The following is a 40,974-nucleotide window of genomic DNA, read 5'->3' on the forward strand; positions in this document are numbered from 1 at the left end:
TGGCAGACCTGCACCAGCCTGCACGTTTTATGCACTTTTACAGTGGTGCTGCACCCGGTTCCATCATGTGGTGGGGCAGCTGGTTCCTACCGTTGTTTATCGCCTCTACGCTTTTGCTGGCGTTCATGACAGGCCGTCGCGGCAACGCGCCCATGTGCGGCGGCGAACGCATGCTGACCATGATTGTCGGCGCTCTGGCCCTTTGTATTTTAGGGTACACCGCTGGTGAAATGAGCGTGGTTGCAGCACGCCCGGTTTGGAACACACTCGGCTTCCCCATTGTGCTCATTCTGACCGCCCTTATGAGCGGTGCCGGTGCCACCATGACCATTGATAGCCTCAATGGTGAGAAGGGGGAAGGCCGCTACATGCTGGTGGTGACAGGTGCTGCCACTCTGGTCGCGTTTGGCCTCTGGATGCTGACTGACACCAACCTCTCAACACTCGCGGCAGACTATGCCCCTGTTGGCTTGTTCGGTGCGTTCATCATCGCAGGTGTCGTGGTTCCAGTGGTTCTGGCTGTGAGTGCAAAGGCCTCTTTGTTGCTGCGCGGTGTAAGCGGGGCGCTGGCCGTGTTTGGGGCATTGGCTTTCCGCTGGTCCACATTCAACGGGGCGCAGCTCATGTCTAAAACCGAGACTGCATTTTATGGCCATGAAGCCGCTTTGTCTCAGGACGCTCTGCGCACATTGGCCGGGTCTGCGGGCCTGCTGATCCTCAGTCTGATCTTCGTGACGCTTCTCATCAATCTGCTGGCCGTGCGTGCCAGCAAGCAAACTCAAGCCTAAGGAGAGCCAGTTATGACTATTTCTCGCCGTGGTGTTCTTCAAGGCGCAACCGCTCTTGGCGCAGCTGGCGCTGCCTTCTGGGGCTTTGCTGAAACGGGCAAAAACTTCTATCAAGGCGTGCTGGGGGATGCGAAAGCCAAAGGCATTTCCGGAGGGGCTCTGCCACCGGAATATAAGGTTGATCCAACAACCGGAGAGGTGATCCTCAACCCCGATCAACGGGTCGGCTACACAATGTGCATGGGCTGCACCAGCGTTTGCGGCATTCGTGTGCGGGTGGACAAAGCCTCTGGCGATATTCTGCGTGCCACCGGAAACCCGTACAGCCCACTCTCCACCAATCCGCACATTCCATACGACACGCCAATTAAAGAGGCGATCACCGGCTTGTCTGCCTATGATGAGCAAGGCCTTGCCGGACGCTCCACCGCTTGCGGGCGCGGCAATGCTGCCATCGCCAAACAAAACAGCAAGGAGCGTATTCTCAAGCCAATGAAACGCGTTGGCGAACGCGGCAGCGGCCAGTGGAAGGAAATTTCCTGGGACCAGTTGATTGAGGAAACCGTTGAAGGGGGAGACCTGTTTGGGGAAGGCCAGGTGGAAGGCCTGCGCGCGATCCGCGATCTGAAGACACCGCTTGATCCGGAAAATCCGGAGTACGGTCCCAAAGCCAACCAGCTGGTGGTGATCCCGGTGTTTAAAAACGGTCGTTTGATGATGGCTGCCCGCTTTGCCAAAATGGCTTACGGCACCCGCAACTTCGTAGGGCACCGCTCCTATTGCGGCCTTTCCATGCGGGCTGGTTATGCGGCCATGCTGGATAACTTGAAGAAGCAGCCACACCTGAAGCCGGACTATCGTCACGCCAAATACATGCTGTTCATCGGCACGGCCCCGGGCAATGCAGGCAACCCCTACAAGCTGCAGGGCACGCTGATGGGCGCTGCCCGTGGCCGCGATGGGGTCAAGTATGCGGTGGTGGACCCTGTTCTCACCAACTCTCAAAACCATGCGTTTGGCAAAGACAACACATGGGTTCCTATCAGGCCGGGCACGGATGGGGCGCTGGTGATGGGCATGATCCGCTGGATCATGGAAAACGAACGATATGACGCCAAGTTTCTGGCTCAACCGTCCGGCGCAGCAGCTCAGACGGCAGGGGAGGCCAGTTGGTCCAATGCAACGCATCTGGTCATTGATGATCCTGAGCATCCAAAAGGCGGCTCATTCCTGCGGCAAGGAATGGTAACAGCTGACCTGGAAGAAGATGCTCAAAAAACACCAATGTGCCTTGATGCGCAAACGGGAGAGCTTTCTCCTGCAAAGGGCCGCCCTGCCACACTGTTCCACCAGGGAACCGTGAGACTTCTGGATGGTTCTACTGTGCCCGTAGCCACCAGCCTGAGCTTGCTGCGCCGGGAGGCACTGCGCAAAACGCTTGCTGAATACTCCACCGACTGCGGTGTACCAGAAGAACGCATCATCTCTCTGGCACGCGATTTCACCAGCGTTGGCAAACAGGCAGCTGCGGACTGTCATGGCGGTACCATGCATGCAGCAGGCTTTTACACCGCCTACGCGATCGTCATGCTCAACGCACTGGTCGGCAACCTCAACGCCAAAGGGGGCACCACAGCAGGTGGTGGTCGCTTCAAGGATGTGCAGAAAGGCCCACGCTATAACCTGCTTGCCTTCCCCGGCAAGGTGAAGGTGAAAGGAGTGGATGCAGGCCGCGGTGGCTTCGCCTATGAGAAAACCAGCGAGTTCAAGCGGCTGGTTGCGGATGGCAAGAACCCGTATCCGGCACAGGCGCCTTGGCATTCTTTCACCCAGCCCATGGGTGCGCAATGGCTCACTTCCGTGCTGGAAGGCTATCCTTATAAAGCCAAAGCCGTGATCACATGGTCCTCCAACCCGGTCTACGGTGTTGCAGGCATGGAGAACGACGTCAAAGAGAAGATCAAAGACACCAAACGCTTGCCGCTGTTCATCGCTATTGATCCATTTATCAACGAGACCTCTCGTTTCGCCGATTACATCGTGCCGGACCGTGTGTTCTACGAAGCATGGGGCTGGGCGTCTGCATGGGGCGGTGTGCCCACCAAGGTCTCCACGGCCCGCTGGCCGGTGGTGGATTGCCAGACCGGCAAAACACTGGATGGACGCCACATGGACATGGACAACTTCTTCATCGATGTAGCCAAACGCATGGACCTGCCGGGCTTTGGTGACAAAGCCATCCCGGATGCAGACGGCAACCTGCACCCGCTGCACCGCTCTGAGGATTTCTGGATGCGTGCCGGTGCCAACGTGGCGTTTGACGGAGGAGCTGTTCCGGAAAGTGATGACGCCGACATGACGATCACCGGTGTGGATCGTATCCGCGCGGACTTGGAAAGCACGTTAAAGCCAGATGAATGGCGCCGTGTTGCGTATGTTTACAACAGAGGTGGCCGCTATGAGGATGCGGCGAAAACCTACAAGGGAGAGACCTTCGCACGTTCCTACAAAAAAGGTACTCAGGTCTGGAACGAGACTGTTGGCACCGCGCGCAACTCCATGACGGGTGAGAAATTTGTTGGCTGCCCAACATGGCAGGCCCCAAGCTTTGCCGACGGAACTCAAGTGGACAAAGCCTTCCCGCCGGATCTGTGGCCGTTCCGCGTTGTCAGCACCAAATCCCAGCTGCGCTCTTCCAGCACCGGAGGCAATCCGTATCTGGATGATCTCAAACTCTCCAACGCCATCGCTATAAACACGGTGGATGCGGACCTGCTTTCCATCAAAACCGGAGACTGGATCACCGTCATCTCCCCAAGCAACCGCATCAGCGGGCAAGCTTTGGTTCGCCAAGGCATTGCACGGGGCGCCATCGGTATTGAGCACGGCTACGGTCACCACGAGCTGGGCGCGCGCACCCATAAGATCGGAAAAGTCATTTTGGAAGGCCATTCTGAGCGGGGCCTCGGCACCAACAGCAATGATCTGGGCTACACCGACCCAACCAGCAAACGCCCGGCCCTGCTCGCCGACCCCGTCGTCGGCAGCATCGCCCGCCAGGCTCTCCCCGCGCGTATAGAAAAAGTGAGCTAACCAAACACCGGATAACACCTCCGATTTTCGGAAAAAGAATACGCCAACAAAAACATCAGGCACTGCCCCCCAGCGGTGCCTGACCACAACAAACTGCCAAAACCAAACACCCCACCAACCCGGCATGAGGCACATCTCGGGCAGAAAAACTCCCACGACCCTCGCTTGATTTGGCGGGGGGCTTTTTTGTGAGGGAAGGGGCCACTCAATTCAGCTTTTTTAATAAATATTCGCTCGATAGAGGGGGATTGGCGAAACATTATCTCATGGCGTAAGTGATATCCCGCATTAAGGTATTTTAGTGCGCCAAGAGGTCCGTTATGGCTGGTTCCGATATCCCTTCCGGTTCAAATGAAACTGCTGGTACTCAAAAACAGTCCAGTCAGGTTGATGCATGGGCAAATGCCATGCTCAAGGTCTGCAGTATTGATCCTTCTGAGGCCGATATTGACTCTTCCTATGGAGATGAAGTGCCAGAGGCACTTGAGGTATCGCTTGATACAGCAGAAGGCGTTCAGGTTGCGGTGGCACAGGCTTATGTTGAGTTCGGAAGTCTTACGGCAAAGGCCCATCTGATCATTGACAAGGAACAGCTCAAGATATTCGAGAATTTTGAGCAGAAAACCGATGATTACCTGAATGAAGCAGAACTTGCGGCTGTTGGTGAAGACATTGATGCTGCAAATGATTGCCTCGATAATGCAAAGCTTAGCTTGAAGGGCATGAGTGACGCTCTTGACCGTGGTGTTTCAACTGCGCTCAAGCTGGATAATTATGTTCATCAAGTCTCTGATCTGCTCAAAGAAGCTGGCACCTATTACAAACAGCGTAATAAGATCCCCTATGAAGAACAGCTTTCTGATCTTTTAAGCTACCAGACCATGGTGGAGACACTGGGGCAGGAAGCCAAGTTGCTGCTCTCTGAAAACCGTGTTGCAGACGCCAAAACAGCCATCGATCAGATGAAGACTGCTATCGGCAACATGCCCAAGTGTTTCGAAGCGCCGAAGAATGCCAAGACTGCGAAGAAAGCCACTGCTGATGAGGTGGAGTTCGGTCTGGTTTCAAAAGGGGCGCATGCCTTTGAAGATGTCGAAGCTCTTGGTGATGTCTTTGCAGAAGAGGTGGCGCTCAACGAACGCGGTGATGCAATTTTCAACATACATCAGAAAATTCAGGAAGATCATAAACAAGACCAGACTGGTTGGTCCAAGAAACATTCGACCGAGTTTGAGGAGGCTTTTGAGCTTTCGAAATCTGCCCTTGATGGAGCTCAGGATATTTATCAGGGTCTTTGGCTTGATTCAGACGTTAAAAAAGCGCTGCCAAAGCTTGATAGCCTGATCGAAACAGGGCGAACCATGCATATGCGCATGAAGAAAGTTGCTCTGACCGCTCAAGGACATAACGACGCTGAAACAGCGGAAATCATTTCGGCTGAGAAGGAAAGCGCCGGCGATGTTCTGGAGCAGCGTCTGGCCCGTTTGAGGGAAGATCTGAATAGCCTGAAAACAGCCATCAATACAAGTAATGCCAATTGGCGTCCGATATGTCAGGACGTCAATGGAGCGGAGTTTGAGACCGTCTATCAGGGTGCTCTGTCATACCAAGAAGATGGAATGGCTTGTTCTCAGGAGAATAGAGAGGATAAAGAAGCGCATTGCGAGCAACTTCAGCAATATGTTTCCTCTGCCAAGTTTGCATTGGTGCAGATGCAGCAGCTATTTGCTAAAGCTCAGGAAATTCGAAATAATGATATTTCTGGCATTAACATCAAAGCGAAGGAAGCTACTGCGAAACTGCAGGACTTGGTGAAGCGCCGGCCAGAGATTGTGGCTTGGAGCGTTGAGCTGGGAACCTTCGATAAGGTCCGCGCGAGCGCTTCAAAAGCACTTGAAGCGCTCAATGTGGCTATGGCTGACAATAGCATGGCCGTGAGTGTGGGTGCGTTGAACGCTTTCAATAGCCAAATTGCTGATATGCAGGAAGCGTTTGCTGCTGCAGCAGCTGAAATACAGAGTATTGGGGCGGACGTAAAATTCCGCATAAAGAACGTAAAGAGCGCGTTTGCCACGCTCGCGGCCCGAAAAAGTGAGTTGAAGAAAAAGCCAAATGAGTTTGCAGAATTCTACAAGGCAAACAACGAAGCCTTTACGCTGCTCACACAGGATCAGGTTGTTCTGTCCAACTGCGATAAAAAGGCTGCTGACGATATGCTGGCAGGCGTTGAAGTTGCGCTTGGTAAAATGCGGACATTACTTGGCATGCCGGATGCTGGTGAGGGCGGTGCGCAAACGGATGCCTCAGGCCGCAGACACGAGTTATTGCAGGTTGTGCGCCGTAAATTTAGCCAATTGAAACAGCTTGATAAGTGGGCCCGAGAGAATCTTGAGGTCGAAGGCCACTATGCGGATTTCGCTGATACCTATGCGGATGCTCAAGAACAGTGTAACACCTTCAAGGTGGGCCTCATCGCGCTTGCCAATATGGACAAGAAGGTCGTCGAAGTCGCCTTGCGCGCCATTGATCAGGATCTGGATGTTATGGACAACCTTTTCCAGGCAGCCAGAGAGCAGATGGAGCAGCTGAAAGGCGCTGACGCAATTGAGGGTGAACTTAACCCGAAGTCAGACCTTCTGGAACGCATCAAAGCCTATAATCCTCGCATAACCAAATATGAAGACAATACAGGTTTATTCCAGGATCTGGGTGAAAAGGATTTCTATAAAGGCACCATCGCTAATCTGAGAGAGTGCTTGTTGACTGCCTCTGGTTTCTATTATGAGGATGATGATCCCAAGGGCGAAGCTGAACTGGAAAAGATTGAGGTTTACTTCGACAGCCTTGATGAGTGTCTCAAGCAAGCCGCAGTGACTCGGAAAGAAATTGAAGGGTTTGAGCATATTGTCGATATGGCGAGCCAGTCACTTGCTGATTTGAATGCCAAAGATGAAAACCTTAAAACCCCGCCTCAACGGAATGCCTTTGTTTCGAATAGCGCTGAAGTGAAAAAGCTTATGGCACTGGTCAACAAACATATCGGTCGTCAGGATATCAAGCCAATCCGCGATATCATTCCAGAGCTGCAGGCAGCCGTTCAGAAGATGGAAGATGAGTTCCCGAAATCCAGAAGCGAGAAAGTGAAAGCTGCTCTTGGGAAGAAGAAGAAGGGCACATTCGAAGACGAACTGGCGGTCATGCAACGACGGCAAGCTGCTGCTGAGGCAGAAAGAGCGGCTGAAGAAGAGCACCGCGCAAACTCTGACGAACATCTAAGCGCAGAAGAAAAACAAGCCAAGGCCAATAAGAAAGAAATCTGGGAAATGGAAACAGTCGTTTTCAACGCCTGTGAAATCATGGTTGGTTTGGATAAAAAATTCGAGCCTGCGGAAAAGGAGCTGAGCCAAAAAGGAAAAGCGGCTCGCAGTTCAAGAGAGAAGCAGACGCTGGCGAAAGAAAGAGCGCCGCTGACGCAGTATTATAACAATAGAGAAGCCTTTAAGGCCCTGATCGTAGACATCGGAGCGCTGCACCGAGAGTTGAAAATTGACGAAGCTTGGAAGCTCATTCCTAAGATCAAGGCCGCCGCCTTAAAGATGGAAGATGAGTACCCAAAAACACGGTCTGAAAAAGCAAAAGCCGCTCTCAGCAAAAAGAAGAAGAAAGACTTCTTCGGTGATGATGTGGAACCTAAGAGCGGCAAGAAAAAGAAATAGTCAGAGGAGAGCAAAAGAGCGGCGTAGCGAGACTATGCCTCCTCCTCCAGTCGCTTTCGCAGGGCGTATTTGACGAGTTTGTTGGGTTTAGAGAGCAGGGACTTGAGGTGCCTGCTCTTTGAGATTCCGCGCTGGAGTTTGTAAAGAACCTCTGCGCTTTCAGTGTCTTCAATCCGCATGGCCTGATCAAACAGAAGCCCAAAGGCCTGGCCCAGGGCTTTTTTGTTGAACTTTTCCTTATTGTTGAGCAGGAAGGCTTTGACCTGATCGATATCCATTGAGTTCAATGACTTGCGATCCACAAAGGCTTTTTTGTTGCAGTAATAGTCCTGCCGTGCGGAGATGAGGCGCTCGCGCACAAGCCGCTCATCAATGGCTTCCAGATCGAACTCATCTGCCATCTGGTCCACCGGATCGCGGTGCCCGGCGCGGCGCTGCTGTACGCTGATTTCTGCAAGGCGGGTGATGTAAAAATGCTTCCAGAACCTGTTGGTCAGATCACGTTTATCCGGGAACCCGCGATAGGCAACAAGTCGCTCTGGCAGGTTGGCGAAGGAGTACCTGTCCTGCGCCCGTAACCAGAGGTCATAATCCTGACAGATCGTGAAGATCTCACGGTAACCTCCAAGGTCCACAAGTGCGCGACGTCGCATCATCATGGACGGGTGAACGAAGGTGTTCTGGCCGCGATCCAATTGCGCTTTAATCTCGAAATCGTCCTCTGGAAAGTCAAAGGAGCCCATGACCCTGTCATGATCGTTGATATGATCAGCGAAGGTACCGAGAAACGAAATGTCCGGGTTTTCTTTAAGGAATTCAATCTGCTTGGCAAACCGCTCCGGTCTGCACAGATCGTCGCCATCCATACGGGCGATATAAACTCCACTGGCCTGTGTGATGCCAAAATTCAGGGCGCCAGCCATTCCGAAATGAGGGGAATGTAGCAGCTTGAACCGGTCATCGACAGTGGCAATGTCTGCACACACGTCCTCTGATCCGTCAGAGGAGTGATCATTGATCATCAGCACCTCAAAGTGAGGGAAGCTCTGGTACTTTAGGCTCTGCAATGCGGGCAGCAGATATTTGCCGCAATTGTGAACCGGAAGAACGACACTGATCTCCACAATACCAACCTCATAGCGTGCTCGGGAATCTGCGAAAGGGCATGCGGGCCAAACCTAACAGCTTCCGAGCCCGGTTTATTCTGGCAGATCTGCTTGGTTATAGAGCGAGGTATGATTTGTTCTGAGGCGACTAAGTATCCGCCTCTCAGGTTGCCCAACTGTGGCTTTTTGCTAAAGAGAGAAGACAGGCTTTGCCAATCTCATGCGCTCTCTTTAAGAGAAGAGGGACGATTCCCAGCTGGTTGACCTGAGGCGATTTGAAATGCGCACCCTGAAAGAGATGTTTCTTGATCCTATCCTGAGCATAAAGGATGCGCTGGAGAACCTCTCCCCCGCCAAACAGATCACGCCTGAGATGATTTCCTTGCGCAACACGTCTGACATGGATCTCCTCTTTCAGCTCTGGAATGGCAATGGGGAAGACCTGTCCATGTTCACGGCTGGCTTCCTTTCGCTGGTGGGAGAGCAGGGGCTGAAGCGGTCTTTGGAGGATGCGCTCGCCGCTTACGGAGCAGCGCAAGAAATCAGCAAAGAAACGCAAAAAAACGCATTTCTCGTCAAAACAACGCACTTTAAGATCGTCGTGTTGTTGGATCGGGAAAGATCTCGCAAAATCAAAGGCTTATTCGTAAGACCTGCGCTATATCAGGTTGAAAATCTTGATGAGTGCTTGTCTTTGATGCAAGAGATTGCCGGAACCTCCAGCCTCCTCATTCGCAAAGATGGCGTAGAAATTTTCAGCAAAAATGCAGATCAGCCACTGGCGATTGGTCCGGCTTATAAGCTGTTTGTAATGCAGGAACTGGTGCGCCGCGTAAAGAGCGGCGAACTGAAGTGGAACCAGAAGGTTCGGCTCGAGAAAGATCTGGAATCTCATCCAGTTAGCAACCTTTACGCCAAAATGAGTGGAGGGCTGGTGACCCTGCAGGTGCTCGCGCAGCACACGATGGCAGCTTCTGATAACTCAGCTGCGGATGTTGTTCTTAACCTCATTGGCACTAAGGCACTGGAAACACGCGAAGAACGGACGCCGTTTCTGACATCTCGCCAGTTCTATCAACTCAAGGCGGATCGTGCTCTTGCTGATAAATACGGCCAGGCGGATGTTGCTAAGCGGCGGAAAATTCTGGAGAAAATCGAGGAACGTCCGCTACCGGCGATTGAAGATGTAGCAGACCCATACCTCACCGGAGTGGAATGGTATGCAAGCGCAGAAGAACTTTGTGATGTGATTGGCGAAATTGCTGATGACAAAGCCATGCAGTTCAACCCTGGCCTTGCGGAAAAGACGGATTGGCAACGCATTGCATTCAAGGCTGGCAGCGAGATCGGTGTTCTGAATTTTACTTATGATCTCAAAGGTTTGAATGGAACACACTGGCAAGTCGCGCTGACGTGGAACCACGATGATATTCTGCCGGAGGGGAAGCTGCTTGGCCTTACCAACGCACTGCTTCAGGAGCTGAAAAAGCTATAGCTTGTGCTGCACCATGTCTTCGGGCTGCATCAGTTCAACGCGGTTGCCGAAGGGGTCATGGGTGGTTCTTCTCAGGAAGCCAATGAAGGTCGGGTCCTCTGAAACCTCATAACCCGCATCCCGCAGGTGCTGTGTGAGTTTGATGATATCATCCACCACGAAGGCCGGATGCCCCACCTTGTTGGCGACGAACGGGTCTTGCACGGTCAGGTGCAAATTGACAGAACCCACGGAAAACCAACCACCTGAACGGTGCCGTATGCTCTCAGGTCGCTCAATCTCTTCAAAGCCCAGCAAGTCTACATAAAACTCACGCGCGAGCTTATCCCCGTCAGGGGCGATTGGAAGGTTGAAGTGCTGCAAACTGAGAATGGTCATCTGCGGGGACTCCTGTGCCGAGGTGAGCTTGCTTGAGTAACTCACCCTCTAACATACACAGGATATCGTGAGGTTTTCGAAAACTCGAAGATTTTCTGTTTATTTATCAATGTCTAAAGCAGAAATTTGAATTCTATTCTGGCGTGCAGCGCCAGCAGTTAGCCCGTCTTCTGCATCAGCTCTATGCGATTACCAAACGGGTCTTCAGTGAACTTTCTGATGTAGCCCGGCAATGGCTTGTCATCTTTCAATACAGCACCTGCAGCGGCGAGGCGATCGACAGTTTCCTGAAGATTATCAAACAGAAAGGCAGGATGGGCTTTTTTGCTTGGAGTGAATGGCTCTTCCACGCCAACATGCAGGTTAACGCTGCCAGCGGTGAACCAGGCTCCGCCACGGACTTGTAAAGACGCAGGTTTTTCGACTTCAACGAAACCTAACAGCCCGATGAAGAAGGCACGCGCTGCTGGCTCTTCACCTTTTGGCATGGTCATCTGAACATGATCCACTGCGATAATGCCCATAGATTTCTCCGCAATTATGGTTTTGGGACACGCTGCAACCACCCAAGAGGGACGCAGGCGCTATTTGAAAATAGGTGAGCGTTTTTCAAGAAACGCGTTCAGGCCTTCGGCATGGTTCTCCGAATTTCCAGCCCTTCGCTGCATCTCCGCTTCCCGCACAAGCTGGTCTTCCAACGTGCTATCAGCCGATGCATGAATGAGGTGTTTGGTCATGGCATAAGCCGATGTTGGGCCTTTTGCAAGTTTAGTTGCAATATCTAGTACCTCGCCCTGAAGTAGGTCATCTTCAATGGCTTCCCAGATCAGGCCCCAATCCGCTGCGCGGTCTGCTGTCAGCGGCATGCCTGTCAGCATCAGCCCTTTAGCCCGCACCTCGCCCACCATCCGCGGCAAGTGGAAGGACGCACCAGCTCCGGGTACAAGGCCTAACTTGCTGAAAGCGTGGATGAATTTTGCGCTCTTAGCTGCAAAAACCATGTCGCAGGCAAAGGCGAGACCTGCGCCAGCACCTGTGGCAACACCGTTCACAGCACACAAAACTGGCTTTTCCATCTGGCGGATCGCGTGAATAATCGGGCTGTAATGCTGGGTTAGAACATCACCCAGATCAGGCTTCTCTCCAGTGCTGTCGGGCAGAATGTCATTGAGGTCCTGTCCGGTACAAAAGGCGCGGCCTGAGCCTGTGAGGATAACCGTGCGCACTTCAGGGTTGGTGCGGGCTACATTCAGCGCGGTCAGCAGGTCCTGCCGCATCTCTGGTGAGAGAGCATTGAGTTTGTCTGGGCGGTTGAGCGTTATTCTCAAAACACCACCAAGCTGTTCTTTTAAAAGGGTATCTTGCGCCATACTCTCTCGTCCCATGCAATCAGTCACTAAAATCTGCGGGGATACTAACGAATTGCTCAGCCTACGCCCATAAGCCATTTGGTCTTACCGACGGGCTTTTGCGCTCTCGACGATGTGTTGGATAAAAGCACGCGTGCGTTTCGGTCTGTGCTTTCTTGCAGGGGTCACAATGTAAAGCGGTACCTGAGGGATCTGCAGAGTGGTTTTTAAGAGACGCAAACGGCCTTGCCCTACCTCTTGCTCACAAAGTGAGATCGGCAGCACAGCAACGCAATCCGTTGATAATGCAAGTTGTTTGGTCAAACGGAAGTTGGTGGTCTCTATCATATGAGTGGAGGTTGTACCCACCGAGAACTCAGCTAGAAAGCCTCCCGGGTCTTGGAGAGCAAAGGAGGCAATGTTGTCCTCTGTGATGAGCTCCTGCGGTTTGCGAGAGAATAGTCCAACAGGGTCATAAGTGTAGCGCTGCGCGATCAGGGTTTCGTCTCCCGGATGCCGCGCGCGGATGGCAAGATCGAAGTGATTTGCCACGAGATCCACCGGATTGTCGCTCATATCAACGTAAAACGAGACCTTGGGATGCAGCTTGCCAAAGCTGCTCAGCAGCGCTTCTAGAGCTTGTCGCGTTTAATCGGTCATGTATCCAGCTGTTTTGAAGAAGTTGTTGCACTCTTGCTTTGTGAAGAGGTCGCAGACTTGGCCTGCGGCCTGCCACAGTGCTTGATAACTTCTTGCTGCGGCCTTGCGGATCAAGGCCTTGAGTTTGGAAAATGCCATCTCGATGGGATTGAGATCCGGACTGTAAGGTGGGAGGAATAAAAACCATGTACCGCGCTCTCGCAAACATTGCTCTGCCCTGAGGCTTTTGTGACTGGACAGGTTGTCAAGAATGATGACGTCGCCAGCCTTCACGGTGGGCGCAAGCTGCGTTTCGATATATTGCTCAAAGATTTGCCGGTTCATGGGACCGTTGATCACCCATGGAGCGTCCAGCCGGTCATGACGCAAGCCAGCAATAAAAGTCTGGGTATTCCAGTGGCCAAACGGCACATCCCCATAAAGCCGCTCTCCCTTTGGAGCCCATCCAGTTTGCTTGACCATGTTTGTTTTGAGTGCGGTCTCATCGATAAAGATAAGTCTTTCCATAGTCTTGCGCATCACTGGTTGGCGGTAGTTGATCCAGATATGACGGTCAACCTCCACATCTAAGCGGCTCTGCTCGGTTGCTACAAGCGTCTTTTTTTATGAGATAAACCAAGGCGGTGCAGCAGTCGGCCCACCGAAGAGCGGTGAACTTTGAGGCCATGCTGAGCGCTCAGCTCCCGCGCTAATTCATCAAGCGTGAGATCACTTTTTTCCTGCAGACGCAGCCGAATCCACTCATGCAGCTTGCTCAGCTTACCATGACCGGGATTGCCTTGCCGTTTGGCCTGCAAGCTACCGCTCTCCCGCTTCAACCTGACCATATCATTGACGAACTTAATCGAAACCTGAAACTGTAAGGCTGAGGCCCGATGGGTGTTGCCCGCCTCAACAAACGCAACAACCCGTTCACGTAATTCTATCGGATATGGCTTGCCCATGTGCCCTCCAAAAACAAGGATGGCAACATTGAATCACAAAAAGTTAAAATGAGAAACCTGAATCAGATCTGGCGCAGCACGCTCTAACGTTTCTGCCGGATAATCTGTTGGGACGGAAAGGCGAATGTTTCCAGAGAGTTCATCTTTCTCTAGCAGGTCACTTTCAGCTTGTAGAAGCGCCTCCAAGGCTGGCTCGCACTGCTGCAAAAAACCGCTCGCCCTCCAGCGTCAAAGAAACCCGCCGTGTGGTGCGGTGAAGCAATTGCACGCCGAGCCGCTCCTCCAACGCTTGCACGCGAGCTGTGACCGTTGAACGGGGAATACTCAGGTGCTCTGCGGCCTTAGTGAAGGAGTTCAGGCGGGCGACGTCAACGAAGGTTTGCAACTGGATAATGTTCGTCATTATGCAACTATATCGTTTAATGATGACAGTATTATCTGAATACTCCAGCCGCTCAGAGTTTGCTAGCCCTATGCTCCATATAGAGATAGGTGACAAGATGAACAGACGGAAATTTCTTGGTTTAAGCGGAACAACAGCACTGGTTTCTGCCGTTGGTTTGCCTGTACTAGCGCATGCCAAAGTGAACGGTTCGCCAGAGGAAACACTGCAGATACAGTGGCTTGGCGGCGCCACAATGCTCATCAGCTTTGATGGAGTACGTTCCTCACGGATCCTGCCTTTGGCGTTGGGAAGCAGGCGATTGTGAGGCCGAACCCGAATGAGATGTTTGACCTTGTAAAGGGACCCAATATCAAACCGCAGCCAAGATTTGGGGCTTTACCTGCGTTTGATCTTAGAGCGATAACTGCAACACTGATCAGTCATTCCCATCCAGACCATTTTGATGCAGCAGCAGAGGCGAAAATCGCTTCTGACATGGCGATGATCACGACAGAGCATGACAAACAAACGCTTGTAAAGAAAGGCTTTTCCAATATCATCGCTCTGCCATGGGGCGAGCAAATGGTGTTTCCGACTAAGTCTGGTCAGATCACCATCACGGCAGTTCCCGCCGAGCATTCTGAGAATGCGGAGATCCTGAAGATCCTCGGACCGGGCAATGGGTACTTCTTTGAGTTTGTGGCGGTGATTATTGCAGGACCATGTACTGGACTGGCGATACCTTCCCGGTGAATGATGTGATGGCCAAAGTCCAAGCCCTTGGTGCCATTGATGTTCTTGTGCCGCATGTTGGCGGGGTGGGTGTGACGGGCGCTCTTGGGAAGATCAGCATGGATGCCGCGGATGTGGTGGACATGGTGGATCGCCTGAAGCCGAAACGCGTCCTGCCCATTCATCACTCCACGTTTGGGCTGTTCCTTGAACCGATCTGGAAACTGGTGCAGGCGATGGAGAGGCATGAAGCAGGTCTTGATGTCGTCGCAGAAGGCAGCACGGTTCAATACCAATAGATGAAGATGTATGTGCGATGACTATTATGAGTCATCGCACATACTATCTAATAAATGGGCAATCAGAAGAATAAATAGATTAGCCCCATAGATTTCACTCAGTGAAACTGAAATGTATTCATATATGAATAAATGAGAATCTCTTGTTTACCTTGGTTCTGTTGCATAGGATCACCCGGATAATATTATTATTTGGAAGGGTAAATGAATATTATTAAATCAATTGCGAGTATTGGCTCGGTTGTCAGCGTGTCTTTGCTGGCCTTAACTCAACCCGCATTTTCCGGCGAAGTGATGGACCGCGTCATGGAGAGTAAGGTGATCCGTGTCGCGACCAACTCGGGGTATCCGCCAGCTTCGTTCCTGAACGCTGATGGTGTGTTTGAAGGCTATGATATTGATGTTTCAAAGGAAGTTGCCAAACGCATGGGCGCAAAGGCAGAGTTCTTGAACCCGGCTTGGGAGGCCATTACATCCGGCAAGTGGGGCGGACGCTGGGAGATGTCCATCGGCTCCATGACACCAACACCCGTTCGCGCGAAAGTACTCGATTTTCCAGCGGTTTACTATTACACGCCTGCCGCTTTTTACGTGCACAAGGATGCGTCTTATGAAACAGTTTCGGAGCTAAACGGCAAGCGCATTGGCGCCAGCACAGGGTCCACCTTTGAGTATTATCTTCAGCACGAGTTGAAGTTGGACCCGGCTTACTCGCCTGCCTTTGAGTTTGCGGTGACACCGGGTGAAGTCCGCACCTATGAGGCTGATAGCAACGTACTGGATGATCTGCGTCTGGGAGATGGCAAGCGCCTAGATGCTGGCATCACTTCGGTCCCAACCATTCTGGAAGCGATCAAGGCGAACTATCCGATCCGTATTCTGGGAGAGGCGGTGTTCTTTGAGCCTCTGGCGGTTGTGACGTCTCGTGATGATCCTGATTTTTCCAAAAAGGTTGGCGAAATCATTGAGGAAATGCGGGCTGACGGTACGTTGGTTGAGCTTTCCCAAAAGTGGTTCGGGGCCGACCTTGTAACCACGACGCACTAGTGCGGTTGGTCCTATGACACTGCTTGTGAACCTGTTTAGCCATGCGCCCTCCCGGCGTCTGGTTTTCTTCGCGGTACTGGCGGCGTTGCTCATGGCGTTTGATCTGAGCAGCGTTGGGCAATACCTGACGACCCTTCTGAACCTTGATGTGGCCCCTGATACCGCTTCCGTGCTGGCCGCATTTGCGATTTCTGCCGTGATCACAGCAGACTTAGTGTTCGTCTCCAAACTGCCGATGAAGGTGCAAGTGCCGATCTATTGGGCGCAGCTTCTGGCGCTGTTTCTGGGGTTCTTTTATTCGTTTGACCTGTCGTTTCCGTTCATTATCGAACGGTTGCCGATCCTGCTTTACAAGGGGCTGTTCTACACGCTCTTTGTCTCGTTTGCGTCCATCATTTGCGCCAGCTTGCTGGCATTTGTTGGCGCACTTGCCCGTCTGTCCAACTCAGGTCCAGCCTATGCGGCTTCAACGTTCTACGTCTCGTTTTTTCGCGGTACGCCGTTGTTGTTGCAGGTTTATCTGATTTATCTGGGCTTGCCGCAACTTGGAATCACGCTGGATGCAATCCCATCAGGTATTCTGGCTTTGTCGCTCAGTTACGGCGCCTATATGACGGAGATTTTCCGAGGGGGCATACAGGCGGTTCCACGGCAACAGTCAGAAGCCGCCGCCGCTCTGGGCTTGCAGCCCTGGCAAGTTATGTGGAAGGTGGTTTTGCCTCAGGCAATCCGCATCATCATTCCGCCAACGGGCAACAACTTCATCTCTATGCTCAAGGACAGCTCGCTTGTGTCTGCCATGGGCATCATGGAGCTCATGTATCTGGCACGGACGCTTGGGCGCTCCGAGTTCAAACACTTTGAGATGTTGATCAGTGCCGCGCTTATCTACTGGGCGGTGAGTTTCGTCTTTGAGATGATACAGGCACAGCTGGAGAAGCGGTATTCCGCGCCGCAGAAGGTTGGGTAAGCAAAAGGAAAGAGGGCCACTCAGGCCTTCTTTCTGTCGCGAAGCAAGTCATGATACTTGAGAGCGCAGTAATAGCCGATGGTGAAGAAGATGCTCATGGCAAGGACTTGTAGATAGAACCGGTCAAACGTGTTCCGGTGCAGTATCAGGTTGAGTGCATGGCCTACGTAAACGCCAAACATCATCATGGAAATTGCGAAGACGTGTATGAAGGTTTTTGCGCTTTTGGAAGCCGGATGCCCTTTGCAGTGATCCGCGAAAAAGCAGGTTACAATACAAGCGCCCACCATGATGAGAGTCATCCAGTTTAGATAAACAGCAGCCAGTGTCAGGCTGTTCATCTGTTGCATTGCCAGGTTCTGATCAATGGACAGGTCGATCTGGTGGCCCAAAATCATACCGAACCCGCCATAAACAAACCCGCTCCAGAAATACGTGAAGAGGTAGCTGGGCATACCTGCGTTTTGCAGGCTGACCATGCCTGCAAAGAATATGGCGAGAATGAAAGCAACTTCAAATACATGAAGGGTATCTGGCCGTGTGATCATTGCCACCACAACCAGCTGAAGCACGAGCATCACTCCATAACCAAATGGGTTGGTAAGTAGAAAATGGCTCAGAGAAAAGCTGCGCATTCGTTTTGGCTTCCGCTCGTTGTTAGGGCTGATGCCGTGTACCTCAGTCATGTGAACCTGATGTTGTCTCGGGCTGTTATTGGTTGTTGTTCCAGTCGTCTTTTTCTTTCAGGTCTCTGACGACTTTCACGTGCTGCATCATGCCGCCATCCTCATGGTAGAGCAGGTGGCAGTGCAAAGGATACTTGCCGACGAAGTCTTTGAACCGCATGCGGAATTTTACATGCCCGTGAGGTGGGACCTGAACGGTGTCTGCCCAGAACGGGAGCTCCAGCGTGTAATCCAGAGGGTCTTCGCCCTGAATTTCAAAGACATACATGGGGTTTACGTGGATATGGATGGGATGCGGAAACTCGCTTTCATTCTCAAGAGTCCACTCTTCCGCCGCGTCCAGTTGAACCCAGTGATTGACCACCTCACAACCGCCAAACTGGCCGTGGTCGATGGTGACGTTCACCCCTCGGTAGTATTTCTCAGGATTATCCAGCGTATTCGCCTGAAAGGTCAGTGTGCGTTTGTTCGTCACTTCTTCTGGGCCAATTGGCTCCAGCAGGCCACCGTGCAGGCTTTCCGGGAAGGGAGGTGGCGTGGTGCGCTCAGCTGTTTCGCTCGGCATGTAGATCGCTGCGGCGACTTCTTCTCCACGCTCGACTTCAATGGCAAAGAGTGGCGGGTTGTTGTGGTACTTGTAATGCGGAATGAACTGATATTCGACCGAGTCATTTTGCACGTAATAGAATGCGCCTGGAGTGGCCGCCTCGCTGATTTTCAGCAGGACAGATGCGCGGTTTGCCGGGGCAAGGCTGATGCCCCCCTGTCTGCGATAGTTGTCAGTGGGGTTGCCGTCATACCCGTAGATGAATATCTGCCCGAAGAATGGGCACTCGAAGTTGATCGAAGAGCGTGTGGTTGCGTTCAACAGGCGCAGATTGATCAGCTCTCCCGGTTTTACCTTGATGATCGGGCAGTACTGGCTGTTGACGGTGATGTTGTATTCACTGTTGGGGAACTTGGCGACCTGCTTCTGGTCTTCCACCTTGCCCTCAGCGTTGACGGCAATGTTCTGGAACACCATGCAGTATTCCTTCACACCCATCTCCTTGAGCTGATCATCAAACGCGCCGCGCACGATAATCATACCAGCCATACCGCTGCCAACCTGCAAGGCCACGGACCCGTGTTTGTGCGGGTGGTACCAGTAGACCCCCGGAGGATGGTCCGCCGGAATGTCGTATTCGTAGTCATACCCTTCGCCGGGGCGAATGGTCATGCAGACGTTGTCTCCGGGCGACTCCGGCGTCACATGCAAGCCGTGTGTATGGATGTTGTAGTTGTTGAAGCCGTAAGGGAAGTTGATGTCATCCGGCTCGACTTGGTCCTGCTCCGGCAACTTGTTGTGTGTGTGGATCTGTAGCTTTGAACCCGGCCTGATCTCAATGGTTGGGCCAGTCAGAGTGTTTCCTGCCTCTTTGGTGAGATCGCTGGTGAAGACCCGGGTGTAAGTTGGAACGTTGTGCGGCTTTTCAAAGCTGAAAACATTGTTGGTGTCGTATTCAACATCCAGAGTGACTTCCAGATGCTTTTTTTCAGGATCCATTACGTAAGCGGGCGGGTTTTTGATAGGGCTCAGGAAGGAAAAGGGCTTCGCCTCACTCATGTAGCGGTTCCTCACGTCGGCAGCACTCAAGTGCTTGTTGGCTTTGATTTCAACCTACTGAGGATGGGGGAGTGGTGGAAACGTTGCTTGGCAACGGGGTTAAGGTTCCGTTAGGTAAAAAGGTTGGTTCCAATCTGACTTTACGTTTATTCCCTAAACGCGCACTCCGTGCAGCTCTGGGTGGGTGCCAACTTGCCGTTGTCAGGAAGTAAATACCTGAAACGGAATCTCTTTCTCCTTTTTAGAACGATTATTTTTTGTGGGAAGTCTACGTATTTTTTGCCTGCGCGTGACCTATGTCAATTTAGCTGGGATATCACCACATGCAGTTGCATTCCTGTGAAATTTCTACACACATCAACCCATTGAAATATATGCGAATAATAGCCTTTCATGAGGCGCTCACAATAACTTGACGATGGTCAATGTAAGAAGCTCGAGGGCAAGCTTACATAACGATGCCGGGTAAGGTTCGTTTCTATTGGAGTTTATGGTGTCGTTTAAATCAATTCTCCGTTTTTTGGCCAGTATCGCGCAGAAATGCGCAGTCAGCGCCGTGGCTGTAAGCGCTCGTAAGAAGCCAGCAGCATTTGATGACAACACTCTCAATTATGAAAGTGCCATCAAAGACGAACCCCTGATTGCTCCTTGGGGCAAGTTCTATGTCTCTAACACCTTAAAAGACATCGGTTCGGCAACACTCCAGATCACCAGAGGGGCGCGGATTGTCCCTCTATTTTCGCCAGTTTCGATTTGAGGAATGAGTTATGAGAGGCATTGGTAAGGTCAGTCTGATTGGCGCAGGACCGGGTGATCCGGATCTCCTGACAGTGAAAGCTCTGAAGCGCATTCAGGACGCTGAAGTCGTTGTTTACGATCGTCTGGTCTCTCAGGAAATTATGGATCTGGTTCCGCCTAAGACAGCTCTTTATCCTGTCGGGAAGAAGCCGAAGAGCCATCCTATTCCTCAGGAAGAAATCAACCAGTTACTCGTTGATCTCGCCAAAGAAGGTAAGCGTGTTGTGCGCCTTAAAGGTGGGGATCCGTTTATTTTTGGCCGCGGCAGTGAAGAAGCTGCTGAATTGGTCATTGCCGGCGTCGACTATGAAGTCGTGCCAGGCATCACAGCTGCGCAAGGCTGTGCCTCAAGCCTAAACCTGCCACTCACGCATCGCGGCCTTGCAACGGGGCTAAGATACGTAACCGGGCATTGCCAGAAAGATGTACCCCTCGATCTGGATTGGGCCAGCCTTGCGGACCCTAACACCACCCTCGTGATCTACATGGGCCTTGCTGCCATCGCCGAGATTTCTACCAAGCTTGTTGAGCACGGCATGCCTGCAGACATGCCTGCTGTTGCGATCTCGAAGGGCACCACATCAGAAGAGCAGAAAGTGTTCGGCACACTCACCACAATCGGTGAGCAGGCTAAGGCAGCTAAACTACCAGCGCCGACACTGTTCATGATTGGTGATGTTGTGGGTCTAAAAGACTCTCTGGAGCTGCCGTCCTTCTCCGGCAGTGAGGCAAAATGGGGCGATAGACCTCATCTGGAGGTTATCAATGGCTAAGACAGAGCGGAGTGTGCAAAACCCGCTGCGTTCTTTTCTGAAGGCTGGGGTGCTGGCGCTTCCGTTGCTGACTGGAGCGCCCCTTGGGGCTCTTGCCGATGAAGAGGCCCTCAAGATCATTGATCGCGAAAAGCTGACAGACTTCGTGCAGCAGGACTGTGGGTCCTGCCACGGTCTGACACTTGAGGGCGGTCTTGGAGGGCCAATCCTTCCAGAAAATCTGGAACATATGGACTCTGATGTCATTCAGGAAGTGATCCTTGGCGGATTGCCGGGAACGGCAATGCCACCATGGCGCGGCTTCCTCACCGAAACTGAAGCGGCCTTCATTGCGGAAGGTCTTAAAACAGGAGCATTCAAGTGAAGACGTTTTTTGCTGCCGCAGCCTTAGGTGCGGGTCTTTTATTTGCTTCTGCAGCCAGTTCTGAAGACCTGCGCGCCACGGGCGATCTGGGTCTGATTATCGAACGAGCCACAGGAACAGCCCTGATTGTCGAAAGCACAGACCGTACTGTGCTGGCTCAGGTAGAGAGTTTGGGCAACCTCTCACACGCCTCCGTCGTTTACTCGCGAGATGAGCGCTACGCCTATGTGTTTGGCCGCGATGGTGGCTTGTCCAAAGTGGATATGCTCACTGGCAAGCTTGTTGGCCGCGTCATGCAGGCTGGCAACTCCATCGGTGGTGCTATCTCTGATGATGGCAAGCTGATCGCAGTCGCCAACTACAAACCGGGCGGCGTGAATGTATTTGATGCGGAAACTCTGGAGCTGGTCTCCGAAGTGCCTGCGATCTATGACGAAGTGGGCAATCAGTCGAAGACCATTGGACTCGTAGATCTGCCCGGTCGTCGCTTTGCCTTTTCCCTTTGGGATGGTGAGCAAACATGGATTTTGGACTATTCCAAGAGCCTGAAGCCTGAGATTACCAAACTCGAAGACATTGGTGTCTTCCCATACGACGCGCTGGTCACGGGCGATGGCCGCCACTACATCGTTGGTTTGTTTGGTGAAGACGGCCTCGCTCATGTGGACCTTTGGAAAGAGCCGCTGACGGTTGAGCGCATTATGGATGGTTACGGCAAGGGGGAAGAACCTCTTCCGGTCTACAAGATGCCGCATCTGGAAGGTTGGGCGAAAGCTAATGGCATGTACGCACTGCCAGCAATTGGTCGCCACGAAGTTCTGTTCATGGATGAGCGTGATTTCACTGAAGTTGATCGTGTGAAAGTGCATGGCCAGCCGGTGTTTGCCATGGCGCGTCCTGATGGTCGTCAGATCTGGGTGAACTTTGCGCCTCCACACAACGACACCATTCAGGTGATCGACATTCTGGAACGCAAGATCATCAAAACGATGAAACCGGGACCGGGCGTGCTGCATATGGAGTTCACTCCACGCGGCAACGAAGTCTGGATGTCCGTTCGTGACAAGAATGAAATTCATGTCTACGACACAACGGATTTCTCCCTGAAAGAAGTTCTGCCAGCGGAAAAACCAAGCGGCATCTTCTTTACTTCACGTGCACACCAGCTGGGGCTTTAGCCCCCGGCTTTCCCAGGGCGGCGCTGGCCGCCCGAGCGATTGGGGAGTTTGCGATATGAGCGCACAGCTGAGTGATATTGATCTCGTATTGGTGGACAAGTGGCAGCATAATTTCCCGCTTGTTCCTAAGCCATTCAATCTCATAGCCCGGGAAACCGGGGTGGACGCTTTAGACGCGATCAGCAGTTACGAACGGCTGGTCGCAAACGGCGTTATTTCGCGCATTGGCGCGGTACTGGCTCCAAATACAGTGAGCGCAAGTTGTCTGGCTGCCGTGTCTGCACCTCCACACTTTGTGGAAACGGCAGCGCAGCTCATCAACGATGAGCCGGGGGTCAATCATAACTACCTGCGTGAGAATGATCTCAATATCTGGTTCGTGGTTGTTGAACGGGATCGGGTGACGTTAGAGGCCACGCTCGCCCGTATTGAGCAGAACACCAATCTGGTAGTTCATGCTTTTCGGATGGAAAAGGCTTTCCATTTAGATCTGGGGTTTTCTTTGACAGAGCAGCGGCTGGAAAAGAAGACCCCCGTGCTTCCTCCTGTAGACATGTCAGTGCTGGAACCGGGTGATATCGACCTGCTGGAAAAGCTGTCTGATGGCATTCCGCTCTCGGACCGCCCGTTCCTGCGCATTGCGCTGAAGCTGGGTCGCTCGGAAACCTCCGTGCTTGAAAGGCTGAAGGTGTTACAGGATGCTGGCATCATTCGCCGGTTCGGTGTGGTCGTGCGGCATCGGTCCATCGGTTACAAGGCGAATGCGATGACGGTCTGGAATGTTCGTGATGAGCATATTGATGACGTTGGTGCCACATTCTCTGCTGACCCGATGGTGAGCCTTTGCTACCAGCGCAACAGAGAGATGCCGCTTTGGCCATACAACTTGTACACCATGACCCATGCGAACAGTCGTGAAGAGGCGCTGGAGGTCATCAACCGGCTCTCTACCATGGCTACGCAGCATGTGATGAGCAGCGATGTGCTGTTCTCCACCAAGTGCTTCAAGCAACGTGGTGCCCGCCTGTCTCGCAGTGTTGGAGTAAGTGCATGAGCACAGATATTGCCCACCTCAATGAACCTGCCAAGGTGCATCTGGATGGTCTGGACCGCAAGCTGATCAACCGCTTGCAAGATGGTCTACCGGTTGTCTCCAAGCCGTATGCAGCGGTTGCAGAGGAACTGGGCATTGCGGAAGACTTGCTGCTTGAACGCCTGAAATGGCTGCTTAAGACGCGTATACTCACTCGTTTCGGGCCTATGTTCGACATCGCTCAAATGGGCGGGGCGTTCTGCCTGTGTGCCATGGCCGTGCCGGAAGAGCGCTATGACGAGGTGACTGAACAGGTGAACTCGTTGGAGGAGGTGGCACACAACTATGCGCGTGATCACGAGTTGAACATGTGGTTCGTGCTTGCCACGGAAACCCCTGAAGAAATTAAGAGTTGCGGGAAACGCATTGAAGAGCTGACTGGGATTCCGGTTCGGCTGTTCCCGAAAGAACGCGAGTTTTTCATTGAGTTTAAGGTTCCAGTATGAGCACGCATAATATCGACGAATTCTCCGAATTTGACCGTGCTTTGGTGGCTGCGCTGCAAGAAGGCTTGCCGCTTGTCTCCGAGCCCTACGCGCAGATCGCCAATCAGCTTGGCGTGAGCGAAGAACTGGTGCTGGAGCGAGTCGCTTCCATGAAAGAAAACGGTGCAATTCGTCGTATTGCGGCTGTGCCAAATCATCGCGCCCTTGGCATGCGTGCCAACGGCATGTCCGTCTGGAATATCGTTGATGAGGACGTTGAGCGCATTGGACAAATGATGGGTTCTCTGGACTTTGTGTCCCACTGCTATCAACGCCCAAGATGGCTACCTACATGGCCGTATAATGTCTTTGCCATGGTGCATGGAAAGACTCGCGAAGAGTGTCTGACTTTAGTCAAGGAAATAGAGGCGCTCATAGGGACATCATGCAATGGAAATGATGTCCTGTTTTCGACAAAAACCCTGAAAAAAACAGGACTTAGACTTCGTCGCAGAGGGGAGAGCCCGCGTGTTTCGTCTGACCCATTATCTCAAAGCTCTAGCGGATCCGTATCCACTTCCACCAGCGCGTAAACCTGCTGGTCCGGTTGTTATCTGGAACTTGATCCGCCGTTGTAATTTGAAGTGCAAGCACTGTTATACAACCTCAGGCGATGTAGATTTTCCCGGCGAGCTTTCAACCAAGCAGGCCTATGAGGTTATTGATGACCTGAAGGGCTTCCGCGTCCCGGTTATCATCTTCTCTGGTGGTGAGCCGCTGATGCGTCCGGATATGCTGGAGCTGTCGGCCCATGCCAAACAGCTTGGCTTCTATACCGCCCTGTCCACCAACGGCACGCTTATCGACAAAGATATGGCGCGTAAGATTGGTGAGATCGGTTACGACTATGTTGGCATCTCACTGGATGGCATCGGCAAGGTGCATGATGACTTCCGCGGCATGGATGGTGCGTTTGACCTGTCCTTGCAAGCAGTGCGTTACCTGCGCGAGGAAAACGTGAAAGTTGGCCTGCGCTTTACACTGACAGAAGAAAATGCCGATACGCTGGATGACTATCTGGACCTGTGCGCCCGCGAGAAAGTAGACAAGATCTACCTGTCTCACCTTGTCTACGCAGGACGCGGCAACAAAAACCGTGGTGAAGATGCGCACCTGAACGTGACCCGCAAAGCCATGACCCGCCTGATTGAAAAGGCGTGGGAAGATGTGCTGGCTGGCAAGTCCAACGAATACGTGACCGGCAACAACGATGCGGATGGCATCTACCTGTTGCAGTGGGTGCGTGAGAACATGCCGGAGAAAGCTGGTTATCTGGAAGATATGTTGGAGCGCTGGGGTGGCAATGCCTCTGGTGTGAACATCGGCAACATCGATAACACCGGTAAAGTGCATCCGGACAGCTTCTGGTGGCACTACACGATCGGCAACGTAAAAGAGCGCAAGTTCTCCGAGATTTGGCAGGATGTATCCGATCCGGTCATGGCTGGTTTGAAGCAGACCCCGCGCCAGATCAAAGGTCGCTGCGGATCTTGCCAATACTTCAACATCTGTAACGGCAACACGCGCGTGCGCGCGCTGCAGCTGACGGGTGACCCTTGGGCGGAAGATCCATCCTGTTACCTGACGGATGAAGAGATCGGCCTTGGCGATGCAAACCACCAGCGCGTTGAAACAACACCATTCCGGGGAGCTCGTCATGAAGCCAAACACGTTTATGCCTAAACTCGCCGGAGTTTTGCTGGCAACCTGCATGTTGGCAGGCGCTGCGGAAGCACGCGGTAAAAAGCTTGAACTCTATCCGGTCTCTGATGCCACAAAGGGCACCTATCAGGAGCTTTGTGCGGAGTGTCATGGTGGCGACCGCTTAGGCGGCATCGGCCCTGCGCTCATTCCGGAAAGTCTGAAGCGTCTGCGCGTAAGTGCTGCGACATCGACCATCAAGGATGGTCGTGTCCACACCCAGATGCCAGCTTTTGGGGATCAGCTCAACGATCAGCAGGTTGCTGATCTGGTGAACCTGGTAAAAACCCCATTGGGCGCGATGCCGGTTTGGGGTGAGAAGGAAATCAACGCGACCCGCGTGTTCAACGAGGATTACAAGCCCGTTGAAAAGCCGGTTTATGAATCCGATCCGCTGAACCTGTTTGTGGTCGTGGAGACTGGGGATCACTACGCCACCGTCATGGATGGCGATACGTTTGAACCGCTCACCCGCTTCAAAACCCAGTTTGCACTGCATGGCGGCCCTAAGTTTACACCGGACGGACACTACGTGTTTTTCATGTCCCGTGATGGCTGGATCACCAAATACGACATGTGGGCGCTGAAAGTGGTTGGCGAAGTGCGCGGCGGCATCAATGCCCGCAACATCGCGCTTTCCCGTGATGGCAAGCACATTGCACTGGCAAACTACCTGCCACATTCTCTGGTGATGTTGTCTGCTGAGGACCTCACCGTTGAGAAGATCTTTGATGCAGAGTCTTTGGGCGGCGAAACCACACGTGTTTCTGCAGTTTATCAGGCACCAGAACGTGACAGCTTTGTTGTCGCCATGAAAGATGTGCCTGAAGTCTGGGAAGTGGCAACCAATCCAAAGGCAGAGCCTGAGTTTGATGCCTATGTCGATGCCGAGAACTACGGCAAGGATGGTGCGAAACCAACATCTGAAGGTTTGTTCGCCCTGCGCCGTATTCAGGTTGATGCACCGATGGACGATTTCTTCTTCGACCAGTCCTACAAACACCTGATGGGATCGTCTCGTGACGGGAAGAGCGGTGTTGTGGTGGATATGGATGAAGGCGCGACCATTGCCAAAATCGATCTACCCGGCTTCCCGCATCTAGGCTCCGGCATCAGCTGGGAGTGGCAGGGGAAACCAGTGATGGTGACGCCGCATCTGAGCGAGAGCAAGATTTCTGTGATCGACATGTCCAACTGGTCCGTATTGAAGACACTTGATACGGCGGGTCCGGGCTTCTTCATGCGATCTCACGAAAACTCCAAGTACGCTTGGGCGGACGTGTTCTTTGGTCCAAACAAGGACCAGATGTACGTGATCGATAAAGAAACGCTTGAGATCGTAAAGACGCTGAAACCGCTCCCGGGTAAAACCGCTGCTCATATCGAGTTTGACCGTGATGGTAGCCACGCCATTCTCTCTATCTGGGAAAATGACGGCATGATCATCATTTACGATGCGAAAACGCTTGAAGAAGTGAAGCGTATTCCAATGAGTAAGCCATCTGGAAAGTACAATGTCTGGAACAAGATCACCTTCTCCGCTGGTACAAGCCACTAGCGACCTGGCACTTGTTCTTGCTGCTCATGGAGATTTGGGCGGCAAGGGCGCCGACAATACACCAGGCCACGCTCGCCTGAAAAATGCTCTGGCGCCCTTACTGCCCGAACTGGATGTGGTGAGTGGGGTGATGAAAGGAACCCCGCCACTACAGGAAGTAGTCGAAAGCCTCCCGCACGAGCGCGTGCTTGTGCTTCCTCTCCTCTTAAGTAACGGCTACTTCTGCAAAACAGTCCTGCCTCGCCGATTGGGGCTGGACTCAAACCTGCAACAACAGAAAGAAGGTGCATGGCAAAGTCTGAACCGAGACGGGCAGTATATCAAGCTGTTACCCCCGCTTGGTGTATTGCCCTTCCTACATGATATGGTTTCACAGAGTATTCAAAGTACTCTGGCACCAAACAGCAAAAGCACGTTGTTAAAGCCGGAACTCGACCGGGAAGTGCTAATTGTTGCTCATGGCTCGACTGTAGGGCCGGAATCACGGCTTTGCGCGCTTCAACTCAAAGAGCGTCTGGAAAGTCGTTACGGTTACAAGCAACTTCGCGTGGCATTCCTCTCCGAGGAACCTTTCGTCGAAAAGGCTGTCCTGACACTTTCCGAAGATGCAATCGTAGTTCCGCTGTTTGCCAGTGGAGGCTTACACGGCCAGGACGATATCTCCAAAATTATGAAAAGCGCTCCTGCGGGATGTAAACTTGCTCCGGTAATTGGCTGCGAACATGCTCTTGCGCAGCACTTGGTCAGCTATCTGCATGCGGACAAGCAGATTCCGGAGACAAAACAGGCCCTTGCTGCGTACCCCGGGAAGAAGCCATCGAAAGATGGAGAGGAATACGCGCAGAGATCCATGTAGGGTTTCAAAATTTATAAGTATTCTTTAACCGTGGCTTGAATGCATAACCACTGTGCGTTCCTGCTCTACCAATGTGTTTAGAACCTGAACGTTGGAAATGATCGCCCGGTTTTGCTTGACCTCGACGCCATAGCTTTTCAGCTTCTGGAATGCGCGAGACAGGCTTTCCGGTTTCATGCCCAAGCGACCAGCAATGAGCGCTTTATCGTAAGGCAGCACCAATGTGCAGGAACCAGCTGGTTCTGTGCTGAGGTTCAACAGGAATTCAGCAACACGCTGCGCGCCCGTATGGGTCTTCAGTCCTTCAATCTGCAACACGAGTTGATGCAGGTGCATGGACAACGACGACATCATTGCCAGCGCGATGTTCGGATCTGCTGCAATTGAGTTGGCTAGGTGGGCCACTGGAATGCAGAGCACCACACTATCCGTAACCGCTTCACCAGAGGCTGGATAGTTTGAGTTTGTAAAGGCAGCACCTTCAGCGAAGGTTTGCCCACGGGTGAAAACCCCTACAACGGCTTCATCACCGCTGCTTGTCGCGCGAAAAACTTTGACCCATCCTTCCAGCACGATAAAGAACGCGTCTGCCTTATCATCCTGAAAAAAAATCATCTCACCGCGCGAGACAGATTTTTTGGTGGCACCCCGAAGCAGCTGTTCTCTTGCCTCGGTACTCAACCGTTTAAGCAAGGGAATTTCAGCGAGCTTCTCCACTTCACTGCTAACTATTGTAGTAGACATTTTTACAGACCTCTCCCACGATCAACCCAATCGTACTGTTGCGTAGATGAAGGACGTTGATCTAACGCAAGTGTTTTTGCGCAATTGGCACCTTGCAGTTGTCCTTTTGAAAGCAAAAAGGACCTAACGAAAATCAAGGAAGTAGAGAACTCAGAGGATTAGGGTCCACTATAGGGAAGGTTTTCACTCAGTTCACTGAGCGAATAAACTTGCCTTTTTGGCTCAATAATATGTTAAAAACTGTCCTTTGGAATGTTTTTTACCCGTTTTTGACGGTGAAACGAGCCTGTTCGGTGGCGAAGAAGCGTCCAGAATGGGCAACGGGCAACGGTTGCGTCTTCACCATCAAGTCCCGAAGCCGGCTAATATTTTCCGGAAATCATGAGATGGTAAGACGCAGATATTTGTAGCTTTAGCAGCACGTCGAACTTGGAAATCTGAGTTGCCTTGACATTGAGCACCTGAGGTTTAGGTTGCTTATTCCTAATGTGTTTCAGAGGAGATTTGATGTCCCGGATCTGAGGGTTCAAACGAAGAACCCCTATGCATGCTTCAAACTTTAATACCGCGCCATTTGCACGGCTCGTTTCGCATGCCTTCATTTTCCGAACATCAAGCGCCGATTAACGGCACTCTTCAGGACATAGAAATGATCCGCAAATTTGAAACTCGCGATACCGAGTCCATTGTTGACGTCTGGCTTGAGGCCAGCAAACTCGCTCACCCTTTTCTGAGCGACGGCTTTTTAGCTCATGAAACCGACAACATCCGAAACATGTATCTGCCTAATGCAGAGACATGGGTTGCTGAAATGAACGGCGTTGTCGTCGGGTTTATTTCATTACTTGGCAATGAAGTGGGCGGACTGTTTGTGCATCCAGACTTTCACGGGCGCAAGCTCGGGAAGGCTTTGATGGACAAGGCGACATCGCTTCATGACAGTGTTGAACTGGAAGTCTTCAAGCACAATCCAATCGGGCGTGGCTTTTATGCGCGCTACGGATTTGAAGAGATGCATGAGGACTTCAACGAGGATACGCAGCAGTTGGTCATCCGGCTGAAGTATTCTGCGTGAACTGACACAAAGATGAAGGAGAGGGCGCTTAGCGCTCTCTCCGGTTCTCAGAGAATTTTTGGAAGATGACACCCATCACCATGGCCATACCGACATGTCCGATGAATGAGGACTGCGTATAAGCGCCAAAATCCATCATGAAGCTTCTGCCGATGAAGGGCGCGAGCATGCCCTGTGCGATGTACCAGAGCAGCACACCAGCAACCACGCCAGAAATCCAAAACCGAAGTCTGGTCACTTGATGTACTGCAAGCACAGCAAGCGGAAAGACAATTGCGCCAACGGAAAAGTGGATCAGGAAGGCGAGGCCGTATGGAATGGAGAGCCCGAATAACTTGTTCGCGAGAGCTGTAACGAGATACGCAGGTTCCAGAACAGGCCCAAACAGAAGCGGTGAGACAAACCAGGCATAAGCCTCAAAGGCGGTTTCGCCAATGACACCAGCCAGCAGCAGTGTGGGCAATACGGTTACGAACGAGGAGGCAGGAGGAACAGAAGTATCCAGGGCCATTGGGAGATCCTTAAGAAGCTCGATGGGGAAACGCACAGATCGAGATATGTGCAGTGAGCACTTCTTTAGGTGTGAGTTTGGCAAGGGGAATACAAGACAGCTCCGTTCCCAGTTTAATCACATTACGTTCACCTGATTGAGAGCCATTGGGCCGGAAACTAATGCCTGGGTCTTCCCCGCTCGTTGTGCTCGCTTCATGCATCAATGCAAGTTTCTCAGGAAAAAACTCAGTTTTCAGGAGGTTCCAAACAAAATGCACAATGATCTGGACGCCACGTCATTGTTCGGGGGGGTCTTGGAGATGTATATAATTGCTATAAGGTTTTAGTAAAAGCACGTATAAATTGAGTTGATTTTACGAGGACATATTTTGAGTGAGGTGGATCTCATTGACGGAGCGCCAAGAGCGGAGATTTCTCAGCCTATTCCTCAGGCTGTGTTTTCCGTTGATGGCGTTGCGCCAGATGAGCGCTTCTCTCTCTGGAAGGAAAGTATCTCCTTCATGTTTCAGGTGGAAGCAGATCATGCCGTCAGGTCTGATGAATTCACTGCAGAAGTAGATGCGCATATGTTCGGGCAAATTATTCTGGCCCGGACAAAAAGCAGAAAGCAGTTTTGGGAAAGGAGTGAGCTGACTATCGCAAAAGATGGGATGGACCACTTCATGATCCAGCTGTTTGAAACGGGAGACATGATTTTCGAGCATGACGGTGCACAACATTCTGTTGCACAGGATGGCCTCATCATTTTTGATTTAGCCAGGACGTCAAAATCCTGGACCAATACATTTTCAAACCTATCCCTGATTATTCCCAGGGAGTTGCTCGAACCTAAGCTGGTTTATCCAGATGGGCAGCATATGCGGAGATTGCCTGCCGCGCAGCCCATGGTTCAGCTTCTTTATAGTCATATTAAGACGTTGAAAGAGTTGTCGGGTCAACTGAGCTTGTCACAAGCTGCAGATATTAACCCGGCAACGATTTCACTCGTTACAGCTTGCCTGAACAGCACATCTGAAGGTGTGGCTCTGGACGAAGCAAACAGCCATGCCGCACAGATTATGCTGGCAAAACGAACAATCAGCGAGCACCTGTCGAACCCGGATCTGTCACCAGAAACTGTGGCCATAAAAGCAGGTATCTCACGTTCAAAGCTATATGAGATGTTCCGCAATTACGGCGGTGTGAAAAGTTTCATTCTGGAGCAACGTCTCAAGGGCGCAATGATGGCACTCATCAGCAACAGCAATGCCCACCGCTCCAACTCGGAAATCGCGTTTTCCTTCGGTTTTACCTACGAGAGCACCTTCAGCCGTGCTTTCAAAAAACGCTTCTCCATGACCCCATCCGAAGCCCGAAACTCCGCCGGCATCGCCTGGACCAGGGCCATGAGCACCCCAAATGTAGACCGCCGCTACGAAGACTGGGTGAAGTATTTGTGAGAGGTAACCGGCGACGGGTTGTCTCCGCCGCCTCGGCTTACTCTTATGCGACGGCGACGTCTTGTGGGCGGACGAACCAGCGGAGATCTTCCACTTTTTGCGGCTGAATGACGTTGTAGCGTTCTTCGGTGCAGTGGTTGCGTAGGAGCTCTGCTTCAGCTGCTTTCATGGTCTCTGCCAGAGACGGGCGATCTGATTTTACTGTGGCTTCTGGCAGCGCGTTGAAATCGAGTGTTTCGAGCGAGGCGGCCAGTTCTGTTTTGTGGTTTTGGTAGCGCCAGACAGCACCGTTTTGGTCGAAGCGGTAAAATGGCAACAGCTTCCAGCCGTGCTCTGCGACCAACTCAATGGCGCGGACCAGATACTCGAAGGTTTCTTCATCAATGAAGTAGTTGAAGTTGAGGCGGATCCAGCCCGGGCGCAGGATCATGTGACCTTCCACCAGCTGCTCTTCCAGTGCCTTGCTGTAGTGCATGTCCATGCCAAGCAATGCGTGGCCGTATGGGCCGGCGCAGGAGCAGCCACCACGGGCCTGAATGCCGAACAGATCGTTGAGCAGCGCAACAACAAAGCTGTAATGCAGGTCTTTGCCTTTATGAGTGATCTTCAGCGAAGTGATAGACAGACGCGGCGCTTCGGAGTTGCCAAGGATCTCGATGTTCTCGCATTTTGACCAGCGGGCTACGGCTCGGGAGACAAAGCTCTCTTCCCGGCGTTCAATCTCATCAGTACCGACGGCTTGCTGAAGCTTGAACACCAGCCCTGCTCGCACGGATTCAATGATGGCTGGTGTGCCGCCTTCTTCGCGGCGCTCTGCGTTTGCCACGTAGCGGTGATCTTCTGGCGTTACATACAAGACGGTGCCGCCACCCGGCATCGCTGGCACACGGTTTTGAAGAATGGCATTGTTGACGATCAGAACGCCCGGTGTGCCCGGTCCGCCGACAAATTTGTGTGGTGACAGGAAGATGGCGTCTTTGGTGCTGTCACCTTGCTCATCCTGAGCACCAGCCATATCAATGCCCACATATGGAGCCGCCGCGGCGTAGTCCCAAAAGGAGAGTGCGCCGTGTTTGTGAAGCAGGCGGGCGACGGTGTCGACGTCGGTTTTGACGCCGGTGACATTTGAGGCCGCCGAGAAGCTGCCAATCTTGAGGGGACGATCTGCGTATTTGATCAGCTGTTTCTCAAGATCATCCAGACAAACCTGTCCACCTTCGCAAAGGGGAATGGAAACCACGTCTGCAATGCTCTCGCGCCATGGCAGTTCGTTGGAATGATGCTCATAAGGGCCGATGAAAACGACGGGGCGTTCTTTCTCAGGGATCTGCTGCTCAAACTTGTAGCGTGCGCTCAGGTCTGCAGGTAGTTTCAGGTTGAGAATATCGATCAGTTTATGGATCGCGGAGGTTGCACCAGAACCGCAAAAGATCACGGAATGATCATCGTTTGCGTTAACTGATGAACGGATCTGCTGACGGGCCTGCTCGCGCAGTGCAGTGGTTTGAGCGCCAGTGTAGGAGGTCTCTGTATGGGTGTTGGCATAGTAAGGCAGAACGTGATCGCGGATGTAATCCTCAATCATGCTCAGCGAACGGCCTGAGGCTGTGTAATCCGCATAAACCAATGGCTTACGACCAAATGCCGTGGCAATGGCTGCGTCCTCACCGATCACTGATTTTCTGATTTTATCGATCAAATTACACATGCTTGCCCCGTCCCTTTATTCCGTCTCTTCAGATTCTTGTTATGGCGAACACACTCTAAGTTCGCTTAGTTTGCTGAAAAGATTCAATATAAGAAACTACATACTACAAAGAGAAGTCAAGTTAGAAAATGATACTCTAAATGAGATAAAATATAGAATTGGTATGATTTTGCTCAAGCAGGTGCTTGCCCCTCGCCATGAACCCGCAAAAATCGTGATTTTGATAATTAAATTTTAATTGTATCTATGGATTCGCAGTGCGTCTTTGTGAAATATGAGTCGCGCAGGAGCCAAACTGTGTTTAAAAGCATCCCGAGTTATGCACAGCACTGGGTAACTTCCTGTCGCCTTGACATTGATATGCAACGCGAAGTTGAAAAAAATTTCACAAAAGAAAATATTATTCGAAATAATATGCGAAAAGTGAAAAATTGATCAATACGTCCTTTACGTCACCCTCTACATCGAGAAAACTGTCGATGCATGCTGCAGAAAATCTTTCGGGCATCTAGCAAAAAATAATCGTTCGTCTTGGCTCCCGGCTCAAAACTGGGAGGGGAGTGACGGACTCGGATAAGATGAACTGTAACGGGGTTGATACATGTTCAATTTCTTTCCTCGATTTAACTTCTACTCGATCAGCGTAAACTTTGGCACGTGGTGGGATGACGTCATCACGGGTACCGACGGTATTGATTGGGTCTGGGGTTTCAACGGTAACGATACCATTTCCACATATGCTGGAAATGACTGGATCCGGGCAGGTAAGGGCAATGACCTTATCTTTGCTGGCGAAGGCAACGATCGCATCAGCGCAGCTGGTGGTGACGATGTCATCCATGGTGGTGCAGGCAATGACAGCATCAATGGTGGTCGTGGTTTCGATACAGCCGTTTATGAAGGCTCAATCGATGACTATTCATTCCAACAGCGTGGTGGCTGGTGGAATCCAAAGACCAAAGTCATCGCAAATGACGGCTCTGAAAAAGACACCTTGATGAATGTCGAGGCAGTTCACTTCGCAGCTGATGACTACACTTACTATTTGGATGGTCGCAACAACGAGATCCGCGCTGGTGAAGATGCTGTTGCATCCGGCGATGAAGGTCTTGTGATTGAGGCTGCCACTCTGCTGGAAAACGACAAGGATTATGACGGCGATACGCTGACAATCACTGAAGTTTCCGCAAGCAGTGCTTCCGGCGCAACCGTCTCTCTCGAGAACGGTCAGGTCTCCTACAACCCAGGCAGTGTGTTTGACAGCCTGGGTGAAGGCGAGACTGCAGAAGATACCTTTACTTACACAGTCACCGACGGCAATGGCAGCACCAAAGACGTCACCGTTACTGTTACTGTGACTGGTTCCAATCAGGCTCCGGTTCTGTCTGTCGCTTCTGACGTTTCTGTTGCAGAAAACACCACTGAGGTGGCAACTGCATCTGCAACAGACGTAGACAACACAGATCTGTCCTATTCCGTTTCTGGTACTGATGCAGAGCTGTTTGAAATCGACGCTGAAACCGGTCAGCTGAGCTTCAAGACAGCACCTGATTTTGAAGCACCAGCAGATGCTGATGGCGACAACGTTTATCAGGTTGAAGTCACTGTCACCGACGCTGACGGCGGTTCTGACACTCAAAGTGTTTCCGTCACTGTTGAAGACGAAAACGAAGTTGTGCGTGACGTAATCGCGTTCGACATGGTCGACTCTCAAAATCAGGGCCTGGTGAGTTTCACCAACACTGCGCCTGATTTCTCCAGCGTTGCTGATGGCTTTGGCAAGTTCACTGCAGACAGCGCGCCGTTCTCACTGGTCGATTCCACCAATGGCGGCTTTGAGAATGACGTTCTGGGTATCATCGATGAAGCCACCAACTCTGGTGAATTCTTCGGCGTAACCGACAGCATCAACAATGACAATGATGGCGAACTGACAGCGTCCTGGACCTTCGACATTGCAGGCTACAAAGATCTGGGTCTTTCCCTTGATCTTGGTGCAATGGGTGACTTTGAAGGCACAGACACCTTTGTGATCCGCTACTCCATTGATGGTGGCGAAGAGCAGGTTCTGTACTCCTTCACCTCTGACAATGACGGTGCACAGACCTACACCCTTGCCAGCGGCAAGACTGTTGATTTGGATGATCCGCTCACTGATGCAGATGCAGGCATTGTGCTGACCAACCAGCTGCAGACCCTCGTGTCTGATCTGGAAGGCACTGGCTCTGAGCTGACCATCAGCGTTGAAGGCAAGTCAGACGGAAGTTCTGAAGCGTTTGCGTTGCAGAACCTGAAGATCCTGGGCAACCCGACTGTTGTGCGCGAAACCTTCGCGTTTGACATGGTGGACTCACAGAATGATCGTCTGATCGAGTACACCAGCACTGCACCAGACTTCACCAGTCCTGCAGACGGCTTTGGCAAGTACACCGCTGCAGATGCGCCGTTCTCGCTGGTCGATTCCACCAATGGCAGCTTCGAAAATGATGCAGTCGGCGTTATCGATGAAGTCTCCAACACTGGTGAGTTCTTCGGCCTGACCGATACCGTCAACGACGATAATCCTAATGGTGACCCGCTGGTCGCGACCTGGCGCTTCGACATCTCAGATTACAGCAATATCAGCCTGTCTCTGGATGCTGGTGCTATGGGTGACTTCGAGTCTGATGACACCATTTCCATCCGCTATTCCATTGATGGTGGCGAAGAGCAAACTTTGTTCGCCTTCACCTCTGACAATGACGGCGCTCAGTCTTACACTCTTGCCAGCGGTAAGGTTGTTGATCTGAACGATCCAATGGTTGAAATCAACTCTGGCCTTATTCTTACCAACCAGTTGCAAACACTTGTTGCTGATCTGGAAGGTTCGGGTTCTGAGCTAACCATCATCGTTGAAGGCTCTGCAAACGGCAGCAATGAAGCATTCGTTCTGCAAAACCTGCAGCTGGAAGGCGACACCACAGGCGGTGGCGGTACGTCCACAACCTACGCTATCGCAGCAGAGGCTGACTCCAAAGCTGAAGGCGACAGCGGCGTAACCTCCTTCGAGTTCACAGTGACCCGTGATGGTGATCTGTCTGAGGCTGGCACTGTTGACTTTGCTGTTGGCGGCGACGTTGATGCAGCTGACTTCGGTGGCACTCTGCCATCTGGCAGCATCGAGTTTGCAGCTGGCGAAACCACCAAGACCATCACAGTCAACATCACTGGCGATGAAACAACCGAGCTGAGCGAAGCCCTGTCTGTGACCTTGAGCAACCCAACGGGTGGCAAGATCACAACCAAGACAGCAACCAGCACTGTTGTGAACGACGATACCGCGCCTACACTCATCTCCACCATTCAGGGTGACGGTGCAGAATCCGGCATGGTTGGCGAGTTCGTTTACGTCAGCGCGCTTGTAACAAGTGTGACCAGCAGTGGTTTCTACCTGCAGGAAGAAACAACTGACAGTGACGGCAAATCCGCAACCTCAGAAGGTATCTTCGTTTACACCGGCGCAGCTCCAACCGTTGCAGTTGGTGATGAAGTGTCCTTCGGTGGTACTGTTGCAGAGTTTGGTGGCCAGACACAGCTGACAAACATTGGGGATCTGAGCATCCTGTCTTCCGGCAATGATCTGCCAGAATACATGCAGGTACTTCTGTCTCCAACAAGCCAGCAGAACCTGGAAGCTCTGGAAGGCATGCGCGTCAGCGTTGGCTCCGGAACAGACGATGCTCTGACAGTCATCGAAAACTTCAATTTCGACCGCTACGGTCAGATTACAGTTTCCGCTGGCGCCCAGTATCAGGCAACCCATCTGTACGATCCTCAGGATGAGCTTGACCAGATCATCGAACATCAGGAAATGAACCAGAACAACCGCATCCTCATCGATGATGGTTCTTCTGAGCAGAACCCTGACGAGTTCACCTACGTGCCAGTTACCGAAGAAAACGGCGACAATGGCAATGGGTATCTGGACAGTGGTGATGACTTCTCTGAAGGGGCAACTCTGCGTCTTGGCACAGAGATCGATGCGCCGATCGAAGGCATTCTCACCGAAGGCTTTGATGGTCATACTCTGATCGTTGACGGCCAGATTTCCATCGATGAAAGCACCAACTCCGGTGCCCGTCCTGACCAGCCTGCTGATGTGGGTGGTGATCTGAAAGTGTCCAGCTTCAACGTGCTGAACTACTTCACCAGTCTTGGTCAGCGCGGTGCGAGCTCCGAGGCAGATCTTGCGCGTCAGACCGACAAGATCGTCAAGGCAATGCTTGATATCGATGCGGATGTCTTTGGTCTTCAGGAACTGGAGAACAACGGCTTTGATGATGCCTCTGCAATCAGCGCTCTTGTTGATGCACTGAATGCGGAACTGACCGCTCAGGGCCGGACTGATGAGCTTTACACCTTCGTGAACCCGACTGACGGGGCTCCGATCGGGTCTGATGCCATCACCACCGGTATGATCTACCGTCCAGGCAAGCTGACTGTCATCGAGACAGAAACCTACACCTATCAGGAAACAAGTGCGGATGCGACATACGCGATTGCGGATCGTCTGCAGGACTTTGCTGATCGTTCATATGTAGGTGACTTCCAGCGTAACCGCCCAACCGTTGCAACCACTTTTGAGGATGCAAACGGCGAGCGCTTTACCCTCGCGGTCAACCACTACAAGTCCAAGGGTCCAAGCGGCCTGAGCGATCTGGTGGAAGACATTCAGGGTAAACTGGATGCAGGTACCATTCCGGCAGCTGATGTTGACCAGGTACAGGCAGATCTGGATGCCTTGATCGCTGATCCAAACTACGATCAGGGCGATGGGCAGGCCTTCTGGGCTCAGGCACGTGAAGATGCAGCAAAAGAGCTGCATGAGTGGCTGAGAACGGAATATGCAGGTGCAGGTCTTGATCCGGACATCCTCGTGATCGGTGACTTGAACACCTACGGCAAAGGCGACTCCGTACAGGAACTGGTAGAGGGCGGCGACATGACCGATCTTCTGTCTCAGTACCTGGGCGATGAAGCGTACAGCTTCGTGTTTGATGGTCAGCGCGGTTCTCTGGACCACGCTCTGGCATCCGACAGCCTTGCTGATCAGGTGACCGGCCTTGCTGAGTGGCACATCAATGCTGATGAGCCAGACCTGCTCAGCTACAACAGCCGCTTCACCGATGCTGGTTTCTACACTGACGACCAGTACGGCGCGTCCGACCATGACCCACTCGTCATCGGCCTGGACCTCAGCAGCCCAAGCGAAATGCTCGTTTAAGCAAAAAAGAAGGCCCTCGCGAGTTTGCGAGGGCCTTTATAAGAACTGAGAAAGCGGCCCTCAAGGCCGCTTTTTTATTGGCCAAACAAATACCAGTCACAAAACAGGGAGGTAAAGATTGCGATGTTTGGTGGTAAACTGAGGGCTCTTTGAGGACGAAAGCAGCTGTGTTGTGCTAGCTCGTCTACTTTACAGACAGCAGCGGTAGTGGCGATACTTTACGCTCCGACGAGCATGTCGCTCATAGAATTGTCAGCAGTTGGCGAATGCACTTGATTGGGTGTCGCCCTTGTCCAATGAGGAAGCTCGATTGTGCATAGAAAAGTGCATTGGTGATCGCACATGAGACAACTTCCCTAGCGTCGCAACCCAAGTGTATGCTGACTCGCCTGGCAAGCTCTTCCATTCGTCCGTGTTTGAAAATCAGCTCTTTTCTGTCCCACGGATTAATAAAAAGATTGGCATACTCAAGTGCTGGAGGCCCTAATAGGCCCCGAGCATCGATGGCGCGCCACGTTGTTCTGTGTTTGATGATGTTTCGGGGGTGAAGGTCACCATGAAGAGCCTGCCAGTCAGTACGATCTGCCAGGACGTCGTGTGCTATTGCTTGGGCGATTGGAACGACGTCCTGTGCCCAAACTGGCACGGCCTTTCGCTTCATATTAAGGCTGTCTGGCATGAGGTGTTCGAGTGTCTTAAGGCCTGTCAAACTGACTTGCGATTTTAAAAGCTGACCGGTTATTTCTAACTGGATATTAAGTGCATCTTCTTCATGCCCCTGATCTATAATATCCAGTAAGCGCGGGCCATCGAGCCATTGCATCAATGCTGCGGTTTCATCGTATTCATATATTCTTACGGCAGAATTGGAATTATATCTCGCTAATAGTGCGAAGCCACCTCTCTCGGTGATTAAGCCATTTGAATTAAGAATCTTAAGTAGAGCTGGACCAAACTTTTCGGAACGACACGAGTAAAAATTGCTACATGTGGTTTCACCCTCATGGGAAAGTTCTTTAAGCCGCCATTTCTGTGCATAGACTTCTGCATGGTCCATCATAAGATGTCCGTGATTTGTTCTGGCTAACAGAGCTCTATTGAATAGCAGCGTACGGAAAGGGGCTTGAGATCCCTTTCCGCCACAGTGTTTGCTTTCGTTCCACGGAAGTAAGGGGTTCCTTACTTCTCCTTCAACGCATGCGCGATTTGGTCTTGCATGGGTTTTATGAAGTAGGAGAGGACGGTGCGTTCGCCGGTTTGGATGAAGCCTTCGACGGGCATGCCCGGTACGAGGGTCTGGCCGTTCAGCTTTGGCATTTCGCTCTCCAGGATTTTCAGCCGTGCCAGATAGAACGGCTCGCCGGTGACCTCATCGCGGGTCAGATCCGGGGAGACGTTGAGCACAGCTGCGCCCAGCTCTGGAGTGGTGCGCTGATCAAAAGCAGCAAGGCGCACATAAGCGTCCTGTCCCACTTGCAGCTGATCCACATCGACCGGTTGAACACGGCTTTCAATCACCAGATCACTGTCTTCCGGCACCACCAGCATGAGTGTATCACCCGGTGCGATCACGCCGCCAACGGTGTGAACGTTGAGCTGGTGCACATAACCGGATTGCGGGGCGCGAATGTCGATGCGCTTCAGGCGGTCCTGTGCAGCCACTTCCTGCTCTTCCAGCTCGGCAATCTGCGAGCGGATGTTTTGCAGGTCAGACAGAACCTTTTCCAAGAACTCTTCGTCCAGCTGCAGGATCTGCACACGCTTTTCGCTGATGGCTTCCTTGGTCTGAGCGACCTGAGAGATCAACCCGCCGCGATCACCAACCAGCTCGGCCCGTTCCCGCTTGATGGCGGTGACCTGAGAGGCGTTGATCAGGCGCTTTTCCAAAAGAGTAGAAAAGTCGGCGAGCTGCTGGGTGACAAGGTCGATGCTTTCGGCTTTGGCATCGCGCTGTACTTGCAGGCCTTCGATCTGCTGCTCCAGCTGAGCAATCTGCTCGCCAAGCTGCTTTTTGCGGCCTTTGATGCCTTGCTGACGGGCAGCAAAGAGAGCTTGCTCACCATCCAGAGCGGTGGCAGCAATCTTGTCGGTTTTTGCCAGCTTAACTAGATAGTCCGGGAAGGCGACCTGATCGTCATTGCGCCATTCGGCAGAAAGGCGGGCTTCCTGCGC

The 40,974-nt window shown here is 52.2% G+C and carries 37 protein-coding genes (1 of these 37 running past the window's edge); 22 read left to right on the plus strand and 15 right to left on the minus strand.

The window, feature by feature from the left end; translation table 11 throughout:
* The 3 genes from nrfD to PsWM33_RS26070 all read left to right on the plus strand — a co-directional run.
* Positions 1 to 788 carry the 3' portion of an NrfD/PsrC family molybdoenzyme membrane anchor subunit gene (gene nrfD / locus PsWM33_RS26060; RefSeq protein ID WP_063302184.1) on the plus strand. 196 nt of this gene lie to the left of the window's left edge, so 788 of the gene's 984 nt are visible here — the last part of the coding sequence; its start codon lies off the left edge, out of view; its stop codon occupies positions 786 to 788.
* Positions 789 to 800: 12 nt separating this feature from the next.
* On the plus strand, positions 801 to 3,881 hold the full coding sequence (locus PsWM33_RS26065) for a molybdopterin-dependent oxidoreductase (protein ID WP_063302185.1): 3,081 nt from the start codon (positions 801 to 803) through the stop codon (positions 3,879 to 3,881).
* 320 nt (positions 3,882 to 4,201) lie between these two features.
* The gene (locus tag PsWM33_RS26070) at positions 4,202 to 7,597 is read left to right on the plus strand and encodes a hypothetical protein (RefSeq protein WP_063302186.1); all 3,396 of its coding nucleotides are present in this window, start codon (positions 4,202 to 4,204) and stop codon (positions 7,595 to 7,597) included.
* Between the two features lie 32 nt (positions 7,598 to 7,629).
* Here the strand turns inward: PsWM33_RS26070 and PsWM33_RS26075 are convergent, their stop codons facing one another.
* Positions 7,630 to 8,721: a glycosyltransferase family 2 protein gene (locus tag PsWM33_RS26075; protein WP_063302187.1), complete on the minus strand. Its 1,092-nt coding sequence runs from the start codon at positions 8,719 to 8,721 to the stop codon at positions 7,630 to 7,632.
* A gap of 262 nt (positions 8,722 to 8,983) precedes the next feature.
* Here PsWM33_RS26075 and PsWM33_RS26080 point away from each other — a divergent pair, with 262 nt between their 5' ends.
* Positions 8,984 to 10,198 carry a serine hydrolase gene (locus PsWM33_RS26080; RefSeq protein ID WP_063302188.1) on the plus strand — a complete coding sequence of 405 codons (1,215 nt, stop codon included), beginning with the start codon at positions 8,984 to 8,986 and terminating at the stop codon, positions 10,196 to 10,198.
* Here the strand turns inward: PsWM33_RS26080 and PsWM33_RS26085 are convergent.
* From PsWM33_RS26085 to PsWM33_RS28595, 7 genes are all read right to left on the minus strand, one after another.
* Positions 10,193 to 10,576, minus strand: coding sequence for a VOC family protein (locus tag PsWM33_RS26085; RefSeq protein ID WP_063302189.1), 384 nt, complete (start codon positions 10,574 to 10,576; stop codon positions 10,193 to 10,195). The genes PsWM33_RS26080 and PsWM33_RS26085 overlap by 6 nt on opposite strands.
* 158 nt (positions 10,577 to 10,734) lie before the next feature.
* Positions 10,735 to 11,100, minus strand: a complete 366-nt coding sequence (locus tag PsWM33_RS26090) for a VOC family protein (protein ID WP_063302190.1) — start codon at positions 11,098 to 11,100, stop codon at positions 10,735 to 10,737.
* A gap of 60 nt (positions 11,101 to 11,160) precedes the next feature.
* A complete protein-coding gene (locus PsWM33_RS26095) occupies positions 11,161 to 11,946 on the minus strand; it encodes an enoyl-CoA hydratase-related protein (RefSeq protein WP_063296128.1) in 786 nt (261 codons plus the stop codon).
* 84 nt (positions 11,947 to 12,030) lie between these two features.
* Positions 12,031 to 12,552 (minus strand): LysR substrate-binding domain-containing protein, encoded by a 522-nt coding sequence (locus tag PsWM33_RS26100; RefSeq protein WP_082827160.1) that lies wholly within the window; start codon positions 12,550 to 12,552, stop codon positions 12,031 to 12,033.
* Positions 12,553 to 12,573: 21 nt separating this feature from the next.
* On the minus strand, positions 12,574 to 13,149 hold the full coding sequence (locus tag PsWM33_RS28585) for an IS630 family transposase (RefSeq protein ID WP_082827161.1): 576 nt from the start codon (positions 13,147 to 13,149) through the stop codon (positions 12,574 to 12,576).
* A gap of 23 nt (positions 13,150 to 13,172) precedes the next feature.
* Positions 13,173 to 13,529 (minus strand): winged helix-turn-helix domain-containing protein, encoded by a 357-nt coding sequence (locus PsWM33_RS28590; protein WP_063302192.1) that lies wholly within the window; start codon positions 13,527 to 13,529, stop codon positions 13,173 to 13,175.
* A gap of 163 nt (positions 13,530 to 13,692) precedes the next feature.
* Positions 13,693 to 13,932, minus strand: a complete 240-nt coding sequence (locus PsWM33_RS28595; protein WP_063302193.1) for a LysR family transcriptional regulator — start codon at positions 13,930 to 13,932, stop codon at positions 13,693 to 13,695.
* A gap of 97 nt (positions 13,933 to 14,029) precedes the next feature.
* Here PsWM33_RS28595 and PsWM33_RS28260 point away from each other — a divergent pair, with 97 nt between their 5' ends.
* From PsWM33_RS28260 to PsWM33_RS26130, 5 genes are all read left to right on the plus strand, one after another.
* Positions 14,030 to 14,239 carry a twin-arginine translocation signal domain-containing protein gene (locus tag PsWM33_RS28260; protein WP_208994761.1) on the plus strand — a complete coding sequence of 70 codons (210 nt, stop codon included), beginning with the start codon at positions 14,030 to 14,032 and terminating at the stop codon, positions 14,237 to 14,239.
* Positions 14,236 to 14,667 carry an MBL fold metallo-hydrolase gene (locus PsWM33_RS28745; protein ID WP_208994762.1) on the plus strand — a complete coding sequence of 144 codons (432 nt, stop codon included), beginning with the start codon at positions 14,236 to 14,238 and terminating at the stop codon, positions 14,665 to 14,667. The genes PsWM33_RS28260 and PsWM33_RS28745 overlap by 4 nt, the downstream gene beginning before the upstream one ends.
* Entirely contained in the window at positions 14,637 to 14,945 is a 309-nt protein-coding gene (locus PsWM33_RS28750; RefSeq protein ID WP_208994763.1) for an MBL fold metallo-hydrolase, read from the plus strand. The genes PsWM33_RS28745 and PsWM33_RS28750 overlap by 31 nt, the downstream gene beginning before the upstream one ends.
* 204 nt (positions 14,946 to 15,149) lie before the next feature.
* Complete coding sequence (locus PsWM33_RS26125) at positions 15,150 to 15,992, plus strand: transporter substrate-binding domain-containing protein (protein ID WP_063302194.1); 843 nt, start codon at positions 15,150 to 15,152, stop codon at positions 15,990 to 15,992.
* A gap of 13 nt (positions 15,993 to 16,005) precedes the next feature.
* Positions 16,006 to 16,962 carry an amino acid ABC transporter permease gene (locus tag PsWM33_RS26130; protein ID WP_063302195.1) on the plus strand — a complete coding sequence of 319 codons (957 nt, stop codon included), beginning with the start codon at positions 16,006 to 16,008 and terminating at the stop codon, positions 16,960 to 16,962.
* Positions 16,963 to 16,982: 20 nt separating this feature from the next.
* Here the strand turns inward: PsWM33_RS26130 and PsWM33_RS26135 are convergent, their stop codons facing one another.
* Both PsWM33_RS26135 and PsWM33_RS26140 read right to left on the minus strand, forming a co-directional pair.
* A complete protein-coding gene (locus PsWM33_RS26135) occupies positions 16,983 to 17,648 on the minus strand; it encodes a hypothetical protein (RefSeq protein ID WP_063302196.1) in 666 nt (221 codons plus the stop codon).
* Positions 17,649 to 17,673: 25 nt separating this feature from the next.
* A complete protein-coding gene (locus tag PsWM33_RS26140) occupies positions 17,674 to 19,254 on the minus strand; it encodes a multicopper oxidase family protein (protein WP_063302197.1) in 1,581 nt (526 codons plus the stop codon).
* Positions 19,255 to 19,747: 493 nt separating this feature from the next.
* Between PsWM33_RS26140 and PsWM33_RS26145 the strand changes: the two genes are divergently transcribed.
* Genes PsWM33_RS26145 through PsWM33_RS26190 form a run of 10 tightly spaced genes read left to right on the plus strand, consistent with a single transcriptional unit; the run spans position 19,748 to position 28,060 of the window.
* Positions 19,748 to 20,011: a hypothetical protein gene (locus PsWM33_RS26145; RefSeq protein WP_153040020.1), complete on the plus strand. Its 264-nt coding sequence runs from the start codon at positions 19,748 to 19,750 to the stop codon at positions 20,009 to 20,011.
* A 10-nt stretch (positions 20,012 to 20,021) separates the two neighbouring features.
* On the plus strand, positions 20,022 to 20,825 hold the full coding sequence (cobA, locus tag PsWM33_RS26150; RefSeq protein WP_057463311.1) for a uroporphyrinogen-III C-methyltransferase: 804 nt from the start codon (positions 20,022 to 20,024) through the stop codon (positions 20,823 to 20,825).
* Positions 20,818 to 21,189 carry a c-type cytochrome gene (locus PsWM33_RS26155; protein ID WP_057463310.1) on the plus strand — a complete coding sequence of 124 codons (372 nt, stop codon included), beginning with the start codon at positions 20,818 to 20,820 and terminating at the stop codon, positions 21,187 to 21,189. The genes cobA and PsWM33_RS26155 overlap by 8 nt, the downstream gene beginning before the upstream one ends.
* Positions 21,186 to 22,367, plus strand: a complete 1,182-nt coding sequence (locus PsWM33_RS26160; RefSeq protein ID WP_063302199.1) for a cytochrome D1 domain-containing protein — start codon at positions 21,186 to 21,188, stop codon at positions 22,365 to 22,367. Before PsWM33_RS26155 ends, PsWM33_RS26160 begins: the two co-directional genes overlap by 4 nt.
* 55 nt (positions 22,368 to 22,422) lie before the next feature.
* Positions 22,423 to 23,421 carry a siroheme decarboxylase subunit beta gene (ahbB, locus tag PsWM33_RS26165; RefSeq protein WP_063302200.1) on the plus strand — a complete coding sequence of 333 codons (999 nt, stop codon included), beginning with the start codon at positions 22,423 to 22,425 and terminating at the stop codon, positions 23,419 to 23,421.
* Complete coding sequence (locus tag PsWM33_RS27575) at positions 23,418 to 23,906, plus strand: Lrp/AsnC family transcriptional regulator (protein ID WP_063302201.1); 489 nt, start codon at positions 23,418 to 23,420, stop codon at positions 23,904 to 23,906. The genes ahbB (PsWM33_RS26165) and PsWM33_RS27575 overlap by 4 nt, the downstream gene beginning before the upstream one ends.
* Positions 23,903 to 24,478, plus strand: coding sequence for a siroheme decarboxylase subunit beta (gene ahbB / locus PsWM33_RS27580; RefSeq protein ID WP_063302202.1), 576 nt, complete (start codon positions 23,903 to 23,905; stop codon positions 24,476 to 24,478). Before PsWM33_RS27575 ends, ahbB (PsWM33_RS27580) begins: the two co-directional genes overlap by 4 nt.
* On the plus strand, positions 24,414 to 25,628 hold the full coding sequence (nirJ, locus tag PsWM33_RS26180) for a heme d1 biosynthesis radical SAM protein NirJ (protein ID WP_063302203.1): 1,215 nt from the start codon (positions 24,414 to 24,416) through the stop codon (positions 25,626 to 25,628). Before ahbB (PsWM33_RS27580) ends, nirJ begins: the two co-directional genes overlap by 65 nt.
* Positions 25,603 to 27,204, plus strand: coding sequence for a nitrite reductase (locus tag PsWM33_RS26185; RefSeq protein ID WP_244272095.1), 1,602 nt, complete (start codon positions 25,603 to 25,605; stop codon positions 27,202 to 27,204). The genes nirJ and PsWM33_RS26185 overlap by 26 nt, the downstream gene beginning before the upstream one ends.
* Positions 27,161 to 28,060 carry a CbiX/SirB N-terminal domain-containing protein gene (locus tag PsWM33_RS26190; RefSeq protein WP_082827162.1) on the plus strand — a complete coding sequence of 300 codons (900 nt, stop codon included), beginning with the start codon at positions 27,161 to 27,163 and terminating at the stop codon, positions 28,058 to 28,060. Before PsWM33_RS26185 ends, PsWM33_RS26190 begins: the two co-directional genes overlap by 44 nt.
* A gap of 24 nt (positions 28,061 to 28,084) precedes the next feature.
* On the opposite strand, the gene PsWM33_RS26195 is transcribed toward PsWM33_RS26190, so the two are convergent.
* A complete protein-coding gene (locus tag PsWM33_RS26195; RefSeq protein ID WP_208994764.1) occupies positions 28,085 to 28,804 on the minus strand; it encodes a Crp/Fnr family transcriptional regulator in 720 nt (239 codons plus the stop codon).
* A 649-nt stretch (positions 28,805 to 29,453) separates the two neighbouring features.
* On the opposite strand from PsWM33_RS26195, the gene PsWM33_RS26205 reads away from it, so the two are divergent.
* On the plus strand, positions 29,454 to 29,879 hold the full coding sequence (locus tag PsWM33_RS26205) for a GNAT family N-acetyltransferase (protein ID WP_063302205.1): 426 nt from the start codon (positions 29,454 to 29,456) through the stop codon (positions 29,877 to 29,879).
* Between the two features lie 28 nt (positions 29,880 to 29,907).
* Here PsWM33_RS26205 and PsWM33_RS26210 read toward each other — a convergent pair whose 3' ends face one another.
* Positions 29,908 to 30,390 (minus strand): hypothetical protein, encoded by a 483-nt coding sequence (locus PsWM33_RS26210; RefSeq protein WP_063302206.1) that lies wholly within the window; start codon positions 30,388 to 30,390, stop codon positions 29,908 to 29,910.
* A gap of 379 nt (positions 30,391 to 30,769) precedes the next feature.
* On the opposite strand from PsWM33_RS26210, the gene PsWM33_RS26215 reads away from it, so the two are divergent.
* Positions 30,770 to 31,831: a helix-turn-helix domain-containing protein gene (locus PsWM33_RS26215; RefSeq protein WP_244276749.1), complete on the plus strand. Its 1,062-nt coding sequence runs from the start codon at positions 30,770 to 30,772 to the stop codon at positions 31,829 to 31,831.
* Between the two features lie 43 nt (positions 31,832 to 31,874).
* On the opposite strand, the gene PsWM33_RS26220 is transcribed toward PsWM33_RS26215, so the two are convergent.
* On the minus strand, positions 31,875 to 33,539 hold the full coding sequence (locus tag PsWM33_RS26220; RefSeq protein ID WP_063302208.1) for an aminotransferase class V-fold PLP-dependent enzyme: 1,665 nt from the start codon (positions 33,537 to 33,539) through the stop codon (positions 31,875 to 31,877).
* A gap of 601 nt (positions 33,540 to 34,140) precedes the next feature.
* Between PsWM33_RS26220 and PsWM33_RS26230 the strand changes: the two genes are divergently transcribed.
* Positions 34,141 to 38,802 (plus strand): ExeM/NucH family extracellular endonuclease, encoded by a 4,662-nt coding sequence (locus tag PsWM33_RS26230; protein ID WP_063302210.1) that lies wholly within the window; start codon positions 34,141 to 34,143, stop codon positions 38,800 to 38,802.
* Positions 38,803 to 39,043: 241 nt separating this feature from the next.
* On the opposite strand, the gene PsWM33_RS26235 is transcribed toward PsWM33_RS26230, so the two are convergent.
* Both PsWM33_RS26235 and PsWM33_RS26240 read right to left on the minus strand, forming a co-directional pair.
* A complete protein-coding gene (locus PsWM33_RS26235; RefSeq protein WP_063302211.1) occupies positions 39,044 to 39,862 on the minus strand; it encodes an aminoglycoside phosphotransferase family protein in 819 nt (272 codons plus the stop codon).
* Positions 39,863 to 39,981: 119 nt separating this feature from the next.
* The coding region (locus PsWM33_RS26240) for an HlyD family type I secretion periplasmic adaptor subunit (RefSeq protein ID WP_063302212.1) at positions 39,982 to 40,974 on the minus strand (993 nt) is incomplete at its 5' end.

The organism is Pseudovibrio sp. WM33, from assembly GCF_001623165.1.
Classification (GTDB): Bacteria; Pseudomonadota; Alphaproteobacteria; order Rhizobiales; family Stappiaceae; genus Pseudovibrio.

Excerpts from the sequence above, each read along its gene's own strand:
- PsWM33_RS26065 (WP_063302185.1), top strand. The coding sequence starts at position 801 with ATGACTATTTCTCGCCGTGGTGTTCTTCAAGGCGCAACCGCTCTTGGC.
- PsWM33_RS26070 (WP_063302186.1), top strand. The coding sequence starts at position 4,202 with ATGGCTGGTTCCGATATCCCTTCCGGTTCAAATGAAACTGCTGGTACT.
- PsWM33_RS26080 (WP_063302188.1), top strand. The coding sequence starts at position 8,984 with ATGCGCACCCTGAAAGAGATGTTTCTTGATCCTATCCTGAGCATAAAG.
- PsWM33_RS26085 (WP_063302189.1), bottom strand. The coding sequence starts at position 10,576 with ATGACCATTCTCAGTTTGCAGCACTTCAACCTTCCAATCGCCCCTGAC.
- PsWM33_RS26090 (WP_063302190.1), bottom strand. The coding sequence starts at position 11,100 with ATGGGCATTATCGCAGTGGATCATGTTCAGATGACCATGCCAAAAGGT.
- PsWM33_RS26095 (WP_063296128.1), bottom strand. The coding sequence starts at position 11,946 with ATGGCGCAAGATACCCTTTTAAAAGAACAGCTTGGTGGTGTTTTGAGA.
- PsWM33_RS28590 (WP_063302192.1), bottom strand. The coding sequence starts at position 13,529 with ATGGGCAAGCCATATCCGATAGAATTACGTGAACGGGTTGTTGCGTTT.
- PsWM33_RS28595 (WP_063302193.1), bottom strand. The coding sequence starts at position 13,932 with ATGACGAACATTATCCAGTTGCAAACCTTCGTTGACGTCGCCCGCCTG.
- PsWM33_RS28260 (WP_208994761.1), top strand. The coding sequence starts at position 14,030 with ATGAACAGACGGAAATTTCTTGGTTTAAGCGGAACAACAGCACTGGTT.
- PsWM33_RS28750 (WP_208994763.1), top strand. The coding sequence starts at position 14,637 with ATGTACTGGACTGGCGATACCTTCCCGGTGAATGATGTGATGGCCAAA.
- PsWM33_RS26125 (WP_063302194.1), top strand. The coding sequence starts at position 15,150 with ATGAATATTATTAAATCAATTGCGAGTATTGGCTCGGTTGTCAGCGTG.
- PsWM33_RS26130 (WP_063302195.1), top strand. The coding sequence starts at position 16,006 with ATGACACTGCTTGTGAACCTGTTTAGCCATGCGCCCTCCCGGCGTCTG.
- PsWM33_RS26135 (WP_063302196.1), bottom strand. The coding sequence starts at position 17,648 with ATGACTGAGGTACACGGCATCAGCCCTAACAACGAGCGGAAGCCAAAA.
- PsWM33_RS26140 (WP_063302197.1), bottom strand. The coding sequence starts at position 19,254 with ATGAGTGAGGCGAAGCCCTTTTCCTTCCTGAGCCCTATCAAAAACCCG.
- cobA (WP_057463311.1), top strand. The coding sequence starts at position 20,022 with ATGAGAGGCATTGGTAAGGTCAGTCTGATTGGCGCAGGACCGGGTGAT.
- PsWM33_RS26155 (WP_057463310.1), top strand. The coding sequence starts at position 20,818 with ATGGCTAAGACAGAGCGGAGTGTGCAAAACCCGCTGCGTTCTTTTCTG.
- ahbB (WP_063302200.1), top strand. The coding sequence starts at position 22,423 with ATGAGCGCACAGCTGAGTGATATTGATCTCGTATTGGTGGACAAGTGG.
- PsWM33_RS27575 (WP_063302201.1), top strand. The coding sequence starts at position 23,418 with ATGAGCACAGATATTGCCCACCTCAATGAACCTGCCAAGGTGCATCTG.
- ahbB (WP_063302202.1), top strand. The coding sequence starts at position 23,903 with ATGAGCACGCATAATATCGACGAATTCTCCGAATTTGACCGTGCTTTG.
- PsWM33_RS26185 (WP_244272095.1), top strand. The coding sequence starts at position 25,603 with ATGAAGCCAAACACGTTTATGCCTAAACTCGCCGGAGTTTTGCTGGCA.
- PsWM33_RS26190 (WP_082827162.1), top strand. The coding sequence starts at position 27,161 with ATGTCTGGAACAAGATCACCTTCTCCGCTGGTACAAGCCACTAGCGAC.
- PsWM33_RS26195 (WP_208994764.1), bottom strand. The coding sequence starts at position 28,804 with ATGTCTACTACAATAGTTAGCAGTGAAGTGGAGAAGCTCGCTGAAATT.
- PsWM33_RS26205 (WP_063302205.1), top strand. The coding sequence starts at position 29,454 with ATGATCCGCAAATTTGAAACTCGCGATACCGAGTCCATTGTTGACGTC.
- PsWM33_RS26210 (WP_063302206.1), bottom strand. The coding sequence starts at position 30,390 with ATGGCCCTGGATACTTCTGTTCCTCCTGCCTCCTCGTTCGTAACCGTA.
- PsWM33_RS26220 (WP_063302208.1), bottom strand. The coding sequence starts at position 33,539 with ATGTGTAATTTGATCGATAAAATCAGAAAATCAGTGATCGGTGAGGAC.
- PsWM33_RS26230 (WP_063302210.1), top strand. The coding sequence starts at position 34,141 with ATGTTCAATTTCTTTCCTCGATTTAACTTCTACTCGATCAGCGTAAAC.
- PsWM33_RS26235 (WP_063302211.1), bottom strand. The coding sequence starts at position 39,862 with ATGATGGACCATGCAGAAGTCTATGCACAGAAATGGCGGCTTAAAGAA.